The organism is Thiospirillum jenense, from assembly GCF_014145225.1.
In the GTDB taxonomy this organism is placed as follows: Bacteria; Pseudomonadota; Gammaproteobacteria; order Chromatiales; family Chromatiaceae; genus Thiospirillum; species Thiospirillum jenense.
On the sequence record NZ_JABVCQ010000001.1, the window covers coordinates 115,343 to 173,013 of the forward strand.

The window sequence follows — 57,671 nt, forward strand, 5'->3', positions numbered from 1 at the left end:
TTCATCATTCCATTCTAATGATTGTTCCGGCGGCGCAGTGAATAGGGTATACAAGCGCACCGTATCAGCACCATAGCGTTCAGTTAATCGCTGTGGATCCACGCCATTATTTTTTGATTTCGACATCTTTTCAATGCCGCCGAATTGCACCGGTTGATCATCAGCAGTCAAGACCGCTTGAATTAACCGCCCTTTATCATCACGGGTCACGGAGACATCAGCCGGATTAAACCATTGCTTTTGTCCATCGGGCAATTCACGATACCAGGTCTCGGCAACCACCATGCCTTGTGTTAATAAACGGGTGAAGGGTTCATTGCCCGGCACCAATCCCTCATCGCGTAATAACCGATGAAAAAAGCGGGCATATAATAAATGTAATACCGCGTGTTCAATCCCACCAATGTATTGATCCACGGGCAACCAATAATGTGCGCGTTCATCCAACATCGCGGTATCACAATCGGGACAACAATAGCGCGCATAATACCAACTGGATTCAAAAAAGGTATCAAACGTATCAGTTTCGCGGCGCTCGCCATTCGGTAATGACCAGAACTCGGGCATCTTTTTTAATGGTGAACCGCTGCCATCAACGGTCACGGCTTCGGGTAAAATAACGGGTAATTCAGCGGGCGTGGCGGCGCGCACTTCATTATTCGCTGTGTGAATGACGGGTAATGGACATCCCCAATAACGTTGGCGAGAGACGCCCCAATCACGCAAGCGGTAATTGACGCGCACTTCGCCTTTGCCATGTTGAATTAACCACTCGGCAATGGCAATAAAAGCGTGTTGTGAAGTTAATTCATCAAATTGCCCGGAATGGCGTAAAATACCCTTATCAACGTAGGCGGCGTGGTCAATGGCACAGGGGCTGCCGTCGGTGCTAAAAATCACTTGTTTTTTAGGCAAATCATAGCGTTGCGCGAATTCCCAATCGCGTTGATCGTGCGCAGGAACCGCCATGACGGCGCCGGTGCCGTAATTAATTAAAACGAAATTAGCGGCATAAATTGGTACCGGTTCATTGGTGATTGGGTGAATTGCATTTAAGCCGAGTGGATAGCCGCGTTTATCTAATGTTTCTAATTCAGCTTCGGAGACGCCGCCCTGTCGGCATTCGGCAATAAACGCGGCTAATTCAGTATCATTAACAGCTAATTCGCGTGCCAATGGATGTTCAGCGGCGACGGCAATATAAGTGACACCCATTAACGTATCTGGGCGGGTGGTGTAAATGCCGAGTGAATCGGGGCGGTTTTCAATACCGAATTCCATATAAACGCCCTCTGAGCGCCCAATCCAATTGCGCTGCATGGTGCGCACTTGTTCTGGCCAACCATCGAGTTGATCGAGGGCAGTTAATAATTCTTCGGCATAGGCGGTAATACGCACTGACCACTGTTCTATTTCGCGTTTTTCAATTGCAGCACCCGAACGCCAACCTTTGCCGTCAATCACTTGTTCATTGGCTAATACGGTTTGATCAACTGGATCCCAATTGACTAATGCGGTGGCGCGATAGGCTAAACCACGTTCCATTAAACGGGTAAATAACCATTGTTCCCAGCGATAATAATTTGGATCACAGGTGGCTAATTCGCGCTCCCAATCATAGCCAAAACCTAATTGCTGCAATTGCGCTTTCATATCGGCAATATTGGTGCGTGTCCATTGCGATGGCGGAATACCATGTTTAATTGCCGCATTCTCAGCTGGCAGCCCAAATGCGTCCCAACCCATTGGTTGTAAAACATTTTTTCCTAACATCCGTTGATAACGCGCAATCGCGTCGCCCAGCGTGTAATTGCGCACATGCCCCATGTGCAAGCGCCCGGAGGGGTAGGGGAACATGCACAAACAATAGAATTTTTCCCGCGTCGGGTCTTCGGCGGCTTTAAATGATTGATTTTCTTGCCAAAAATCTTGCACGCTGCGGGCGATGCGTTGTGGATCGTAATCGCTGTTCATCATGGTTTAATTAACTCTATAACGCTAAGGAAAGATGTCTAAAGTCCGTAAGAATACTCTAAACTGGCAGTCGGATAATGACAGGCGCAGTTCAGTTGTTTGATTGCAACCTATTATCATTGCGCGTATTTATCTAAATAATGCGGTATCTTTAACCGTACAAGACTATATTTTTACCCAATGCTGCCCCATCTATCGGTCGTTGGCGCAGTCTCATCATATCACCCGTTTTGATTTGACTTTTCATAATGATTAAACCCTAACTATGAGTGAAAAAGACGCAACATTTGGCGATGAACCCGGCGCAGATTTGCTCCTGCAAGAAGCGCGTCCACAATTAAAACAGCCACCCTTGTATAAAGTGTTATTGCTGAATGATGATTATACACCAATGGATTTTGTGGTACAGGTATTAGAACAATTTTTTGCTATGAATTATGAACAAGCCGTGCAAGTGATGCTGCATGTTCATACGCGAGGTGCGGGTGTGTGTGGGGTGTTTAGCCGTGATATTGCTGAAACAAAGGTCACGCAAGTGAATGACTATTCACGCGCCAATCATCACCCACTTTTGTGTACAATGGAAGCCATGCCATAATACCGCCAACCAATGATAATCTGGCATTTTTATTCGAGTAGTTGTTTCTCTATTCCAATAAAACACACTGCCAATGTCATTCAAATTGTTTAAACTGTATTAATCAACTTGCCCACACTCTAACCACCCGCAGCGAGAGTTTATTCCCATGTTGAGTAAAGAACTTGAACTAACATTAAATGCCGCATTTAAATCCGCCCGCGATCAACGCCATGAATACATGACGGTTGAGCATTTGTTATTAGGGTTAATGGATAATCCCACCGCAACCCGTATTCTCCGCGCTTGCGGGGCGGATATAGATCGCCTACAGCAGGAATTAAAAACTTTTATTAATAGCACGACACCGGTATTAGGGGAAAAAGAAAAACGTGATACGCAACCCACGCTTGGATTTCAACGAGTCTTGCAACGGGCGGTGTTTCATGTGCAATCAGCAGGTAAAAAAGAAGTCACCGGGGCGAATGTATTGGTGGCGATCTTTAGTGAACAAGACTCCCAAGCGGTTTATTTTTTGAATCAACAAGACATCTCACGGTTGGATGTCATCAATTATATTTCGCATGGGATTTCTAAATTGCCGGGTGAAGAACGAGATGATGAACATCACGAGCCAGATACCGCCCATCCGGACAATCAACCGCAATTAACGGCATTAGATGTTTTTGCGGCTAATTTGAATGAATTGGCGCGGCAGGGCAAAATTGATCCATTAGTGGGGCGGGTATTAGAAATTGAACGCACCACGCAAATTTTGTGTCGGCGGCGGAAAAATAATCCGTTATTAGTGGGTGAAGCGGGTGTTGGTAAAACCGCCATTGCGGAGGGATTAGCCAAAAAAATTGTGGACGGTGAAGTGCCAGAAATCCTCGCTCATGCAGTGGTTTACGCACTTGATCTTGGTTCACTCATTGCCGGCACGAAATATCGCGGTGATTTTGAAAAACGCCTAAAAGCGGTAATTAAGGAATTAAAAAACACGCCGGATGCCATCTTGTTTATTGATGAGATTCATACCATTATTGGCGCTGGTTCAGCGTCGGGCGGTGTCATGGATGCGTCTAATCTGATTAAACCGGTACTCGCTTCTGGTGATTTGCGCTGTATTGGTTCCACCACCTATCAAGAATATCGCGGTATTTTTGAAAAGGATCGTGCGCTTGCGCGGCGTTTCCAAAAAATTGATGTATTAGAACCGTCAGTTGAAGAGACGGTTGAGATTTTACGCGGATTAAAAGGGCATTTTGAATCGCATCATCAAGTGAATTATACGCAACCGGCATTGCGGGCGGCGGTTGAATTATCTGCGAAATATATTAATGATCGTCATTTACCCGATAAAGCGATTGATGTCATTGATGAAGCGGGGGCGCATGTGCAATTACGCCCAGCAACGAAGCGTAAAAAACGGATTGATGTCAGCGATATTGAAGCGATTGTTGCAAAAATTGCGCGTATTCCACCCAAGCAGGTGTCTTCATCCGACCGTGAATCATTACGGCATTTAGATCGTGATTTAAAATTGGTGGTGTATGGTCAAGATGAGGCAATTGATGCGCTCACATCTGCTATTCGGATGAATCGCTCGGGGTTGGGCAATGCGGAGCGTCCCATTGGTGCGTTTTTATTTGCTGGTCCAACTGGAGTTGGTAAAACCGAAGTGACTCGTCAATTGGCGCGTATTATGGGATTAAAGTTGATTCGCTTTGATATGTCAGAATATATGGAACGCCACACGGTGTCGCGTTTAATTGGTGCGCCACCTGGGTATGTTGGCTTCGATCAAGGCGGATTATTAACTGAAGAGATCACCAAACATCCGCACGCGGTCTTGTTATTAGATGAAATTGAAAAGGCGCATCCCGATGTATTTAATTTGTTATTACAGGTGATGGATCACGGCACGCTGACGGATAATAATGGTCGGAAAGCCGATTTCCGCCATGTTGTTTTAGTGATGACCACCAATGCGGGTGCGAGTGAAACCAGCCGCCGTTCAATTGGGTTTACTGAACAAGATCATTCCAGCGACGGGATGGAGATTATTAAACGTTTCTTTTCACCAGAATTCCGCAATCGGTTAGATGCGGTGGTGCAGTTTGCGCCACTGGGCGAGGAGACTATTGCCAGTGTGGTGGGTAAGTTCTTATTTGAATTAGAACAGCAATTGGCCGAAAAGCGCGTGGACTTGGTGATTGAACCGGCGGTGCAGGCATGGATTGCCGAGCATGGATATGACCAAAAGATGGGCGCTCGGCCGATGGCGCGGGTGATTCAAAACACTATTAAGAAACCACTGGCCAATGAATTGTTATTTGGCGATTTGGCGAATGGCGGACGAGTGACGGTGACGGTGGGCGATGATGGAGAATTGAAGTTTCAATTTGAAAGCGCATCAGTCACAGCATAATGCGCGGTTTAACATCACTCGGGGCGTTGAGTTAATTGTTGATTAAATCAAACGTTTAACGTACCCGATAAGTGATGCGCCCTTTGGTTAAATCATAAGGTGTCAGTTCAACTGTCACCTTATCACCCGTTAAGATGCGAATATAATGCTTGCGCATTTTACCGGAGATGTGTGCTGTGACCACATGTCCGTTTTCTAATTCCACGCGAAATACGGTGTTGGGTAAGGTTTCAACCACCGTGCCTTCCATTTGAATAACGTCTTCTTTTGCCATAGATAATTAGATAGTTGTATGTTAATTGTAAAAAAGCGCTGGGATGCGTGACTGCGTATGCCAGCGCCTGAATTTATCAAGTTTAGCATAGCTTGGCGCAGTTCGACACGGTTCACGCAAAAACAATGACATCCATGTCGTTTATGTCGGGTGCAACGGATGGTTTTAAGCTGTGTCTTGCATAATAACGCGGATTTTTTCTTGCAGGTGTTATGAATTAAACCGCAGCCATTGCAACATCTTCATACATTTCCGCTAATGTGATGCGCAATTGCACGGGCGGACAATTCAATTCCAATTCACCCGTTTCTGGATAAACCTGATAATACCAATCACCCGCATCATCGCGGCGGTATAATTCCACCAGCCGCTGGTTTTGTGCAATTAACAGATAATAACGCAATGATGGCAGGGTGCGATAGGCGAGTAATTTTTCGCGCCGGTCAATTAACTCGGTGCTGGGCGATAAGACTTCGGCAATGAAACAAGGGGCGGTTTTATAAAAGGGTTCAGAATCATCTGCCGCGCAAGTGAGCAATACGTCGGGATAATAAAAACTGTCGTGCGCGGCAATGCGGACTTTCATGTCATTAATGAAGACACCACAGGCGGTGCCGCGAGTAGCGGCGCGTAAATGAAAGAATACATTACCGGCAAGGCGATTGTGTTGTTCACTCGCGCCGGCCATGGCATAAACCTGCCCGGCGAGGTATTCGTGGCGAATGGCGCTGTATTGTTCACCGTCTAAATACTCGTCAATTGATAATAATGCGGTGGTGGCGGTGGCGGGCATGATGAGTATCCTGTTTAATTGTCTGATGTCTAATTGATTACGTCATTTACACCGAATCAAATCTAACATCTTCATAAACCTCCGCTAATGTCATACGCAATTGCACGGGCGGACAATTCAATTCCAATTCACCCGTTTCTTGATAAACCTGATAATGCCAATCGCCCTGATCGTCACGGCGGTATAATTCCACCAGCCGCTGGTTTTGTGCAATTAACACATAATAGCGCAATGATGGCAGGGTGCGATAGGCGAGTAATTTTTCACGCCGATCAATTAACTCGGTGCTGGGCGATAAGACTTCGGCAATGAAACAAGGGGCGGTTTTATAAAACGATTCAGAGTCATTTACCGCGCAGGTGAGTAATACGTCGGGATAATAAAAACTGTCATGCGCGGCAATGCGGACTTTCATGTCATTAATGAAAACACCACAGGCAGTACCGCGAGTGGCGGCGCGTAAATGAAAAAATACATTACCGGCAAGGCGATTGTGTTGTTCACTCGCGCCGGCCATTGAATAGACCTGCCCGGCGAGGTATTCATGGCGAATGGCGCTGTATTGTTCACCGTCTAAATACTCGTCAATTGACAATAGTGCGGTGGTGGCGGTAGCGGGCATGGCAATACTCCTCTGGTTTTTAATTGTTTAATCATTCCCGCGCTGGAGCAGCGCTGTTCAGTGCTAATCAATCATCAATTAAAACTCGCAAAATGTGCGTTCCCACGCTGGAGCATGGGAACGATCAACTTCTTGATTTACTAATTAAAACAACGCCCATCTAATCTAAATCACTGATCGGCAAAAAATCGTGATCTAGGATTTGCGCAAGCGTGTATGGACACACGCGGGGAATAGCAGCGGTTTCTCCATGTGCGATTAATGATTTTTCGACAGAACGGCGCGCTTGTATCCACGCCTTCTCTAATAACTCATTCGCATCATGCTGCAAACTAGGCGTCATTTCCATACGAGTTTGCACCTGATCGCGCCATTCTGTGATTTCTTCCAACCAATGCAATTGCGGCCAGGTCGCTGGAGAAAATTGGAGTTTTAATAAATGAATCAGGAGTTGGCGCAGTAACGATTGCAATGCAACTTTTTGTTCTCGCCCCATCTCTTCTAATTCCTCAATTAAATGCTGACAATCCAGTTGAATAAACTGGCGAGCGCGTAATAACGCCGCTTGTTGTTCTAGCCAACATAAAAAGTCAGTTTCATACATATCTGTTGAACGCATGGCAACCGCTTGATTGGTGCGTTGTTAATCGCAGTGCCAATTGCGTCATGCTTCCGGCACCTGTTGGTTTAATTCGGCTAACCAAAGATCGGCGGACGCATCACTCGGTGCGCGCCAATCACCACGCGGTGATAATGAACCGCCCGATCCGACCTTGGGTCCATTCGGCAAACAACTGCGTTTGAATTGACTTTGTCCAAAGAACCGCGTCACAAATACGATTAACCAATGGCGAATGGTGATTAAATCGTATTGATGCCGCCGCGCCATTGGCAAATTATCCGGCCACATCCCTTGAGTGCGATCATGCCAGGCGTGCCAGGCTAAAAAGGCGATTTTACTCGGGCGCAGTCCATAGCGCGTGGTGTAATACAAATTAAAATCTTGCAATTCATAAGGGCCAATGGTCGCCTCGGTACTTTGCAATTGCACCGCGCCGCTGGCATCGGCGGTGGCGGGAATTAACTCGGGTGAAATCTCGGTTGCTAAAATCGCCTGCAAAATGTGATTAGTCACGTCATCAAACTGATTACTGCTCATCACCCAGCGAATGAGATATTGAATTAACGTCTTAGACACCGACGCATTGACGTTGTAATGCGACATGTGATCGCCCACGCCATAGGTTGCCCAGCCGAGCGCCAATTCAGATAAATCACCCGTGCCTAATACCAGCGCGTGATGATAATTCGCTAACCGAAATAAATGCGAGGTGCGCTCGCCGGCTTGAACATTTTCAAACGTCACGTCATACACCGGCGCGCCAGCAGCAAATGGATGATTAAGATCGCGCAGCATTTGTTCACACGACGGGCGGATGTCAATTTCCTGCGCGGTGACGCCCAGCGCCGCCATCAATTGCCACGCATTGCGGCGCGTCGTGTCGCCAGTGGCAAAGCCCGGCAGACTGTAGGCGAGAATATTGGTGCGCGGCAGGTGCAACCAATCCATCGTCCGCGCCGCCACCAGCAACGCTTGCGTCGAATCCAACCCGCCCGACACGCCCAGCACCAGCCGCTCGATGCCGCTACTTTCCAGCCGCTGCGCCAGCGCCTGCACCTGAATGTGATACGCCTCATAGCACTGCGCATCCCGCGTGGTCGTGTCGGCGGGAACAAATGGAAAGCGGGCGACGGCGCGGCATAACCCCAGATCACCGCTGGGCGGCTGAACGCTGAAGGTCACGCGGCGCAGTTGGCGCAATTGGTCACGCGCAGCCGCGGCCGCGTCGCCGAAACTCGTGACGCGCAGCCGTTCCGCCCGCAACTGGTCCAGGTCAATATCGGCCACGATCAACTGCGATTCTCGCGCAAACCGCTGCGATTCGGCTAACAAATTGCCATTTTCAAAAATGGCGGCGTGACCATCCCACGCCAAGTCGGTGCTGGATTCCCCCGGCCCGGCGGCGGAGTACAGGTACGCGGCAATGCACTTGCCCGACTGCGCCGCGCACAGCGCGTTGCGATACGCCGCCTTGCCGATGGTGATGTTGCTGGCGGACAGGTTGAGCAGCAGCGTCGCGCCGCCGAGTGCCGCCAACGTGCTGGGTGGCGTGGGCGACCAGAGGTCTTCGCAAATTTCCAGATGACAGCACAATCCCGTCACATCGTCGGCTTCGAGCAGCAAATCGCTGCCGAACGGCGCAACTTGGCCGCACAGGGTGATTTGGCGCGAGTAGGCGGCGGTGGCGCTGGTGAACTGGCGTTTTTCGTAAAATTCACGGTAGTTGGGCAGGTAAGTTTTCGGCGTGACGGCGAGAATTCGCCCGCGTTGCACGGCGACGGCGCAGTTGAACAGGCGATCTTCGTGGCGCACTGGGACGCCGACCACGATCAGCGGTTGCAGATCACGGCTGGCGCGGATCACGTCCGCCAGCGCCGTCAAACTGGCCGTCAACAGCGCCTCTTGTTGAAACAAATCCTCGTTGCTATACGCCGATAACCCGAGTTCCGGGAACAGCGCGACGGCCGCGCCGTACTCGTGCGCTTGTCGTGCCAAATCAAGGGTTTGGCGGGCGTTGTGACCGGGGTCGGCGATGCGGACGCGGGGTACGCACACGGCAGCGCGTACCATGCCCTGGTGGTACAGATTAAAAAACGCGGTAGTCGCGGTGGGATTCACGATGCAGGCACTCTCAGACGGTTGTCATCAATTTACTACGGTAGCGCAGAATCACGCGCACGGCGGCACTTTGGCGGGGTTGTTAGCCGAGAGCCGACGGCAGGCGCAGTTATTACAACATATTCAAACGTTGCTGCCGGCGGTGCTGCGCCCGCAGTGCATTCATGCGCGGTTGGATCGTGACCAGTGTTTGGTGCTGACCGTGACTTCGCCGGTGTGGGCGGCGCGGTTGCGGATGCAGATGGCGACGGTGCATCGGCAATTATTGGTGGCGGGGTACGCGATTGTGGTGTACCGCATTCGGGTTTTGCCGACAAATGCGCTGGCGGTGACGGTCGCGCCTGCGCCGCCGGCCGCGCCACCTGCGCCGCGTTTATCAACCGCCACGCGGGAACATTTGGAACAGGCGGCGGCGGAATTGACGGCGAATAATCCTGAATTGGCGGCGGTGTTATTGCGGCTGGCGCGGCGGTAATAAAAAAAGCGCGAGGTTAATTAAAGCGTGTCTAATAACCCCGGAATCTGCGCAATTGCCGTCGTCACAGTCGCGGCATCAGCGGTGACATCCCGAATGATTTGCGCACCTAATGTCTGCAAATGCGTTTGGCGTTCGGGGGTTAATGCGTTATAAGCAATGCCGCGCTCGGCTTGCGCATTGGCGAATGCCAAACCGACCTGCACTTGATTATTAAACCGCGCCATGTCAATTGCCGCATCTGCATTCGCCCACCCGCCATCAATTAACGCAATAATCATCTGATCGCGGGTCACATGACTGGTGCTTAATTCGCCTAACCAATAATTTTTACCCGTTTCATCTGCTGCGCGATTAAAAATGTTGTGATACAGCGCGTCAATCAAGACATCATTACCAGTTTCCGCTGGATACAACGCTCGCACCGTGTCATTATCAAAAAACGCCTGCGCAACGGTCGTTGGTGTCCAACTGCCGCCGCGTAATTCATTAATCCAATACTGCAAACCATCATTGTCCGGCGCATAACCGAGAGTGGCAATATAAATCTCCGTAATCCGCTCGGCATTCGTGCGCGTTGACGGTTGATAATTAATGATGCGGAAGTTTTGATGCGGTTCTGACCATTGCAAAATCAATTGATCGCCAAAGTTGGGGAAATCAGTCACCGTGTGTTGATGTTGCACACCGGTAATAGACCCTAATCCGCCTGGCGTGGCAATGGTGAATTGACGAATTGCCACCACTGCGCCATCAATAGTTAATAGCATTTGATGCGCGCCATCGGCGTAATCATTCCAGTTAATTGCCAGCGCGTAGCCGTTATTAGTATCGCCGCAAATGGATTGCGTGTCACCGCGGCCGCTGCCATAAGGGGCAATTAACGTGGTGCCGTCTAATGTGAATGAAACACTGCTTGCATCGCACGCCCAACCACGAATTAACGCTCGGCCGCTTTCAATCCCGCCATCAGTCGGACTTTCCCAATTGCCATTGGCGGCGCGTTCAATTGAAAAAGCGCGGGCGGCGCTATTGGTGACAACGAAATTTTGATTGGGTTCTGACCAGGTTAATAGCGTGTTTTGACCCGCCGCGGGGAAGTCAACAACGGTGGTAGTTTTGATTACACCAGTTAAAAAATTCTCGTCACCCAAGCGCGTGACCATGACAGCAGCGCGAGTCAATTCCACGCCGTCCGCAATGAGTTTTAACGCATGTCCACCCGTGTTGTAATCACTCCAGTTAATTGCCGCAGCGAAGCCATTATTGGTGTCATTACACACGGTTTGACTGTCTAATCGTTCGGCACCATAAGCAATTTGAAAGGCTTCTTCATTGTCAACTTTCACCGTCACTTGATTGGCATTACACACCCACCCATGCACCACGCCAATGCCGCTTTCATAACTGCCGTTCACTGGGCTATCTAATTGGTATTGATTGGTTAATTGGCTGAAATTAGCCGTGACATCAGTGGCGGCATTGATTGTCAAAATACAGGGCGCGGTGCCAGTGCAAGCGCCGCCCCAGCCGAGAAATTGCCAGCCGTTATTCGGTTGTGCAGTTAAGCTAACAAGCGTGCCGGCCGAATAGGTGCCACTGCATACAACGCCAATGCATTCATTATTATCAGCGCTGGGGCTGCTATTCACGCTGCCGCCGCCATTTAGCGTTAAACTGAATGGAAAAGAGACGGTAGGTTCAAACGATTGGCTATTACGCACAAGACGAACATAATTAACGCTGTCACGAAAAAGACTGGTGGGATAACCAGTTTCAAATTGTACTAGCCAGGCGCGGTTAGAATAAAATGTGTAGGGTGAACTGGTCCAGAAAAAAGCTCCTGGTGTATTCGGAAAATACGCTGCATCTATTGCCGGTGCTGAATAATGCGTTGCAACTAACGATTGCAATTCTTTAATGCTCGGCACCCGCCAGTCGGTATGACCACCTAAAGTAGATCGTTGCGCGGCTGCTAATGCTGTATTCCAAGACATTGACGTGGCCGTGCCTAAACAGATGGCGCTAGTTTGACCTTCACTACATTTAGCCCACATCAGACCGCTATTCGTTTGAGTGACAGTCCCATCACCATGATCTATTAAATTATCATTAGAAGAATCACCACGCACGAGACGCACCGAAAGGCTATTCGCCGACAGATCAGTATTCCAATGGAGTGTATAGGCATTGCCTATATCAAAACCCACAACCCAGATGCTATCCGATTCATTCACACTGGGTGAGTGTGACCAGAATACGTTTGATGTATTCGGAAAATAATTATCATCAATTGCGAAGCCAGTGCGGTCATAATGCACAATGCCAATGAGTTCTTGTATATTTGGCATTCGCCAATCGTTAAATCCGCATAATCCACTGGCATTAACGTCCTGCACAAATTTTTCAGTATCACAGCGGCCGGGTATTAGACAAGTGTTAATGCCGCTGGCAATACCGCCTAAATTGGAATCAAACCATGTATAGGTCCAATTCGCATCATGCAAATCACCTGTGGTGGTTTTCATTTCCCAGATTAACCCGGTGACATTATCGCGGACGCAACTGTGATTGGTTGCCGTTGCGGGTAATTCATTGCCATTGGCATCTAATTTAGTGAAATCAAAACCCGCATCACCGCCACCAATTTTAATTAACGTTCCCGCGCTTGCTTCTGCATCGCGGCCGTAGTCGGCATCTTGACGTGGAAAACCATCCACAGGGCAAAGCAAGTCATTCTCAATTTCATTTGAACAGGTGGTAATGCCAGTATCGTTTAATGCTGCATACGCTGGTGTGGCAGCAATGGCAGCGAATAATGACAACGCCATTGTCGCGTGGCAGTACAGGTGTTTTATTTTCACAGGATTTGCTCCAGTTAAAGGAAAAGCGCAGTTGAATTATGGTTAAATTGAGACAGCCAACTTAACCCAACAGCAGTTAAAAATGCAATTTTAATCTAATCTGTTGTTTCCTAACATAATCAAATGTTAAGTTTTATTCAGCATCACCAGTCGAGTCAGCACGATTGACAGCAGCAGCGCCAATGCCAATGGCCATGCAAATAACTCTTTAAATGGCCGCCAGTGCGTTTGATCGGAAGCCACTGGTTCTATTTGATCGAGCAAGGCATAAATACGCTGTAATTCCTGCACATCCCGCGCTCGAAAATACCGTCCGCCGGTGAGATTGGCAATTGATGTTAAAGTTTCTTCATCTAATGGATTATTCCCCAATAATAATCCAAATCCGCGTGGCTCTGCGCCAATTCCAATGGTGTAAATGCGGATTTTAGCCGCCGCTGCTAATTCGGCCGCTTTTTGCGGGGCAATGACACCAGCGGTATTCGCGCCATCAGTTAAAAGAATTAACACCGGCGGCAGTTGATCGGGATTCATCGCAGCGCGAGTGCGCAAACGTTTCACCGCTAATCCAATTGAATCACCCACTGCCGTCTCACGTCCAGCCAATCCAATGGCCGCTTCAAATAATAAGGTACGCACGGTTTTACGATCAAAAGTTAAGGGCGCTTGCAAATACGCTTGTTGCCCAAATAGAATTAACCCGACGCGGTCGCCAATACGCCGTTCAATAAAATCTCCGGCAACCGCTTTGACGGCAGTTAACCGATCCACTACGCGGTTACTAATCACCATGTCTTCTTCACTCATTGAGCCAGAGATGTCCACTGCTAATAAGAGATCGCGGCCGCTGACGGGTAAAGCAATTGGTTCACCGAGCCATTGTGGACGGGCGGCGGTAATAATGAGTAAACACCAAATGATGATGGCAAGTGCGAATAACCAGCGCCGCTTAGGTAATGAACTTGAATCATAATCTGCTGATTCATTTTGATTTAATAAGGCTGCATAAGCAGGCAAATACAGCGCATCATTTTCATTAACAATCACGGTGGGCGGTGGTGGTGGTAATAACCAATAAACCAGCGCGGGTAATGGCAAAGCGATGAATACCCACGAATGGGCGAAAATAAAATTGGTCAGCGTCATAGGGTGCGTTCCAGCCAAGTGCGGGCGGCGGCAATTGCTGCTGCGGTGTCGTTATTTGGTAGCGCGGGCGCGTAGGGGCCGGCGGCCAACAGTTGCCCGACGCCGTGTTGAAATTGCCCATAACCCCCTGTTTGGTCAAGAAATTTTAGCCAGTCTGCACCGCTTAAACTGGCGATGCCCGGCTCGGTGGCGAAGCGGTGCAGGGCGACACGTTTGAGCAGGCTGGCGATGGCGGCGATTTGCGCGGGGCTTGGATTTAATGCGGCGATCTGCGCTAATTCAATTAAAACTTGGGTGCGCAATTGTCGCCGGCGCCACCAGCGATAAAGCATGATTCCGCTAATGATTAACAGGATCGTAGTCGCGCCAATCAATAGCCACCAACCGATTGCCGGTGGCCACCAGGCGGGTGATGAGAGGTAAAGATCGCGTAATGGGAGTGGGAATGAAACGGGGGCAGTTGGTGTCATGGTTAAGGGTGATTTTAATTGATTAAATGTAGGATGTGCTGAGTATATTTATCGTATTTATCACACTGAGTTGATGGTTGATGAATGATAACGGCGATATAATAGAGTTGTTCTGACGCAAATTTTTAATAACTGATCGTTCCCACGCTGGAGCGTGGGAACGATCAACCCGCTGATTTTGTTAGTCAAAACAACTTTAAATAGGTCGTCATGCGATTGCTAGGTCATTCTAAATGTACACGAGTACTGATCGCAAATTCGATTCCGCAAACAAAATCGTCATTCCCGCAACAGCGCAGGGCTGTTAAGTTCTAATTAACCACCAATTAAAACTGCGCCCCTCGTCATTCCCGTTTTCGCGGGAATCATGGCTGTTAAGTTCTTTGGATAAGGCAATTGTCATTCCCGCGAAAGCGGGAAACCAGAATGCGCCGTTGCTGGATTCCCGCATAAGCGGGAATGACGATGAGGGCATTAGAGTTGTTTTGACTAACAAAATCAGCGGGTTGATCGTTCCCACGCTCCAGCGTGGGAACGTGATATTTCAAGAATCAGTTGGTTAGAATTGAAAACTGAAGTCAGCTGTTCGTTATCATTCAATTATTATTCTATTGTTGTTCCAACGTTTGAATGATTGATTATTATCAAGTATGATGCTGCTCAAAATGTAACTACTTGATTTTCAAAGAAGAGTGCGTCCCCACGCTGGAGCGTGGGAACGATCAGTTATTAAAAATTTGCGTTAGAACAACTCTATTTTTGATTAGCGGTTAATTAGAACTTAACAGCCCTGCGCTTTCGCGGGAATGACGAAGACCAATTCAGCAATGGGTTTATATTGGCTTGACTATATCTAACTTTAGATGCCCCCCGTGCTTGGCTTCTAGTCATGCGCTTGTTTTTAATTAAAACAGGTCTAATAAAAAAACCGGCACGAGGCCGGTTGAATATACACTGAATACTAGCAGTGCGAATCGTCCGTGATGCGCAATGGCGTTGTTAATCAATCATGCAGCAGCGCTAATAAATTGGGGATATTCGCAATCGCCGCATCACGGGTGGCCGGATCGGCGGTGACGGTGGCCAATACCTCGGCGCCGGCGCGCTTGAGGATACCCTGGTTTTCTGGACTCAGGGCGTCAAATACCACGCCTTGCGCAGCCTGATAGGCGGCAAAGGCCTCGCCGACCTCGACTCGATGGCCAAAGCGGGCCATGTCGGTGGCGGCCTCGGGGTTAGTCCAGCCGGCTTCAATCAGGCTGATGATCACCTGATTGCGGCTGATGCGCCCAGCGGCGAGTTCCCCGAGCCAATATGCCCGTCCGGTGGCATCGGGTGCCCGCCCGAAGAGGTTCTGATAGAGCGCATCAACCAGCGCCTCGTTGCCGGATTCCGGTGGATAGAGCGCTTGCACCGTTTCGTTGTCAAAGAAACTCTGCGCGACTGAGGTGGGTGTCCAGCCGCCGGTCTGGAGGTTGCCGCTCCAGTATTGCAGCCCGTCGTTATCCGGGGCATAGCCCAGGGTGGCGATGTAAATCTCAATCACCCGCCAGAGGGTGTCGCGGTTGGTACTCATGGGCACATAGGCGCTTAGGCGGAAGTTCTGATGGGGTTCCGACCATTGCAGGGTCAGACGGTCGCCGGGGTAGGGAAAATCCTTGACCTCGTGGCGGCTTTGGACACCGGTGACTGTGCCTTGACCGGCCGGGGTGGCGATGGTGAAGGTGCGGGTTTCGACCTGCAGGGCGTCTATGACTAGCTCGATCTGATGGTCACCGTCGCTGTAGTCGTTCCAGTTGATGGCCAGTGCGTAGCCGTTGTTGGTATCACCACACAGGCTCTGGGTGTCTTCGCGTGCGCTGCCATAGGGCAGGGTGAGGACTGTGCCATCCAGACTGGCGGTGAGGGTGGTGGCTTCGCAGGCCCAGCCGCGAATCAGCGACCGACCGCTTTCGGTGCTACCGGTCTGGGGGCTTTCCCAGTTGCTTGAACCGCTGGCGGCGCGTTGGGATGATCTGGCTGCGGCGTTGGTGACGACGAAGTTCTGATGCGGCTCAGACCAGACCAGTGCGGTGCTGAGACCGCTGGCGGGGAAATCTACCACGCTGGTACTGGCGCTTCTGCCGGTCAGATATTCCTGACCCAGGGTGGTGACTGTGACTTGGGCCTGGGTGAGTTCATGGCCAGCGGCGAGCAGTTTGACGCTGTGGGTGCCGTTGCCGTACTCGTTCCAGTTGATGGCGGCGGCAAAGCCGTTGGCGGTGTCACCACAGACGGCCTGGCTGTCAGGGCGCTCGGCGCCGTAGGCGGCACGGATGCTGTCGCTGCCGATCACTAGGTCGATGTCGCCACCTTCGCACACCCAGCCCGAGGCGACGCCCATACCGCTCTCGAAGCTGCCGTTGACCGGGCTGTCAAGCTGATAGCGATTGCTCAGTGCGCTGAAGTTGGCGGTGACGGCGGTCGGCGCAGTGATCGTCAGGGCGCACTCGCCGGTGCCAGTGCAGGCGCCGCCCCAGCCGGTGAAGCTGAAGCCGGCATCGGGGATGGCGGTGAGGGTGACGGCGGTGCCGCTGTTATAGCTCTCGCTGCAATCGCCGGGGCAGGCGATCTGGCCGTCGGTGCTGGTCACCTGGCCGGAGCCGATCAGGGTCACGGAAAGGCTGGATGCGCTCGCCGTTGACCATTGCACCTGGACGGGGGTGAGTCGGTTGGTTGTCGTTCCATCGCCAAGCGTGCCGAGCAAATTGTATCCCCACGCCCACAGGGTGCCATCGCTCCTCAAGGCAAGGCTATGTGCCTCTCCGGCGGCAATGGCGATGACATCGCTGAACACCTGGATCGGCGTCAACCGATCTGTCGTGCTTCCATCGCCGAGTTCACCTTGGCTGTTGTCCCCCCACGCCCACAAGGTGCCGTCGCTCTTGGTGGCCAGGCTATGAAAAGTGCCTCCGGTCACGGCCATGACGTCGGTCATGATCCGAACCGGCGTCCATTGATCGGTTTGACTGCCATCGCCGAGCTGGTCGTTTTCGTTCGCGCCCCAGGCCCAAAGAGTGCCGTCGGTGGTGATCGCGAAACTAAAGTGATGGCCAGCCGCCACCGCTTTAACTCCACTCATTACCTGCGCTGGCGTGGAGCGATCTCTCCCAGTGCCATCGCCCAACTGACCGCGTTCATTTTGCCCCCAAGCCCACAGGGTGCCGTCACTTTTGAGGGCAAGACTGTGAAAATCGCCCGCCGCAACAGCCGTGACGCCGTTTAGCACCTGGACTGGCGTAAGACGACTGGTTGTGCTGCCATCGCCCAGTTGCCCGTAGTCGTTGTTTCCCCATGTCCATAGGGTGCCGTCGCCATTGAGAGCAAGGCCATGAACATAGCCGCCTGCCACGGCGGTGCATCCGCCCGATACCTGAACCGGACTGAATTGTTCAACCGTGGTGCCATTACCAAGTTGGCCCTCCTCGTTGTTTCCCCATGTCCAGAGCGTGCCATCGCTCTTGCAAGAGAGACTGAAATCGTTGCCGGCCGCTACTGATGCGACTCCACTGAAAACCTGAGCTGGCGTCAGTTGCTGGGACAGATTTGCATCGCCGAGGCCGAGTCGGCCATCACGGTTGTATCCCCAAGCCCACAGAGTGCCGTCGCTTTTCAGCGCGAGACTGTGATAACTGCCCGCCGCCAGCACTGGAGTCGTCGTGCTTCCAGCCCTCGCCTCCAGAATCAGAAGCTGCCCGATGACCAGGGAAAATCCCAGCATGAAAACCAAGGCGCGCCAGGAGACCGCACGACAACACGCGACGGCGGCGCAACGATTGAGCCAATTCATACAACACACCTCTGGTTGCAATTGAGCGTTTGGACTGGAGAGAACGGCCGGATGCATTCCCGCCGCGACTCAAGTTTAGCCCACGACCGTTGTGTGGGAACACTCCCTCAAACACCATGCGTTGCATCGCAGGTGGACGGATCGGCAATGACGGTGACGCGCACTTCCTCAACAAACACGTCTTGAATCGCAGCCGTCTCAATCAACCGTTCTGTCCACAAATTTAATTGCTCAGTCGTGGCAGTTTCAATACGCAACACGAGTGCATCCGGCACCGCATCAAAGCGCCGGTTTAATAGGCGTAACAATAATTCTGCCTTGTCTTTTGTTTCACCTTCCAATCGTCCTTTTATTTCACCTTCAATACGCCATTTTTCAATCCCGCGTTGCTCCGCTTCAATCCGCCGCAACTCAGCCCATTCTAGTTGCTCGTGTAAATACCGCTGATCGCCTAACCACATCTCACGTTTTTCGACATCATCCAATTCGTCTTCACTCCAGCTCTCTCGATTAGCTAATTCCAACGCTTGCAGAATAGCCGGCTCGGTGGTTAATGATGTTGGAATTGTGGTTAAATCACTAGCAGTTTTCAAGAAATATAACCAACGATCTAACGGCGTTTAAAAAACTGATTAAAATCGCTTGGCTGTTTTCAGAGCCGAAAATCTTTTTGAACGTGTAATCAATTTAGGATTGAGAAAACGCAAGTTTTACTGCTCCGTTGATTGATTAAACCACAATAAAAAACCGGCACGCGGCCGGTTGAATATACGCTGAATACCTATACTACACATCGTCCATGATGCGCAATGGTGTTTTAATTAATCATGCAGTGGTGCAAGCAACGTTGCAATACTAGCAATTGCTGCATCACGAGTCATTTCATCGGCAGTAATAATCAACAGAATGTCACTACCGACCTGACGTAAATAAAGTTGATCGTCAAAACTTAATGCAGTGTAAAGAATCCCATGTTGTGCTTGATATTCAACAAACGCCAATGAGACTTCAATGCGATGTTTAAAGCGCAACATATCTGACTGTGCGTCAGGGCTGGGATTAGCCCAACCACCATTAATAAACGCAATGATGATTTGATTGCGCAGAACATGCCCTTGATCCATTTCATTCAACCAATAGCTATAGCCTTGTTCATCGGCGCCGCGACCGAAAATATTGCGATAGACGGCATCAATAAACTCACCATTAGTCATGGCCGCAGGATATTCCAGTTGCACTAATGTTTGATCGAAGAAACTTTGCGCTACTGTCTCCGGTGTCCATTGCGGCAGCGTATCAATATTATTCACCCAATAAGATAAGCCTTCACTATCCGGTGAATAACCCATCGTGGCTAAATAAATTTCGGCAACTTGCCAGGCAGTTGATTCGCGTTGCACAGTAAAACCACCAAATGCCGCAACGGCCAAACGCGCTTCATTCATTGTAATGATGCAAGTTGGTTCAGTGCCATATTCCACACACGCGCCGCCCCAACCAATAAATTGCGTCTCATTATCTGCGGCAGTGGCAGTGAGAATCACATCACTATTGGTTGGTTGCAATGCTTCACAGGTATTGTGATTGATGCCGCAATCAATACCAACTGGGCTGCTATTCACGCTGCCATTACCAACCGTGATGACATTTAATAATTGACCATCTAATGGCGCTGGTTCAAATTTAACAGCAACTGTTAATGCTTGGTTGACTGTTACCAAGCAATTCGCGTCACTACCTGTGCAGGCGCCCGTCCATTCAACAAATTGCCAGCCATCTGCTGGTTGCGCAGTGAGAATCATTGCCTGACCAGTGGCAAAACGATTGACGCAAATGCCGGTGCAATTAACGCCGTCTGGGGTACTCACAATGCGACCTTTACCAATGACCGTAGTCGCAACCGGGAATGAACTAGCGGTATTAAAAGTGCCTGTGACTGTTTGCGCTTCATTCATATTCACGCGACAGGTTAATCCCGTTTCATTCACACACGCGCCGCCCCAACCAATGAAGGTGGTGCCAACATTTGGCACAGCAGTCAGCGTGACAGTGCTATTTGAATTAAATGGCGCACTGCATGTTTGACCGCATACAATCCCCGCTGGTTGACTGGTAATTGAACCAGGCCCCGTGACAGTTAATGATAATGTCTGTTGGTCAATTGGAATTAACGTGAAATTGGCGCCAACGGCGGCGTCCGTATTCAGCGTTAATGCGCATGATCCAGTGCCAGTGCAAGCACCCGCCCAGCCCGAAAATTGCCAGCCGACGTCAGCCGTGGCGCGCAAAATCACCGCCGTATCGCGGGCATATTGCTCATCGCAATCGCTGCCGCAATCAATGCCGGCGGGTGTCTCACTAATGATACGACCATTGCCTGTTTTCGTGACCGTGAGCGCAACTGGCACGGCAATTTCATTAAATGTCGCATTAATGTTGATGTCGTTATTCAGCGTCACTTGGCATGACTGACCGGTGCAGTTAATGCCAGTGCCGCTCCAACCCGCAAATTGCCAACCGGGTGTCGGTACGGTGATCAAGGTAACAATTGTGCCACTGTTGTAAATTTCGCTACAATCCTCGCCACAGTTGACACCAGTCGGGGATGACATCACAACACCGCTGCCAATTTTGTTGACAGTCAATGTCTTAGGTACTTGTCGCTCGGTAAAACTGGCGCTAACCGTTTTGCTATCAGACATGGTGATGGTGCAAATGAGCGACGTACCATACATGCTACAGGCACCGTTCCAACCGGCAAATTGCCAACCGCTGTCGGGCGCCGCGGTGAGCGTAACTACTTGATTCAGGTTGAATTCTTCACTGCAATCATTCCCGCACTGAATGCCACTGACGTTGCTGCTGCTGACAGTGCCGTTGCCCGCTTTGCTAACCAGTAACTGGGTGTTGGTTTGACCGACGATGAAACTGGCGGTGATGTTCTGTGCAGCCGTCATGGCGATGGTGCAACTGCTTGATTGGCCACAGTTTCCGCCCGTCCAGCCGCTGAAGGTTGAGCCAACGGCCGCGGCGGCAGTCAGCGTTACATTTGTACCACTCGTGTAATTTTCCGTACAATCTGTACCACAGTTGATGCCGGCAATATTGCTGGTCACGGTGCCTGTGCCAGCACCGGACTTGTTGATTGTTAGTGCATAACTGGGGGTGGTGTTGAAGATTGCCGTGATGGATTGCGCGGCATTCATGTTAACCACACATGTTGCTCCTGTGCCACAGCTCGTGGTATTCCAGCCACCAAAGACCGATCCAATGGCCGGTGCGGCGGTGAGTGTGACTTGCGTACCACTGAGGTATGACTCTGTGCAATCGTTACCACAGTTGATGCCATCAATCCAACATTTAATCGCAATGAATCGGGTGGTTATTGCGTTGCGCAATTGCCACCCAACTGACGCGGCTCAATCAATCACAAACGCTCTAATAATCCCGCAATCTGTTCAATTGCCGCAGTCACGGTGGCATTATCGGCCGTGACAGTGGTTAATACGTCTGCACCTATTTGACGCAAATGCGTTTGTTGCGCTGGTGATAAATCCGTATAAACAATACCGCGCTCGGCTTGTGCGGCGGCGAATGCTAAACCGACGCGCACTTGATTACCAAATCGCGCCATGTCAGTTGCTGCATTTGCATTCGCCCAGCCACCATCAATTAACGCAATGATCATTTGATCACGGGTGAAACGCCCGGCGTTTAATTCACCTAACCAATAGTTTTTGCCGGCGTTATCAGGAGCGCGATTAAAGATATTGTGATACAGCGCGTCAATTAAAGCGTCATGTCCTTGATCGGCGGGATAGAGTGCCTGCACACTCTCATTATCAAAAAACGCTTGCGCAACGGTGGTTGGTGTCCAAGTGCCACCGCTTAAATTATTCACCCAGTATTGCAATCCTTCATTGTCCGGCGCATAGCCGAGCGTGGCAATATAGATTTCAGTAATTCGCCATTCATTATTACGCACTGCAATGTTCATTGGTTGAACGTCGCGGACGAGGCGAACGTGGTAATTGCTGCTCCGACAGTAGTCGTTGGCGTTGCCATTGTAGAAAACCACGCACCACGCGAAGCCCGAGTAGTTGGCATCCGGAGACCCGGACCAAAACCACGAACTCGGTGTATTCGGAAAAGCACTACTATCAATTGCCGGCCAATCGGTGCTATAATCCACCAGTGCTTGCAATTCTTTTACGCTGGGCAGACGCCAATCATCATAACCACCCAGCCGTGAATTATTAGCGGCAGTCAACGCTTCACTCCATGTCATTTCGTCCGCATCACCGCTGCAATTCGTACCCGTTTGCCCTTCACTGCATTTAGCCCACATTAACTCCGTATTCACTTGCGTGACTGTGCCATCGTGATTGTCATTAAAAGTATCAAAGGTATCAAAGAACTGTCCGGCGCGGACGAGGCGAACGTGGTAACCGACGTCCCGATCGTTGTAGTTGGCGCCGCCATCGCTGAAATGCACGTACCACGCGTAGTACGAGCTGCCGGCATACGGAGACCCGGACCAAAACCACGAACTCGAATCAGGGAAATAGTTGGCATCAATTGCCGGATCATAGCTGTTATAATTAACAATACTGACCAGTTCTTTAACCGACGGCATCCGCCAATCATTAAAACCGCATAAACCCGTGTTATTAACCGTACTGACATAATTAGCGGTTTGATCAAATGTGTAAGTCCAATCACTTTGTCCCGCTTGCCACATTAAACCGGTGACATTATCGCGGACGCAGGTGTGATCGGTGGCGCTGGCCGGTAATTCATTACCATTCGCGTCTAATTTGGTGAAATCAAATCCCGCGTCACCACCACCGATTTTGACCAATGTACCGGCCGCGGCCGCGGCATCACGGCCGTATTCAGCATCTTGACCGGGGAAACCATCCACCGGACACGGCAGTCCATTCGAGTCTTCATCTGAGCAAGTGGTGATGCCCGTATCATTCAAGCCAAACGCCACGGCTGACGTCGGCAACGTGATGACGCTGATGAGCAGGGCGACGATGAACAGGACGGCGTGGGAATTGGTGCGCATCGGTGGACTCCGCGTGGTGATGGTCGGGGACGTTGGGGTGATTATAGCAAATGCAGACCTCACCCCACTAGGCATGACACCTCAATCCAACGTCGTGCCGAATAACGCCGCCACGCTCTCCGCATCAAAAATCTGCTCGGCCCACACCTCCAATTGCTCCGTATTCGCCTGTTCTAATCGCGTCATTGCCCAATTGGGCAAGTCACCAAAGCGGCGGCGGAGTTGCTTTGTGAGAATAGTGCGACTTTTTTCTATTCCTTCTTCCATTCCCTCTTTAAACACCTCTTGATAAAACCGCGTTTGTTTTAAATCAACATCCACTAACTCTAACATGATGCGAATCTCCTCTCTAGATAAATGCTTTAATTTATACACCAAGACAGTTTCAATCCAACTGGCTAAAACCTGTTTATTCGGCATTCCAGTCACCGGTGCCGTCGGTTCGGTTAATAACCGTTTGGCAAAATCCACCGCTTGATTCGGTGGCGTGAGCAATAAATTTAATAGCCGTAATCCCGGTGTTAAATCGGATTTAGCAACTTCTTCATCCAAATAAACCCGCTTCACCCACGGATGCGTTAATAACCACTGATACGCCGGTTTAGGGTCGCATTGCTGTGATCCATGCTCCGTTTTTCGGCTTAAAAACAACGTCACGGCGCGCCATTCGCGCAGGGTTGGATGACGATACAAATACAATAATAATTGCGCAAGCCACCGCGCATGAAAATCTGGATCGTATTGAAATTGCGTTTCAATAAAAACAATTGGTAAATCAGGCTGTTCTTCTGGTGGAATTAACACGCCATCAAGACGAAAGCTGGTTTGTTTAATTTCCGTCGCTTGCAATTGATAGCCAGGTAAGGTTGGATCAAGCCCGGCTAATTCCAATACCAAGCCTGGCCAATCTTGAAATAAGCGATAAAACAGGGTGTCAGTACGCAAAAAATTGTCACTCATATTGAAAGTGCGTTTAGTATTAACTATAGCACAACTGCTATTAAATAGGGTGCGATTAAATAGAAATGGTTAACGCAATAGACCGGCATGGCGCCGGTCTGTCGTGAAGTGTCATGAAACTGAATGAATAGTTAATCATGCAAAAAATAGGGAGCTGCTTTTTAATTAAAAACAACTCCCTAACATGATTATCAACCAACTAGACTGTTGCTAATCAATCATGCAGCGGCGCTAATAAATTAGGGATATTCGCAATCGCGGCATCGCGGGTCGTTTCATCCTGCGTGACATTCGCTAAAACATTACTGCCGGCGGCAATGAGATATTGCTGATTCATGGCATCTAATGCGCCATACACAATGCCGTGTTCATTCTGATAATCGGCAAATGCTAATGCGACTTCGGTGCGATATTTGAAGCGCAACATGTCCGATTGTGCATCGGCTGACGTATTGCCCCAACCGCCGTTAATGACGGTAATAATCATCGCATTGCGTGGCGTACCGCGTTCGCTTAATTCGGTTAACCAATAATTGCGGCCGTCCACATCAGCACCGCGGCCAAAGATGTTGCGGTAAATCTCATCAATGAACTCGCTATTGCTGAGGGTGGTGGGATATTTGGCTTGCACCAAGTCCACATTAAAGAACGCTTGGGCAACGGTATCAATTGTCCAGGGTTGACCATTGCTATCAAGTTGACCGGATTCGATGTTATTCACCCAATAATTCAAACCCTCCGCGTCCATTGCATAACCCATTGTCGCCATATACAATTCAGCCACTTTCCAGCGCGTGGTATTACTGCGATCAATTGCGCCAAATGACGCGATGATTGATGAACTATTTTCACCACTGGCAATTAACTCAGCAATGATGACAGTGCAAATCGGCGTGTCGCCCTGATCGGCGCAGACGCCGCCCCAGCCAGTGAATTGCGCATTCTCTTCTGCGGTGGCGGTGAAAATAACAACTTGATCGGCAGTGTAATTCGTCACGCAGGTGCCGGTTAATTCGGCATCATTATCAGCGCGATCGCAATCAATTCCACTTCCGCTCGGTTGACTGGTGATATTTCCAGCACCAACAATAATGGCTTGCAATTCATGTTGATTAACTGATGCCGCCTCTTCAAATACCGCAATGGCGGTTTGCGTTTGATTCAACGTGAATTGACATTCCGCCGTTGTTTGACCACCGCACGCGCCGCCGCGTTGCCATTCTTTGAATTGCCAACCCGTTTCAGGTTGCGCGGTTAATTTCATTTCAGTGCCGGCCGTAAAACCACCAAAACAGAGTGCCGTATCGCAATTAACGCCGCTCGGGTTGCTAATGACTTGCCCTTCGCCTAATACCGACACAATCAATTGTGTTAAGCTGGTTGGATAGCGGAAAGTGGCAGTGACGTTTTGCGCTTCATTCATCGTGACGGTGCAAGTTAATCCGTTTTCATTCGCGCATCCATCCCACCGACTGAATACAGCGCCGCCAGTTAATGGCATTGCTGTTAATACCACTTGTTCGCCGGCGTCGAATAGTTTTTCACATACGCTGCCGCAGGCGATGCCACTTGGATTGCTATTAACCGCACCGGGTCCATAGGCGTTGACAGTTAATGTTTGCTGCGTGTTGGTAGAAGAATTGAAATTAACCGAAACGTTGTGTGATTGATCCATGATTAAGCGGCAGTCGCCACCGGTACCGTTGCAATCTCCTTCCCAAATCCAGAATGCCATATCCGATTGGGCGGTTAGGGTGACTTCAGTTCCGGCATCGAAGGTTGCGTTACAGACTGTCACGGCGGCGCAGTAATGGCACATTAATGCAGGGCGGCACTCAATGCCCGCTGGATTACTCTCCAGTGTCCCAGTAGTACCACTAAAGACAACCGACACACTGTAGCGCTCATCGTCGCCAAAGCCCGCTGTGACGGACGCCAAAAGCGCAGGAATGCTGGCAATGGCGGCATCGCGGGTTGCTGTGTTATCGGTGACATTTGACAAGATCGTCTCGCCAGCATCAATTAAAAGCTGTTGATTTTGAGAATTCAATTGGCTATAGACGATGCCGTGATCGGCTTGATATTGCGCAAAAGCCGCGGCGACTGCAATACGATTGAGAAAACGTAGCATATCAGCAGCTACTTCAGGGGAGGAATTATAAAAACCGCCTGCAATCACGGTCACGACCAATTGTCCGCGTGTTATCTGATTGCCTTCAAGTGAGGTAAGCCAGTAATTCAAAGCATCTTGATCGGCATCCTGATCAAAGAGATTGCGATAGACAGTATTAATAAATTCTCCATTGGTTAGCGCATCGAGTGCAGTAGCAAACTCATCGGCAATTTCTGCTAGGGCTGTTTCTTCTGGCGTCCCCCAGGAGGGGTCATTCTCAAGATTCTCCGCCCAATGCTGCAAACTTTCATTATCTATTGCGGCATTTTTAATCGCTATGAACAATCCAGCGACTTGCCAAGTCGAGAGCTGATAATAATTCTGTACTGGATCATCATTCTGCAATGGATACAACAGCGCGGGAATGCTGGCAATAGCGGTATCGCGGGTTGCGGTGTTATTGGTGACATTTGACAAGATCATTTCCCCAGCATCAATTAAAAGCTGTTGATTTTGAGGATCCAGTTGGCTATAGACGATGTGGTGGTCGGCTTGATATTGCGCAAAAGCTAGGGCGACTGCAGTACGATTTTTAAAGCGTTCCATATCAGCAATTGCTTCAGGGGAAGTGTTAGCAAAACCGCCTGCAATGAGGGCCACGACCATTTGTCCGCGTGTTATCTGATTGCCTTCAAGTGAGGTAAGCCAGTAAGTCAAAGCGTCTTGATTGGCATCCTGATCGAAGAGATTGCGATAGACAGTATTAATAAATTCTCTATTGGTCAGCGCATCTTGCAGCACGAGTGCAGTAGCAAACTCATCGGCAATTTCTCCTAGGGCAGTACTTTCTTCTGGCGTCCCCCAGTAGGGGTTATTTTCAAGATTCCCCGTCCACTGCTGCAAACTTTCATTATCTATTGCGGCATTTTGAATAGCTACGGACAATTCAGCAACTCGCCAAATAGACGAGCCGAATTCAAATGTGGGGGTATTGGCAACTGTAGTCGCCGCCCCCGCGCCACTGGCAAATAAACCGAGCGTCACAATCAACAAAAGCGAAAAGAGCGGCTGCCGCGCCATTTGGCGAATGACGGGCAGTTGCAACCAAGCTGTCAGTTTCATTGGTAATTCCCCTGATAAAATTAAACAACACCCGTGTCGTTTATCTGAAACACCCACGCACAGCGGGATAAACAGTATAAAAAACACTGGGTAGAGTTTAGCTGGGAATTTGGAAAACTGCCAAATTTTTTATTGCCAAAAACGATTGACAAAATGCAATTGTTGAGTGATTTACAATGGAATTAAGCGGCGGGCGAACACTGTTAAAGTGATGACTGAAGTGCGGCGCGGGCGGGATTGGAAATATGCGCAAATGCTAATGCAGATGCGGTGCGAAGCAGGTCACAGTTCCGCCCGCCGCAGTAGCGGGTTGATGAATGGAGCCGAGCGGCGTTTTATTAACTCAATTCTCCACCGGAATTTGTTCAATACATAAGACAGTGACCGCGGCGCCTATTAACGCCACAGCATCGGGTTCAGTTCGCGCTGCTAATTGCTGCCACGCTGACTGCGCCCGTTTTTCCAATTCCTGTTCATTCGCCACTAATGGTAAAAACGTTGCTAATAACGGATGATCTGGTTGTTCCAATTGCGCCCGTTCTAACAACTCATCTAAATACACCGGCTATTAATAATAGCGGCCCCATTCCCAAATAATGCTGCCACGGTGACTACGGCTCATCACCGCTGCGTTCAATAAATAACACCAGACCGTGCACAGTGCAATTCGGGTGCAATTTGCGATACAACACCAATTCCAATACTAGGCGATCATACACATCGCCGGAATGTTGGGTTTGTATCTCTAAAATATACACCGGCCCGACGCCATTTTCTGGTTCAAACACACAATCGGCACGGCGTTCTAATTCTTTGAACGTAATTGAACGCCCGTGATAATTTCCGACCAGTTCTAATCGGCCGGTGAGAAATTGAAATGCGGCCGGACCAGAAGTCAATAACGTGTGTAAATGTTTATCGGTTTTCATTATTCCTCTATTCAGCATTGTCGCGTCAACATGCGTTACAGCGATCATTGTGATTGCAATTCACGTCTTTCTTGGTTTATTATTGAATTCGCTGGAGTGATCCAGCGTTGGGATTGGTCTCCCTGTACTGGCGGACATCGCCTTCATGTAGTTTTTTGATGTCCGCGATTGCTTCATTTATGGGTAATCCGTGCGCGGGCGCTTTCGAGCGCGCCTGCTCCAGTACCAGGTAGACCAACCCGCACGGTGCGCCCGCCTTCGATTGGTCTCGAAGGTTAGCGATTTTTTCCACTGTACTGGAGCATCTCATGTCCGATCTCCCTACCCAAGTTGCGCCCAGCAACCTCCCCCGCGTTACACATTACGGTACGATTCGCATCGGCGAACTCGCAATTGACTGCGTTGTTTTGGCAGACGAGACACGCGGTTATGTACAACGCCAACTGATGCAAGCCATTGGTTTTCGTAAGAAAAATCCGGGTACGCAGTTTGAGCGTTTTTTGGCTGAAAATGCGCCTAACGCTTTGAACTTGATAAAAAATTCTGGGTACGAGGTTGTCGTTATGCCGAGCGGTGGAAACGCTAAGTTTTTGCCCGCTGGAATCCTGACCGAAATCGTCACCGGCGTGATTGACGCGGCGCTCGATGGCACTTTGCACACGCAGCGCAAACACCTGATCGCGCCTTGCCGAATCATCAATCGTGCCCTCGCCAAAACTGGCGAAGTCGCGTTAATTGACGAAGCCACCGGCTATCAATACCAGCGTTCACCGACCGCATTGCAAGATCGGCTCAATAAAAAACAGACTGCCGAACGGCGCACACCGGAATGGAAACGCCTGCGTCATTTATCCGCCGCCAGCTATAAAGTCATGTCGGAAATGCTGAATGAAGTGCGTGCTGAAAGTGGCAAAAAAACTGGCGTTTATCATTATGCCAACGAGGCGCTGCTGGTGAATTGGGCATTGACTGGCTCGTATGAACCAATTGATCGTGAATTGTTACCGCTGCCCGAACTTGATTTATTGGCTAAAATTGAAATTCGCAATACAATTTTATTGGGCAAGGGTATTGAACGCGAATTTCGTAAAGAGATTTTAACGGCGTTGGTGGTGATGAATCGCGCCAAATTGCTCGTCCAGCAGGCATAAAAATTGGGCAGAACGTCCGCATTATTCAGCATCAAACACATCTGTGAATGCCGCTGCATCAATCGCACGTTCTGTCCAATGATCTAATTGTTCCGTTGTGGTAGTTTCAATTCGCAACACGAGTGTATCAGGCAGCGTACCAAAGCGCCGTTGTAATAGGCATAATCAGTTTTAGGATTGAGAAAATGCATCATTTGCTCTTTTTTTTATTGCATGATCAAGACAAAAAAACCGGCACAGGTGCCGGTCAATTATAATTTCATACCGTGATTGCGCATCGTCCATGATGCGCAATGGCGTTGTTAATTAATCAATCATGCAGCGGCGCTAATAAATTAGGGATATTCGCAATCGCCGCATCGCGGGTCGTTTCATCCTGCGTGACATTCGCTAAAACATTACTGCCGGCGGCAATGAGGTATTGCTGATTCATGGCATCTAATGCGCCATATACAATGCCGTGTTCACTTTGATAATCCGCAAAGGCTAATGCGACTTCGGTGCGATATTTGAAGCGCAACATATCCGATTGTGCATCGGCTGACGTATTGCCCCAACCGCCGTTAATGACGGTAATAATCATCGCATTGCGTGGCGTACCACGTTCGCTTAATTCGGTTAACCAATAATTGCGGCCGTCCACATCCGCCCCGCGGCCAAAGATGTTGCGGTAAATCTCATCAATGAACTCGCCATTGCTGAGGGTGGTGGGATATTTGGCTTGCACTAAATCCACATTAAAGAACGCTTGGGCAACGGTATCAATTGTCCAGGGTTGACCTTCACTATCCAATTGCCGCGATTCGATATTATTCACCCAATAATTCAAACCTTCCGCGTCCATTGCATAGCCCATTGTCGCCATATACAATTCAGCCACTTTCCAGCGCGTGGTATTACTGCGATCAATTGCGCCAAATGACGCGATGATTGATGAACTATTTTCACCACTGGCAATTAACTCAGCAATGATGACAGTGCAAATCGGCGTGTCGCCCTGATCGGCACAAACGCCGCCCCAACTGGTGAATTGCGCATTCTCTTCTGCGGTGGCAGTGAAAATAACAACTTGATCGGCGGTGTAGTTCGTCACGCAGGTGCCAGTTAATTCGGCATCGGCCGTTGCCCGTCCGCAATCAATTCCACTGCCACTCGGTTGACTGGTGATATTTCCAGCACCGACAATAATGGCTTGCAATTCATGTTGATTAACAGATGCCGCCTCTTCAAATACGGCAATCGCCGTTTGCGTTTGATTCAACGTGAATTGACATTCCGTCGTTGTTTGACCGCCGCACACGCCGCCGCGTTGCCATTCTTTGAATTGCCAACCCGTTTCAGGTTGCGCAGTTAATGTCATTTCAGTGCCGGCCGTAAAACCACCAAAACAGAGCGGCGTATCGCAATTAACGCCGCTCGGGTTGCTAATGACTTGCCCTTCGCCTAATACCGACACAATCAATTGTGTCATTGAGGTTGGATAGCGGAACGTGGCGGTGACATTTTGCGCTTCATTCATCGTGACGGTGCAAGTTAATCCGTTTTCATTCGGGCATCCATCCCACCGACTGAATACGGCGCCGCCAGTTAATGGCATCGCTGTTAATACCACTTGCGCACCACTATTAAATGTTTTGCTGCACACGCTGCCGCAGGCGATGCCACTTGGATTGCTATTAACTGCGCCGGGTCCATAAGCATTGACAGTTAAAGTTTGCTGTGAGCTATTGGATTGTAATTCAAAATTGGCGGTGACGGTTTTGGCCGCATTCATTGTGACCGTGCAGGTTGTTAATATGCCAGAGCAGGCGCCTGTCCAATTAACAAACCGCGAGTCGCTATTCGCAACGGCGGTGAGTGTGACTTGCGTACCACTGGTGTAATTCTCTGTGCAATCCGTACCACAGTTGATGCCGACGCTACTGCTAATGACGCTGCCATTGCCGTCTTTATTCACCGTTAATGTGTAGGTTTGCGCGGCAATTGGTTCAAAGGTCGCGGTGACGTTTTTAATTGCGTCCATTGGCACGACGCACATTGAGTTATTACCCGAGCAGTCGCCGCCCCAGCTCACAAACCGTGAATCGCTGCCAGCAACGGCGGTGAGTGTGACTTGCGTACCACTGGTGTAATTCTCTGTGCAATCCGTACCACAGTTGATGCCGACGCTACTGCTAATCACACTGCCATTGCCGGCTTTATTCACTGTCAATGTATAAGTTTGCGCGGCAATTGGTTCAAAGGTCGCGGTGACGTTTTTAATTGCGTCCATTGGCACGACGCACATTGAGTTATTACCCGAGCAGTCGCCGCCCCAGCTAATGAATTGATTAGCGCCAGTTGCTGCGGCAGTTAATATAACTTGCGTACCGCTATTATAAGTTTCATTACAATCGCCCGGGCAGTTAATTCCCGTGCCGCTCACGTTGCCCGTGCCAGCGACGGTGACGGAGAGGGCGTAGGTGGACGGGGCGGCGCTGAACTCGGCTGTCACGGCGCGTGCTTGATCCATGCTGACGGCGCAGGTGGGTTCGTTGCCAGTGCAAGCGCCCGTCCAGCCAATGAAGGTGGCGGTGCCGGTGGGCGTGGCGATTAAAATAACTTGTTGATTACTCAAGTAATCTTCGGCACAGTCGCCGCCGCAGGCGATGCCCGCTGGGTTGCTGGCGACGCTGCCGGCGCCGGTGACGGTGACGTTGAGTGACGAGGTGGTGGGCGCGGGGCTGCCGCCGCCTGTGCCTTCAACCGCGCCTATGTCCACCGCCGCGCCGACGATGCGTGGGAAGCCTTCGCCGCGTTGGTCGGTGAGTAAATCGGCTGGCACGAGCGTATTGCTGCCCGCATCTAATACGATGCTCCCGGCGATGGGTGCCATGGTGAGCGTGGGGCCGCCATTATCGGCTAATTCACCCAACACGCTGTCTATTTCACCTTCTAATAAAAGATCGCGGCTGCGCAAGGTGGCATTTTCTAATCCCGCTTCGCCATTGTGACCAATTAAATTGTAGCCACTTGATGCGAAAACTCCGCTGTTTGTTTGTATGGAAATCTCCGCACCAGTTGGCGCTTCATTTCCGCTAATAATCGAATTTCCAATTCGTAGCTCTCCTGAATAAACATAAACACCGCCACCTTTAGTCCCTGCTGTATTATTAACAATGGTGACGTTGTTTAAGGTGATCGTTTTTTGTGTAAATAAACCACCACCACGACAATTGTAATTGTCACCAGTAGCAACATTTCCAGAAATGGTGCTATTACTGATGGTGACATTTCCTGCTTGGCTGGTAATGTAAATTCCGCCGCCGTCACCGCCGTTGCCGCTGGTGTCAGCTAATGCTTCGTTATCAGCAACGGTGCTGTTGAGCAAAGTGAAGTTGCCAGCGCGGACGCAAATCCCGCCGCCGCCATAACAATGAATCGGGTGCCCCGTAATAACATTATTTTTAATCACGGTATTTTCAATATGCAGAGATGGCAGCGAGCTATTGTATGAAGATGAAATCACACCATGTGAATGATTTCCTTCAATCGTGCTGTCAAAAATTTTAGCAATTCCTGTGTTAAAAAAACCCGCAGCATCATCCCCGTTATCCGCTATACGACTACGATAAACAGTGAACTTCCCCGCATTGCTAATTCCCGTACCGCTATTTTCGATCACTTGACTGTCGTTCAGTGTCAATTCACCGGTAGACAGATTATAAATGGCGCTATAATTATCATTATTAGTACCGGTATTAGACGAAATGACGCAGTTATTCACCGTCAACTTGCCTTCATTTTTAATCGCGTTAGTTCCCAACGTGATTGTCAACCCAGACAGCGTCACGGTTTTACTGGCCGCAATGCTAAAAATGACGTTATTGTTGCCCTCGACAGAAAGCACCTCCGCACCCGGCCCGACGATATTCACATCACCGCTGATCGTCAGCGTACTGTTGTTATAAATCGAACCCGTGACACTAGCGGCGAATTCAATCGTATCTGCGCCGGTATTCGCGTTGGCGCTCTCAATCGCCTTGCGCAGCGAACCATCGCCCGTGTCGAGTAGATTAGTGACGGTGTAGGTCGCCGCCCCCGCGCCACTGGCAAAAAAACCGAGCGTCACAATCAACAAAAGCGAAAAGAGCGGCTGCCGCGCCATTTGGCGAATGACGGGCAGTTGCAACCAAGATGTCAGTTTCATTGGTAATTACCTTAATAAAATTAAACAACACCCGTGTCGTTTATCTGAAACACCCGCGCACGGCGGGATAAACAGTATAAAAAACACTGGATAGAGTTTAGCTGGGAATTTGGAAAACTGCCAAATTTTTTATTGCCAAAAACGATTGACAAAACGCAATTGTTGAGTGATTTACAATGGAATTAAGCGGCGGGCGAACACTGTTAAAGTGACGACTGAAGTGCGGCGCGGGCGGGATTGGAAATATGCGCAAATGCTAATGCAGATGCGGTGCGAAGCGGGTCACAGTTCCGCCCGCCGCAGTGGCGCGTTGATGACTGGAGTCGAGCGGCGTTTTATTAACTCAATTCCCCCGACCGAGCAGGGCTGTTAAGTTCTAATTAACCGCTAATCAAAAACGCCCTCATCGTCATTCCCGCGTCTGCGGAAATGACAATTGCTTTAACCAAAGAACTTAACAGCCCCAACCCGACCGAGTATTTGAATTGGTGCGGTAAGTACAGTTTATTCGCTGATTTGATAGCGCTGGGCGGCAGTTTCTGACAAGCCAACGCGGGATAATAAACGCGGTAACTCGTTTTTTTTATCACCGCTGCACAACAAACCAGCAATGCGCATAATCACCTGTTCGCGTCGCACTGTGCCGCTGGGTAATAGATACGCGGCACCAATACGATTGCGAATCGTGCCATGTAAATTCCATTGGGTTTTAATTTGATTGCCCAGGTGTGCCGCATTGCGTTGCAATAATTGATCACAGGCCACTTCATCCAACAAATGACCATGATCTAACCACGCTTGCATCAATTGCAATAGCGTCAATTCACCAACGCGATATAATTGACAGGTCGAGCGGGCCGCTTTGAGATCGAATTCCACATCTTGATTCATTTTAGTGACGATGTCGGTGAGACGCAGATGATCCTGTTCAAAATATGCTTGTTTTTGTTGTAACAGGTGATGTTTTAATACACTACCGGGAATTAATGATAATTCCAGTGCAATGTTAATAAAATCGTCCACGCCGACGTGTTGAAAAGCTTCAATGAAATCTTCAATCGGTTGCGTGTCCAGATGATAGGGCGGGCGATTGGCAAAACTTAATAGGCGCAGCATGAGCGCCGGACTATGCTGACTGCGGCGTAATAACTGTGTTTTGCTGTCGGTATCTAAGGTGCGGATTTGCTCAATTGCTTTAATTAAGTCCGATGCAATGGGTAAACCGAGCGTTGCCTGGGCAATGCTGTAAGCAATGAAGCTGTTAAATGTGTGACAATTGGAAACGGGCGATAATTCGGCATGCGTCGTCGGCAGCAATGCAGACAGGCGCGCTATTGTTTCTTGTAATAGAAAAGGTTTGGCAATGAAGGCGTCAACATGATGGGCGGCGGCAATCATCACCGAGTCGCGGTCAAGGTGTTTGGAAAGCATGACGCATGGCACATCGCCGCCGGTGCGTTTAATGATTTTTAAGACTTCTAATCCAGATAAACGCGGCAGTTCCCAATCCAAAATAACCAGATGCGCCCCGGCGTTGTGCCATTGATCTAATCCCGAGCGCCCATCGGTGGTGGTTATCACCAGTGCATTGGGCCATAAATAACTGACCAGGCGCGTGAGTAATGCACTCATTGTCAGGTTGTCGTGAATAATTAAAATACGCATAATAAGTGTGTTACCTAAAAACAGTCGGTTTTAATTTTACCTTACCATGCCAGTGTTCGCATTCAGATAACACGCGCTTTATGTGGTGATAACGTCGCCATCGGGTGCCGCGCCAGCGAGTTGGTGTGTTGAACAGGCGCCAGATGGCGGCGCGTTGGTGTAACCTAGCCGCTCATTTACCCCCGCGCTGGCGGGCGGTGTCATTAAACCGTATTCAATCGCACCGATGATGACTATTCCCGATTTCACCACCACTGAATTGTGGTTGGTGCGCACCACCCTCAAAGAGCGCTACGGCTACCCGCTGGAAATTGAACCCGCCGACGCGGATATCCGCATCAATCCCGCTGATCGTGAATTGACCGCCTGCCCGGTGTTATTCTGGCAGAGCGATGACGACTGTCATTTTGTGATCTTTAAAATTGGTGACGGGCGCTACCGTTGCCAGTTTTATTATCAACCGTACAAACAATTCGGCACCGGTCGTGAGGACTACGATGATCTGGCCGAGTGCGTGGTCGCGTTGTTACAAGCGCAAGCCGATTACGCTGCCGAATTACGCGGTGATTTGCCCACGCCGCGCCGGCGCTGATCTGATCCCTGATTCCCTTTTCCTATCAACTCCAACCTAACGAGGACTTGCATGACTGCAAATAATGCGTTTTATGCCCAATCCGGTGGCGTCACCGCCGTCATTAACGCTTCTGCCTGCGGCGTGATCGAAACGGCGCGCCAGCACCGCGATCAAATTGCCAACGTGTATGCCGGCCGCAACGGCATCATCGGCGCGCTGACCGAAGATTTGATTGACACCAGCCAAGAATCCGCCGCCGACATCGCCGCGCTGCGTTACACCCCGTCCGGCGGCTTCGGCTCGTGCCGTTACAAACTCAAGAGTTTGGAAGCCAATAAACGCGAGTACGAGCGCCTGATCGAAGTGTTCAAAGCGCACGACATCCGCTACTTTTTTTACAACGGCGGCGGTGATTCGGCCGATACCTGCTACAAAGTCTCGCAGTTATCCGAAACGCTCGGCTATCCCGTGCAAGCAATTCACGTTCCCAAAACGGTGGACAACGACCTGCCGATCACCGACAACTGCCCCGGCTTCGGTTCCGTTGCCAAGTACATCGCCACCTCCGCGCTGGAAGCGTCGTTCGACGTGCGCTCGATGTCGAAAACTTCGACCAAAATTTTCGTGTTGGAAGTGATGGGACGCCACGCCGGCTGGATTGCGGCGGCGGGCGGGTTGATTGAAGACCACAACATCCCAGTGCTGGTGCTGTTCCCCGAGATCGAGTTCAATCCCGAGCAATTCATCGCCGCCGTCAAGGCGAAGGTCGCGCAACACGATTTTTGCACCATCATCGTTTCGGAAGGGGCGCACTATCCCGACGGGCGGTTTTTAGCCGAGCAAGGCACGCGGGATGCCTTTGGTCATGCGCAACTGGGCGGCGCGGCGCCGGTGGTGGCCAACATGATTAAAGAGGCGCTGGGGTACAAATTCCACTGGGCGGTGGCGGATTATTTGCAACGCGCAGCGCGGCATTTGGCGTCAAAAACTGATGTGGATCAGGCGTATGCGATGGGGCAGGCGGCGGTGAACTTGGCACTGGCCGGTCACAACGCGGTGATGCCGACCGTCAAGCGCCTGAGTGATTCACCGTACCAGTGGGAAGTCGGCGAAGCGCCGTTGTCAGCGGTGGCGAATGTGGAAAAATTCATGCCGCGTGAGTTCATCACACCCGACGGCTTTGGCATCACGCCAATCTGCAAAACGTATCTGCTGCCGCTGATTCAGGGCGAAGATTACCCGCCGTTCGCCAATGGCTTGCCGCGTTACGTCACGCTGAAAAATGCGCCGGTGGCAAAGAAATTAGGCGAATTTGCGCTGTAAGCGGCGTAAAGTACGCAACCGTTGCGCAGCACCATCCAATCGGGTGGTGACACAACGGACACGTCAGCGCGGGCGACTGCGCTGGCGGATATTTTCAACTTAACCATTAAATTAACTCACTTGAAGGAGTGATTCTGTATGACTTTGGGAACGATATTTGCCATCGTGTGCGCTCTGGCCGCACTCGGTTACGGCATCTGGTCAGTGCAGTGGATTCTCAAATTATCCGCCGGCACCGAACGGATGCAGGAAATCGCCGCCGCCGTGCAAGAAGGCGCGCAGGCGTATTTGAACCGCCAATACATGACCATTGGTTTAGTCGGCGCCGTCCTCGCCGTCGTGCTGTGGCTGGCGCTGGGCTGGCACACGTCCGTTGGCTTCATCATCGGTGCTATTCTTTCAGGTGCGACCGGTTATATCGGCATGAACATCTCCGTCCGTGCCAATGTCCGCACCGCTGAAGCCGCCAAATCGGGTTTGGACGCGGCGTTGCAAGTCGCATTTCGCGGCGGTGCCATCACCGGTTTATTAGTCGTCGGTTTGGGTTTATTAGGTGTCGCGGGTTATTACGGCTTTTTAACCGCCAGTGGCGTTGAACAAAGCGACGCATTACACGCATTAGTCGGCTTGGGCTTTGGTGGTTCATTGATTTCTATTTTCGCCCGGTTAGGCGGCGGCATTTTCACCAAAGGCGCGGACGTCGGTGCGGATTTGGTCGGCAAAGTTGAAGCCGGTATTCCCGAAGATGATCCACGCAATCCAGCGGTCATTGCCGATAACGTTGGCGATAACGTCGGCGATTGCGCGGGCATGGCGGCGGATTTATTTGAAACCTACGCCGTGACCGTCGTCGCCACCATGTTATTAGGCTGGTTATTATTAGAAACCACCAATGCCGTCGTCTTCCCATTAGTCTTGGGCGGCGTGTCAATTATTGGTTCAGTGGTCGGCACCTTCTTTGTTAAAGCTGAAGAAGGCGATAAAAAGATTATGACCGCCTTGTATAAAGGTTTAATCGTCGCTGGTGGTATTGCCGCCGTGGCCTTTTTACCGCTGACCTTTATGATGGATCCCGCCGGCAGCGTGGGCGCTAATTTCAATTTGTATTTAGCGGCATTAGTGGGTTTAGGCTTGACCGCGTTAATGGTCATCATTACCGAGTATTACACCGCCACTGAATACGCGCCGGTGCGGCATATTGCGCAAGCCTCCACCACCGGTCATGCCACCAACATCATTGCTGGCTTGGGCATTTCAATGAAATCCACCGCCGCGCCGGTATTAGCCGTTTGTGCTGCAATTCTGATTTCTTATTGGTTAGGCGGGTTATACGGCATTGCCATTGCCGCCACGTCCATGTTATCCATGACGGGTATTATTGTCGCATTAGACGCTTATGGCCCAATTACCGACAATGCCGGCGGTATTGCCGAAATGGCCAATATGGATGAAAAAGTGCGCGCTATTACCGATCCATTAGACGCAGTTGGTAATACCACTAAAGCCGTGACCAAAGGTTACGCTATTGGTTCAGCGGGATTAGCGGCATTGGTGTTATTTGCCGATTACACCCACGCGCTGGGCGATCAAGCGGTCAACTTTAGCCTTGATAATCACATGGTCATCATTGGGTTATTCATTGGTGGCATGGTGCCGTATCTATTCGGTGCAATGGCGATGGAAGCAGTCGGCCGTGCGGCAGCGGGCATTGTGAATGAAGTGCGGCGGCAATTCCGCGAAATGCCGGGCATTATGAAAGGTGAACAAAAGCCCGATTATTCCAGAGCGGTGGACATGCTGACTAAAGATGCCATTAAAGAGATGATTATCCCGTCATTATTGCCGGTATTGGTGCCGGTGGTGGTCGGTTTAGTGCTGGGTAAAGAGGCACTCGGCGGGTTGTTAATTGGCACGATTGTGACGGGTTTATTTGTCGCTATTTCCATGACCACCGGCGGCGGTGCATGGGATAATGCCAAGAAGTATATTGAAGATGGTAATTACGGCGGCAAGGGTTCGGATGCCCATAAAGCTGCGGTGACGGGTGATACCGTTGGCGATCCGTATAAAGACACGGCAGGCCCAGCAGTGAATCCGTTAATTAAGATCATCAACATTGTCGCGTTGTTGATTGTGCCAATTCTGTAGGCTTTATTGTTGGGAGAAAATCCCCCTGCCCCCCTTTTATAAAGTTTTTTGCTCCTTTTATAAAGGGGGGTTCAAATAAAATCTCTTATTAAAGAGGGGTTTTTTACCCCCTTTGCAAAAGGGGGTCGCTCGCGCCAGCGAGCGGGGGGATTTAATCAACTTAAACCGCTTTCGGGAAACTAGAAGCGGTTTTTTGTTGTATGATTGATTATGAGACAAAAGCACCAACGCGCATTAGAATTGATCTTTGCTCGACCCATATCGGCAAATATCCGTTGGAGTAACACCATGAATACTTTAATAATTAACGGTTATCGTGCCGTCATCACGTTTGATCCTGAACTTAACATGTTTCGCGGTGAGTTTATTGGTCTCAATGGCGGCGCTGATTTTTATGCCACCGATGTTACCGGCTTAAAACGAGAAGGCGAAATCTCTTTACGAGTATTCCAAGAAGCCTGTGAACACTATCATCTTGAACCCAATAAAACAGCCGCGTAGATCAGGGTGTGCCGCTTGTGCTTAATCCGAAAATGCCGCCTGTGACAACGGCTAAGTGTATACAATGCTAATTTGTCGGTTAATTAGCATTTAACAGCCCTGTAGCCACCGAGCGGGCGAGTTTAATCCCAGTTTTCATTCGTGAGCAAACCACTATGCAAATCATCTTAAATGGTCAAATTATCGAAGTGCCGCAACCCTGCAACTTGGCCGACTTATTAGCGCAGCAGCAATTGACTGGACGGCGGTTGGCGATTGAAGTTAACCAAGAATTAGTGCCGCGCAGTCAATTCGCTGATTATCAACTCGCCGCCAATGATCGCGTTGAGATCATTCAGGCCGTCGGCGGTGGTTAATTGCCAGTCATTAAACGCACAATCAATTAACTCGCCCCGCCGGGGCCGCGTTGTTTTTCCAGCCGCGTTAATAACTCGCCAATGATATTGCGATACAACGCCTCGCCTAACACCAAATCTTCAATTCCGGCATCAATGTTGGGATTATCATTCACTTCAATCACCACCGCGCCCTGCGTCGTCATTTTCACATCCACGCCATACAGCCCGTCACCAATTAAATTTGCCGCCTTTAATGCCACGCGCACCACCTCCGGTGGCGCCGCTTCAATTGGCACCGTTTCAAAACTGCCCTCTTCTCTTTTACCATCTTCACGATGCCGCACCACCTGCCAATGCGCTTTACTCATAAAGTATTTACTGGCAAATAATGGCCGCCGCCCTAAAATTCCAATGCGCCAATCGAATTCAGTGTATAGATATTCCTGCGCGAGAATTAAATCTGATTCGCGCAATAACCGCCGCGCAATGCGAGTTAATGCCGGGCGATTTTCGGCTTTGAAAACGCCGCGTGAGAATGAACCTTCGGGGATTTTTAAGACCACCGGGTAGCCAATTTCACTCTCAGCATCAAACAGCGTTTCTTTGCGCAGAATTAACGTACGCGGGCGCGGGACGCGATTGGCTTCTAATAATTCCGCTAAAAAGACTTTATTGGTGCAGCGCAAAATTGAATCGGGATCATCAATAACCACCATGCCTTCACTATCGGCTTTTTTCGCAAACCGAAACGTATGATGACCCAAGCGCGTGGTTTCCCGAATTAACAACGCATCATATTCAGCTAAACGCCCGTAATCTTTGCGTTGAATTAACTCGACATTCACATCTAAATCTTTACCAGCGCGAATGAATTGCCGCAAAGCGCGTGGATTAGACGGCGGCAAATCTTCCACCGGATCATGCAATACAGCTAAATCATAACGATAACGCAAGCGGGCGCGGGGTTGCCGCCAGCGTTGTGATAAATACCATTCTAATGCAGTGAAAAAATCGGCTTCTTGTTCCGAAGATAATGCACTTAATGGCAGCGCTTTAATATCAGCAATCCGCCAACTGCCCTGCAACCGTAATTCAACGCGCAGAATAGGACAGCGAAAGGTTTCAAATATCTGCCGCGCTAATGGTTGCAATTCCCGACTGGCACAATGACCAAACATGAGGGTTAATTCATAAGCCGTCGGCGTGGGGCCACCTTTACGCGCCCCTAATAATCGCTGGACGCGCTGATTTAATTCATCCGTCACTAAGCCATAAATCTCACGACTGGATAATTCTTGAATGGTGCGCACGCTCGGCACAACCTTATGATCTCGCGCTTCGGCTAATAATGAACAATAATAACCAATGCTTAAATAACGATAGCTGCGGCAGAGGTTAATCACGCGCAAATCCCGCCGTGACGAGCAATCAATGCGTTTATTACCATCCAATTTGGCATCATCGGTGCGACCTAAATAATCACGCGCTGTCACCACCGGCAAGCGTGGAAAGCCTGATTTCCAATCGCTTTCTTGTTCAACTAATAATAAATGTTCAGCCATCGTAATGATGATCCATAGGAGGTAATGAAATTAACACGACGGCTTGTAATCCAGCGCGTCCATAGCGTGCCATGCGTCGAAATTCCGCTTGTTGAATAGGCATATTAATAGAATCGAGCGTGGTTTCGCCACTTTTATAATCCACATACGGATCATGCACATACACAAAACGCTCATCCCAACCCGTCACCACCACCCAATGCGGAAACTTTTCCGCATAAATCCGATATGAACTAATTAACACGAGCGGAATAGCACCGCGTGTAAAGCGTTCTTCTAATTCTTCTAATCCCAGCGGGCGATAAGTAATAGGAATACCCACGCGACTACTTTCTGCTAACATATCTTCATGCACTAAACGCATCACTTCTTTCTTTTCAGGACTGCGCACTGAATCAATTAACGGGACACCGCGATCATTAACAAAAATCTCCGCATGAAACCCGCGATGATGCGCAGCTAATGCTAATCCAAAAGGGCCGCACCCGCCATGTCCAGATGTCATAAATACCGTTGTCGCTTCACGCCAAATGCGCAATTCTAAAGTACGATCTAATACTAATTGCGGCATTAACGCTTGCATTGCCATCATTAACGCTGATGCACCGCAAGTGAAATCGAGCGTTTGTTCATAAAAGGGCACGCGCCCAAGATTGGGTTCTAATTCAGGTACTAATGTCTTTTCATAACGCAGCGCTTCCATCTGATCTTCATAATAGCCCGGCACACTCCCAAACCGACGATAACCCAAGCCTTCAAATAAACGTTGTGACGCTAAATTGTCGCGGCGAATTTCTAAACGCAAATAAGCCCGCTCGCGTTCCCAGGTGGCATGTTCCGCCATTAAAACTAATGCGCGGGCAATACCTTGATGGCGCGCTTCTGGTACAACAGCAATGGAATATAAGCGCGCCACTGAGGTGGCTTGATTAAATAGCACCAAGACATACCCTAATAATTGCTGATTGTGATTAGCAACTGCGACTTGAATGACTGCCTGCGCCCGAACGAGCATATAGCGCAATTGACGGCGCGTGAGACGGTCTGTATTAAAGCAGTGGATTTCAAGTTTGACTAACGCATCAAGATCACTTAACGCTGCGATGCGAATATGATAAGACGCCATTATGATCTGCCCTTTACAATCGGTTGGCATTTCGTGAGAGTGCAAGATATTAGCAAAACGATCAAGCTGTTGTGTAGTATTTTAACGAATTGACTCCAACTGAATATGCTAATTTTTTGTTGCATGATTGTATGAATACACCTTTATTTTGCTCAGTTTTAAGTCATTATTTGCACACCCATTTGACGCGCTGGTTATTAGTTATATTAACTGGCACGACTGTTTTTTTATTCGGTTGTCAGGGTGAATCAGTGAATCCAATGCCGGCTAATTCACCACGACAGGCAATGACGCATCCGGTGCTGATTCAAGTGGCAGAAATAACGCCCGCGACGGTGCAATATCAACGCCCTGGTTATTTGCAATTCAAACGACAGGCGCGGTTGTTTAGTCAAGAAGAAGGGATTATTGAAAATATCGCTGGATTTGCGGGTGATGCAGTAGCAAGCGGTCAATTATTGGTGCAATTAAATGATGCGCAATTGCGGGCAGAATACGACCGCGCCGGTGCGATTCATCAACAAAAAATACAGGATCGTGATCGTTTAATACGATTAGCACACCGTGGCGCCACGACTGATGACAGTTTAGCGCAAGCAGAAACGGCGGTGGCAATTGCATTGGCAGAAAAAAATTTATTAAATCTTCGATTAAATACCATGCAAATTATGGCGCCCTTTGCTGGCATGATAACCGAACGCTTAATTGAACCGCATGATTTTGTGGATAAAAATACCCATTTAATTACCATTGTAGAGACAACGTCTTTAATTGCTGAAGTCTATGTGTCAGAATTGATGTTACCACAATTGCGCACTGGTGATCGTGTGCAAATGTGTATTGATGCACTGAATGATCGTGTTGTTAACGGACGTATTCAACGCATTCATCCAACCCTAATCATGCCGCACCATCATGCACTGGTGGAGATTGCATTTGATGAATTACCGCCGGCGGCGCGGGCGGGACAATTAGCGCGAGTGACTTTCACATCGCCATCACAGCCGCGTTTATTAATCGCCTTAAGTGCGTTGCATTATCAACAAATGGGGGCATTTGTGTGGGTAATGACGAATGAAAAAACAGCGGCGCGGCGCCCGGTAACGCTTGGGTTACGCATTGATGAGAGAATTGAAATCACGACGGGGTTGGCAGTCGGTGAACAGGTAATTACTCGCGGGAGTGTTGGATTAAATGAGGGAGCAAAAGTTGAATTATCACCGTTGTCATTTTCGGAATAAAAAAGCTATTATTTAGTGTGAGACTAGACATGGTATAAACGGTTTTTTGGTTTCTGTAAAACGACTATGTTAATTACAAATTTACAGGAGTTACGCAATTGTATTCCTGAGTGTTCCCTCCCCCAGCGGAGAGGACTAGGGAGGGGGAGAAATGTCAAATGTTACGCACAACTACAGCCCAACTGTGTAATTCCTAATTCAGTGCTGGCAGCCGTTGTTCATACCAGCCACGAGTGCGATTCACAATACGCACCACTAATAACATCATCGGCACTTCAATTAACACTCCCACGACTGTCGCTAATGCTGCGCCAGACGCAAAACCGAATAAAGAAATAGCCGCTGCAACTGCTAATTCAAAAAAATTAGAAGCGCCAATTAGTGCTGATGGCGCGGCAATAGCGTGTTGTTCGCCAACTACACGATTGAGCCAATATGCAAGGCTGGCGTTTAGCAATACCTGAATAAAAATTGGCACTGCTAATAAAAAGATCACGCGGGGTTGTTCTAAAATTGCCTGCCCTTGAAAGGCAAATAACAATACCAGCGTTGCTAATAATGCCAACATTGATGCACGGACTAATTTATTCAATGTGGTATTAAACTGTGCCTCGCCCTTTGCCAATAACCAATGGCGCCACCATTGTGCTAATAGCACTGGAATCACAATATACAACACAACTGATAGAATGAGCGTTGCCCAGGGAACAATAATGGATGACAACCCCAATAATAAACCAACAATGGGGGCGAACGCGAAAATCATAATGATGTCATTTAATGCCACCTGTGATAGCGTAAAATACGGATCACCGTTAGTTAAACGACTCCAAACAAACACCATTGCCGTACAGGGTGCCGCTGCTAATAAAATTAAACCAGCGACATAACTATCTAATTGCGCGGCAGGCAACCACTCTGCAAACAGTACACGAATAAATAACCAAGCCAACAACGCCATAGAAAATGGTTTAACAGCCCAATTGATAAAGACTGTGACACCAATCCCTTTCCAATGGGATTTAACCTGATGTAATGCGCCAAAGTCTATTTTAATGAGCATAGGGATAATCATTACCCAAATTAAAACGCCAACCGGTAAATTGACGTGGGCAATCTCTAATTGACCTAACCACTGGAATGGCGCGGGTAGCCATTGCCCTAATCCAATACCAATTAGAATACACAGCAGCACCCAGACGCTTAACCAACGTTCAAATACATTCATCGCTTCACCCGCTTCATGTTTAGCGCTAACTTCACAGTGCACTGACATGCCAATTGCTCCATTTAATTAACCAATTCAATACCCAATGCTTGACAAATCGCCGGAATCAACTGCGCCTGAATGTCATTACGCACCTGAATAAAAGAGGCAGTTGGTTCACCGTGTGGATCGTGAAATGGTAAATGGATTTTCGGCACCGGACGTGGAAAAATCGGGCAAATTTCTTTGGCGTTATTACACACTGTCACCACTAAATCAAAGGGTAACTCTAATACATCATTGACATCTTTGGGATATAATTCATCGGTTGGCAAGTTGGCATCTTTTAATGCGGCAATTGCCCCAGCGGCCACCTGCGCTTGCGGGCGAGTGCCAGCCGACCAAGCGCGGACTTGACCTGCCAACGTATAATTCACAATGGCTTCTGCCATTTGCGAACGGCACGAATTGCCGGTGCAAAGAATTAACACCCATTTCAGTTCTGTGTTCGGTTCTATTGATGTTTGCATCATATTACTCACTCAAATTAATAGGATAGTTATTTATTGAAACGATTTATTTAATCGCTTGACATCAAACAGTGTCGCTCGAAGTAATCGCAGTGCGGCGCTATTCAACTACCTAAGCACATCATAAAATATTTCGTTTCCTCGGCACAGATGAAGACGCAAGGTCTCTGCAAAAGATGCAAGTATTCGCACAAATTTTTTTGATGACTACCAAAAAATCCTATCTTATGTATCAAACTAATATGAGAATATTCATTGCCATATCTTGATAATTGTATTAAGAATATGTACATTTTTAATTGGTAATTGCAACAGATATAATGCCCGATTTCATTTTTGGCAATGACAAACTTGGAAGATTAAATGACCACTATTTTATTAGTTGATAATGGCTCACGGCGACCAGAGTCGGTATTAGCATTGCGCGATCTGGCGGCACGTTTAACCGCTTACACTGGTCAAATCATTACACCGGTATCATTACAGCATTCAGATCATATTGATACGGCATTACTCGATCAGCGTCCGGCAATCGTATTGACTTCATGCCTGCGCCAGCAACTGTTATTAGGACGACGTGACTTCATTATATTACCGCTATTTTTTGGGCCAAGCCGTGCGCTGACTGAGTTTATTCCAACACAGGTAGCGATATTACAGAATGAACTGGGATGGTTTGATGTGCGAATGGCCGAGGTTTTATGTCCATTACCCGCCGGCGAGCCATTATTAGTTGAAATACTCAGCGATCAATTACAGCACTGTATTAGCCAGCAATCTGCATTGCCCGATCAAATTATTCTGGTGGATCATGGTTCACCCGTCTCACAGGTAACTGCGGTGCGGACATGGTTAGCGCAACAATTAACAGTGCGCTTGCAACACATCGCACCAGTGAGTGAAGCGGTGATGGAACGGCGCTCGGAGCGGGAATATGATTTTAATGGTCAGTTGTTGACCGAAGTATTAAAAAATCACGCCATGCGCGACCCGCGATGTCGCATTACTTTATCAATGCTGTTCTTTTTCGCGGGTCGCCATGCCGGTCAAGAGGGCGATATTGCGACCATCTGCCGTACTGCGATGACGCATCATAGCGAATTATCAATTGCTGTGACGCCGCTGGTAGGACAACACCGGCGCCTGATTGAATTACTCGCCCACAGACTTCAAGCCGTCAATTGTGCGTGACGGAAATGAAACGCAATTAACCTTGCGCGGCGGGGGTTGCCGGACGCAAATAAGATGTTTTGAATTTTTCACGATCTTCTTTACGCGATGAATCATAACCCAATTCGGCCATTTTTTGTTTCATCCAGCCGGGTAATACGCCCCGCACATACACATTGCTTTCATTCTGCGGATCAACGTAGGTCACATAATTGCGATTGCCTTTACCACGCCCATCGCCAGGTTTTTTCGTGGATTCACCCGGCACTGGTCCGCGCCGCCGTTTAGTAGTCAACACTTCTAAAATCTCTTCAACCGCATATCCATTGCGGCTAATTAAGTCACGAATCTGCTGCACCAAATCACCGCGGGCGGCTTGTTTGCGCCGCAGCAATGCTTTTTCTAATCCCACTTTCTTTTGGTCAACTTCTTGTAACCGCGCACGGATTTCTTCAACACTTAATTCTTGATATTCCACTTGTTTTATCTCCACAAAAGTAACGTTGTTAATCAAAAAGACTGGCACATAAGGTGACACTCTATTCGATCCTTCACCATAGCTGGCGATCTGAAACGCCAGTCATCACTCAACTCAGGTTATCGCACCACACTGGTGTTATCGTATCCTTAAACTGTCAATAATGACCCGTTGTCTAAGGAATGCGCAATTATTAAATCGCATTGTCTGCATTGTCAAGAAATGAATGAAAATAAACAGGCACCGTCCAGCATGTTGTTTAGCCAGCAATACCGCAGTGGCGTAAAAGTGCATCATTGCATGGCGGACGTCCACGAAAGGCGATGAATAATTCCATTGCATCAACCGCCCCACCCTGTTCCAAAATCGTTTGACGGAATCGCTGTCCCGTATCAGTATCAAAAATACCGCGCTCTTCAAAGAGTGAAAACGCATCCGCCGCCAATCGTTCTGCCCATTTATAACTGTAATAACCCGCTGCATAACCGCCCGCAAAAATATGTGAAAAACTATGCGCAAAACGGTTAAACGCTGGGGGATCATACACCGCCACCTGAGCGCGTATTTTGGCTAATAACGCGGCAATTTGCGCTCCCTGTATAGAATCATAATCACGATGGAGTTGGAAATCAAACAACGCAAATTCCAATTGCCGCACCATTTGCATTGCCGATTGAAAATGCCGCGCTGCCTGTAAACGTTGATACAAATTATCTGGAATCAGTGCACCAGTGATAATATGCGCAGCGAATAAATCGAGCGATTCGCGCTGCCAACACCAATTCTCTAAAAACTGACTGGGTAATTCCACCGCATCCCAAGCAACGCCATTAATGCCAGCCACCGGCGGGTAATTAACTCGCGTGAGCATGTGATGTAAACCATGACCAAACTCGTGAAAAAGCGTCTCCACTTCTTGATGCGTTAATTGTGACGGTTGCCCATCAACTGGCGGCGTAAAATTGCACACTAAATACGCAACGGGCAATTGAGACTGTCCGGCGCTATTAAACCGATTTACACAAACATCCATCCAAGCGCCGCCCCGTTTCTTTTGCCGAGCGTATAAATCTAAATAAAACGCCGCTCGCGGGGTGCCGTCAAGATCATTGATTTGATAAAACTGAACCTCAGGATGCCATAATGCTACGCTATTTGCCGGCGTAATACAAACATCAAATAACCGTTCGGCAACGGCAAATAAACCGGGAATCACATTGGTGACAGGAAAATACGGCCGCAATGCTTCTTGACTAATGGCGTACTGCTGCAAACGCAATTTTTCTGAATAATACGCCACATCCCACGCGCAGACTTCTGGCTGTCCTAATTCGGCTGCAAAAGTACAAATATCTGCAAATTCACGGCGCGCTTGTGGCAATGAACGGGCTGCCAAATCCGTTAAAAACTCGATGACCGAGGCAGTATCTGGCGCCATTTTCGTTGCTAATGATAATTCAGCATAGTTGGCAAAACCGACTAATTGTGCAGATTCGTGGCGTAATGCAACGATCTGCTCCATGAGCGCGCTATTATCCCATTGCCCTGCGTGTGGCCCTTGATCGGATGCCCGCGTACTATAGGCGGTGTATAATTCACAGCGTAATGCGCGGTCATCGGCATATTGCATGACTGGCAAATAAGATGGGATGTCAAGTGTTATTATCCAACCTTCTAAACCGCGTTGTTGTGCTTGCTGCTGGGCTAATGCAATCGCCGTTATCGGCAATCCAGTTAATTGTTGTTCATCGGTAATGTGTTTGAACCAGGCATTGGTGGCGTCGAGTAAATTTTCTTCAAACCGGTTGGTCAGGGTACTTAATTCTTGAATAATAGTTTTATAACGCGCCTGTTGCACAGGTGGCAATGTAACGCCGGCGAGGCGAAAATCACGCAGCGCATGATTTAATACTTGCCGCGCTGCATGATCTAAATCAGTGTATTCGGCAACCTGTTGATATTTCTTGTAAAGTTCAGGATTTTGCGTGACTTCAGTTTGATAATCCGTCAATTTTGGCAAACAAATATTATATACCACACGCAATACGTCGCTATTACAAACGGCATTTAGATGTGTCACCGGTGACCAGACCTGTTGAATGCGTTCATTTGCAATCATTAACGGCGCAATGAAATTATCCCAAGTGGCGGGCGCCGGATCAGCGGTTAATTGCGCAATGAGCGCCCGCCCTTCAGCTAATACTTGATCGAGTGCCGGTTCAATGTGTGCCAGTTGAATGGCATCAAACGCGGGTAATGCTTGTTTAGTTAATAACGGATTTAAGTCTGTCATGCGCAATTCTCAGCGGCCGCGGCGGCGTAAATAACAATTATGCGGCGTGGTTAATTGAGTAACGGTGATTGATTGAATAAAAACAGGCATTATTCTGTTAAAAACCCGTGATCGTCCATGCTCGGGGCGGAGCGACCGTTACGCAAAAGACGGAGTTGTTCAGTGCGGGTGCGGGGAATAAATTGCTTATTATCACAGAAATACCATTGCCACAAGATGCGCCGATAGGAGTCGGAATCATCATCTAATGATTGCCAAGTATCCGCTGAAGTCGTCGGATTGATTAGATTGGCTGGATCAATGGGTTCAAAGTGTTGCTGAGTGCCATAAGCGTATAATTTATATTGCCCTCGCGGTGTGCAGCGTAAGCCTTCGTAACTGATATTACGCGCTCCATCCCTGGCGGTGGCAATGACGGTATAGCGCACCACGTTATCGGCGCTGGTGTGCAGACTATGACTATCAATGAAATAGTCAAAACGCGCATTAGCGGCGCGATCAGGAATGGCGATTAAATCGTTATCACGCGGCCATGAAGGCAGTTGTAACGGTGCTTCACGCCATGCAGTTGGGGCGGTGACACTGGCGGGCGTTGGTGCTTCCGCATCATTGATAAACAGATTATCCGCGCTGGCAGGGCGAGTAAAGACGACGCTAATGAGGAGGAGTAAAGACAGTCGTGTTGTCAAGTCAAGCATAGCCAGTGAAGCGGTGAGTTGGGGGTGTCTGGGTTAAATAGGGAACGCGATTATAACGCGCCGTTGCAGAATTAAACACCTAAAATCACCGCCGTGCAAGTGCAAAAAAACAATCGGGTCAACAACGCGGCGCTTGTTGGATTGTTAACAATGATGGGTTGCGGAGTAAGCCTGATTGATTGGGGGTGTGGTATTCAAGCATCAAGGGCGGCGGTAAATAAACTCGCATCGCCCTTGCCAATGCGCAATACTTGTGGCATGTCGCCGGTCATGTCAATCACGGTTGTCGGTAAATTGCCACAATGCCCGCCGTCAATGATCAAATCAACACAGTGTGCTAACTGCTCGCGCATTTCATAGGTGTCGTTTAATGGTTGCGTGTCACCGGGTAGAATGAGCGTGGTCGTTAGCAGCGGTTGACCTAATTCACCCAGCAATGCGCGAGCAATGGGCGTGTCGGGTACTCGAATACCAATGGCGCGGCGCTTAGGATGTAATAACCGCCGTGGCACCTGTTTAGTGGCTTCATAAACAAAGGTATAGGCGCCGGGCGTGAGTGATTTAAGTAGCCGATAATCTTGATTATCAATGCGTGCATAAGTGGAAATATCGGATAAATCACGACAAATCAAGGTGAATGGGTGTTTATCATCCAAACGGCGGATTTGGCGAATGCGTTCCATCGCAGATTTTTCGCCAATTTGACAGCCTAACGCATAGCAGGTGTCGGTGGGATAAATAATGACGCCGCCATTGCGCACAATGTCAGCAGCGCGGTTAATTAAACGGGGTTGCGGGTTGTCGGGGTGGATTTCAAAATACTGCGCCATAAATAAAAACCGCCAAAGTGGGTGGGTGGTGGTGAATCGCGTGATAATAGGTTATTGCCAATCGTGCCAAATGGGGGTGCAGCACGCTGGTAATGCGGGTAATTGCCCTAGTTCAATCCAGGGTTGTTCGGGGCCGTGATAATCAGAACCAGCAGAGGCGAGGAATTGATGTTCAGCCGCATAATTGGCATAATTGAATACGTCATCGCGGCTATGGCTGCCGGAGATCACTTCAATTGCGCGCCCGCCGGCACGACTAAATTCATTAAATAATTGCCGCCGTTTACTGGCAGTTAATTGATAACGCGCCGGATGCGCAATCACGGCTTGACCACCGGCGGTTTTAATCCAATTCACCGCGGTCATTAAATCAGTCCATTCACTTGGAACATAGCCCGGTTTGCCAGCAACGAGAAAACGCTTGAAAATACTGCGCACATCAGGTGCCGCGCCACGGGCGACTAAAAAGCGCGCAAAATGGGTGCGCCCAATGACCACGCCATTGGCGTAGGCTTGCGCACCCGCCAGCGCGTCTGGGTAGCCGACTTTAGCCAACCGCTGCGCCATTTCCTCCGCTCGCCAAGTGCGAAATTGACGCTGAGTTATTAATCCGTGTTCGAGCGTTGAATTATTTGAATCAATTCCCAACCCAACAATGTGAATAGTGCGGCCTAACCAGGTGACGGAAATCTCAACGCCGGCAATGAGTTTCACCCCGACTGTCGTGGCGGTTAATTGCGCTTCATCAATACCAGCAACGGTATCGTGATCGGTGAGCGCTAATACGCGCACCCCCGCTACCGCCGCACGGGTGACTAATTGCGTCGGTGTGAGAGTGCCATCCGAAGCGGTTGAATGAGTGTGCAAATCAGGCGATGGAATCATGGCAATTTTCTAAATGAGAACAATTAAATACACCGTCACCCGCGATCATGTTTCAGTAATGACATTGGAACGGCAGTCAATCAAGTTATTTTAACACGCGGTGAGTGTGCGTAATATAGTGAACCCGCCGCTTCAATTGCGCAATATTAGCCAACCGCCCTTATTGAAGGATATTTTCTTATGCAATTTTTAATTGATTTTTTCCCGGTGATTTTATTTTTCATTGCATATAAACTGGCGGGGATTTACGTCGCCACTGGCATTGCTATTGCGGCCGCGGCAATACAAGTTGGTTGGTCATGGTGGCGGCATCATCACGTCCAAACGATGCAATGGGTCACATTGGCGTTATTAGTCATTTTCGGCGGGTTGACCATCGCATTACACGACCCCATTTTTATTATGTGGAAACCGACACTGATTAACTGGTTATTTGCCCTCGCATTTTTAATTACCCAGTTCATAGGTGAGCGCCCCTTGACACAACGGTTAATGGGGCAGGCAATCATTCTACCAATACACATTTGGCGCAGGTTAAATCTTGCGTGGGTAGGTTTTTTTATAGTTTCAGGTCTGGTTAATCTATACGTTGTTTATTACGGCAGTGGCTTTTTTACCGCCCGCCAAGCATTAGTCAACGCGACGGGGCAAACCACATTTGATTTGGCTAACTGTAGCACAGCCTTTACTGGTGCGCTGTTGGAATTATGCCAAACTGCCCAACACAGCGAAGCCATTTGGGTTAATTTCAAGCTATTCGGTTTATTAGGCATGACCATTGCGTTTGTAGTAGCACAATCGTTGTATCTAGCGCGGTATGTGCAAGATGATAATAATGAACCGGCGGCGCCATCATCGCGTTAACTAGCCACGTTTTATTCACCAGTGACACAATTCAATGCTACGCGATCATCAGGGGCGCTGATGATTGCATCAACAATCCCGCACGAATGACACTGTTATTTGACTGATATTTTGATTGACATTGCCCAATGCTTAAATCATATTAGCAACGACGCACTTCAAACGGCAATGCAATGGGTTGATTGGCCAATTCTATCAGGGAACTGACCAGCGAACTTGCAAATAAATCACTGTTTGCGATGCACCGCGTTCTATCAAAAACACACCGAGGTATTTTTGTGTGGATAATTCACTCACCCCGCCCCTCCAATTAAGTGGCGCCGACATTGTCATTCAGACGTTAATTGATGCCGGCGTTGATTACGTCTTTGGCTATCCTGGCGGCGCCGTATTGCACATTTACGATGCGCTATTCAAAAAAGCCGACCAAATTAAACACATTTTAGTGCGCCACGAGCAGGGCGCAGTTCATGCCGCCGACGGCTATGCGCGTGCCACCGGGCGTTGCGGCGTGTGTTTAGTGACCTCCGGCCCCGGCGCTACCAATGCCGTCACCGGTATTGCCACCGCGTATATGGATTCAATTCCGCTCGTGGTATTAACTGGTCAAGTGCCATTACCGGTCATTGGCAGTGACGCATTTCAAGAAGTGGATACGGTTGGCATTACCCGCCCGTGCGTTAAACACAACTTTTTGGTGCGAAAACGCGAGGATTTAGCGCCGATCATCGCCAAAGCGTTTCATATCGCGCAAACGGGACGCCCCGGGCCGGTGGTCGTGGATATTCCTAAAGACATGACCGATCCGACGCAATTGATTCCCTATTATTATCCGCGTGAAGTGCAATTGCGGGCGTATCAACCGCCGCAGCATGGTGATTTAGAACAGATTCGTAAGGCGGTCAGTTTATTATTAACGGCGCAGCGCCCGGTGATTTATACCGGCGGCGGAGTTATTGCCGATAATGCCGCGGCCGAATTAACTGAATTGACGCGGCTGCTGGGCTATCCATTAACCAGCACGTTAATGGGATTGGGCGGCTATCCAATGACCGATAAACAGTTTGTCGGCATGTTGGGAATGCACGGCACCTATGAAGCTAATATGGCAATGCACGAAACCGATTGTTTAATTGCCATTGGGGCGCGCTTTGATGATCGCGTCACGGGTAAAATTGAACATTTTTGCCCGCAGGCCAAAATTATTCACATTGATATTGATCCGGCCTCAATTTCTAAAACCGTGCGCGTGGATATTCCAATTGTCGGGCCGGTGGGGAGCGTGTTGCGTGAATTATTACGGCTATTGCGCACCAGCCCGCAACGCCCGAATGCTGAGGCATTAACGACGTGGTGGCAGCGGATTGAAGAATGGCGGCAAGTCAATTGTATGCGGTATGATCGCAATAGCGATAAAATTAAACCGCAATTCGCCATCGAAACGCTTTATCAATTGACTAAAGGTGATTTGTATTTAACGTCGGATGTTGGTCAACACCAAATGTTTGCCGCGCAGTTTTATCCATTCGATCAGCCGCGCCGCTGGATTAACTCGGGTGGATTAGGCACAATGGGATTTGGTTTACCAGCAGCCGTTGGGGTGCAATTAGCGCATCCCGACTCGCGAGTAGTGTGCGTGTCCGGTGAAGCCAGTATTTTAATGTGTATTCAAGAATTGGCCACCTGCAAACAATACAAGTTGCCAATTAAAATCCTTCTGCTGAATAATGGCTATATGGGCATGGTACGGCAATGGCAGGAGTTCTTTTATGAAAGCCGCTATGCTCACACCTATGTTGAAGCCTTGCCGGATTTCGTGGCATTAGCGAATAGTTTTGGTCATGTCGGAATGCGCGTAGATCAACCCGATCAATTAGCCAAAACATTGCAAGACGCCTTTGCTTTAACAGATCGTTTAGTGTTGATTGATGTGGTGGTTGATCCCACTGAAAATGTTTATCCAATGGTCGCGGCGGGTAAAGGGCAACATGAAATGCACTTGCCACCGACACTATCTGAACGGGAGCTGGCTTGAGCCAGAAAATTCATTATGAGACATATTCTTTCCATGTTGGTTGAGAATGAAGCCGGTGCCTTATCGCGTATTGCGGGATTATTTTCTGCACGCGGCTATAATATTGAATCGTTGACGGTTGCGCCGACCAATGATCCGTCATTATCGCGTATGACATTAGTCACCTCTGGCAATGATGATGTCGTTGAACAAATTAAAAAACAGTTGGATAAACTGATTGATGTCGTTAAATTGCTCGATTTATCCACTGGTCAACATATTGAACGCGAGATGATGTTGATTAAACTCAAGGCGCCCAGCCCCATGCGCGAGGAATTAAAACGCCTCGTGGACATCTTTCGTGCTAAAATTATTGATGTGACCGAAGTCAGCTACGTTGTTGAATTAACCGGGTCGTCGAAAAAACTCGATGCCTTTATTCAAGCTGTCCCGAATGGGTTAATTACCGAGGTCGTGCGTTCCGGCCCAACTGGCATTGCACGCGGCGCGGCGGGATTAACGCCAGACGCTTAATTTACTCCTGCAATATACCGCAGGATTTACCCAATCATTTGTTATTCACGCAGGATTAAATTCACCCATGTCTATTAATGTCTATTACGATAAAGATGCCGATCTGGCGCTTATTCAAAGCAAACAAGTTGCCATTATTGGCTATGGTTCTCAGGGTCACGCTCATGCGAATAACTTAAAAGACTCTGGCGTTAAAGTGGTGGTTGGATTGCGCCCCGGCTCTTCTTCGGCGGCTAAAGCCACGAATGCGGGATTGCAGGTGCAGGATATTCCCGCCGCCGTTGCTGGGGCTGATTTAATTATGATTTTAGCGCCTGATGAACATCAAGCGCGGTTATATCGAGAGCAAATTGCACCCAATATTCGGCAGGGCGCAGCATTAGCTTTTGCGCATGGCTTTAATATTCATTTCGGGCAAATAGAACCGCGTGCTGATCTTGATGTCATTATGATTGCACCGAAAGGGCCGGGGCATTTGGTGCGGTCAACTTATACACAGGGCGGCGGGGTGCCGAGTTTAATTGCGGTGCATCAAGACGCCACTGGTCAAGCGCGTGATCTTGCAATGGCCTATGCGTCAGCGAATGGTGGTGGGCGCGCCGGTATTATTGAAACGAGCTTCCGTGAAGAATGCGAAACCGATTTATTTGGTGAGCAAGTTGTATTGTGCGGTGGCTTAACTTCATTAATTACCGCCGGCTTTGAAACATTGGTTGAGGCCGGCTATTCACCTGAAATGGCCTATTTTGAATGTCTGCATGAAGTCAAGTTAATTGTGGATTTGATTTATGAAGGCGGCATTGCCAACATGCGCTATTCCATTTCCAATACCGCCGAATACGGCGATTTAACTCGCGGCCCGCGCATTATTAACGACAATACGCGAGTGGAAATGCGGCGTATTTTGAGCGAGATTCAAACGGGTGAATTTGCTCGTGAGTTTATTGCTGAAAATCAAGCTGGGGCGCCGCGTTTGAAAGCGATGCGGCGCATTGGTGAGGCGCATCCGATTGAATATGTTGGCGAACGGCTGCGCGAAATGATGCCCTGGATTCGGGAAAAGAAATTGGTAGATAAAGCTAAAAACTAATTGCACAACGCTATCAATTCACGAATGATCGTTCCCAGGCGCTCGCGTGGGGACGATTATTTTTTATGAGAGAGTGATTTCATGTACGACGATCACGCTGGTCGTTCTGCTGCTTTAGATACCGCCTTTTCATCGGCAATTAAACTACCGACAACGCATTCCGCCACGTCCGCGCCGCATCATTCAATTTCCAATACGGCGGGAATTGCACCGCGCCCCATGTTTAATCAACCTGTCATTAACGATGGCTATTTATGGTGGTACACCGATGCGTTGAGTGATGATGGGCGCTATGGTTTAACTTTAATTGCGCTGGTTGGCAATGTTTTTTCGCCGTATTATGCCAAAGCACGGCAGCGCGGTGAAATGAATCCCAATGATTATTGCGCAATTAACGTCGCTATCTATGATCGCCATACCAATAAAGGGTTGTGGGCAATGACCGAGCGCGGGCAGCGGCAGCTCTTTCGCAATCAACATGAATTGGCGATTGGACCAAGTCAATTGCGCTGGGAACATGACACGGTGATTATTCAATTAGATGAAATTGCCACGCCATTACCGCGCCGGGTGCGCGGTGAAATTCGTATTCACCCTCGCGCATTGACCACGCATCACCAACAACTCGATTATCATGGGCGTCATTATTGGTGGCCAATTGCCCCGGATGCACAGGTTGAAGTGCGTTTGCAGTACCCGTCAATTCACTGGTCGGGCGCCGGTTATTTGGATAGTAATTGGGGTGATGAGCCAATTGCGGCGGGGTTTATTGATTGGGATTGGTCACGGGCGAAATTGCGTCATCATACGGCGGTATTATACGACGTGCGGCGGCGGCAGGGCGATCCATTGGCATTGGCATTGCGGTTT

At 49.1% G+C, this 57,671-nt stretch carries 46 protein-coding genes and 2 pseudogenes (2 of these 48 running past the window's edge); 17 read left to right on the plus strand and 31 right to left on the minus strand.

Features of this window, described 5'->3' with window-relative positions; all coding sequences use genetic code 11:
• Window positions 1-1,974, minus strand: partial view of a leucine--tRNA ligase gene (gene leuS, locus HUK38_RS00500; RefSeq protein ID WP_182581866.1) — the 5' portion only. Its footprint begins 594 nt before the window's first position; the window shows 1,974 of its 2,568 coding nt (coding positions 1-1,974); it begins with the start codon at window positions 1,972-1,974; its stop codon lies beyond the left edge, outside the window.
• Between the two features lie 265 nt (window positions 1,975-2,239).
• Here leuS and clpS point away from each other — a divergent pair, with 265 nt between their 5' ends.
• Window positions 2,240-2,572: an ATP-dependent Clp protease adapter ClpS gene (clpS, locus tag HUK38_RS00505; protein ID WP_182581811.1), complete on the plus strand. Its 333-nt coding sequence runs from the start codon at window positions 2,240-2,242 to the stop codon at window positions 2,570-2,572.
• A gap of 148 nt (window positions 2,573-2,720) precedes the next feature.
• On the plus strand, window positions 2,721-4,982 hold the full coding sequence (gene clpA / locus HUK38_RS00510; protein WP_182581812.1) for an ATP-dependent Clp protease ATP-binding subunit ClpA: 2,262 nt from the start codon (window positions 2,721-2,723) through the stop codon (window positions 4,980-4,982).
• Between the two features lie 55 nt (window positions 4,983-5,037).
• Here clpA and infA read toward each other — a convergent pair whose 3' ends face one another.
• The 5 genes from infA to HUK38_RS00535 all read right to left on the minus strand — a co-directional run bounded on the left by infA (window position 5,038) and on the right by HUK38_RS00535 (window position 9,411).
• Window positions 5,038-5,256: a translation initiation factor IF-1 gene (infA, locus tag HUK38_RS00515; RefSeq protein WP_009148344.1), complete on the minus strand. Its 219-nt coding sequence runs from the start codon at window positions 5,254-5,256 to the stop codon at window positions 5,038-5,040.
• Between the two features lie 217 nt (window positions 5,257-5,473).
• Window positions 5,474-6,049, minus strand: a complete 576-nt coding sequence (locus tag HUK38_RS00520) for a Uma2 family endonuclease (RefSeq protein ID WP_182581813.1) — start codon at window positions 6,047-6,049, stop codon at window positions 5,474-5,476.
• A 46-nt stretch (window positions 6,050-6,095) separates the two neighbouring features.
• Complete coding sequence (locus tag HUK38_RS00525; RefSeq protein WP_182581814.1) at window positions 6,096-6,671, minus strand: Uma2 family endonuclease; 576 nt, start codon at window positions 6,669-6,671, stop codon at window positions 6,096-6,098.
• Window positions 6,672-6,831: 160 nt separating this feature from the next.
• The gene (locus HUK38_RS00530; RefSeq protein WP_182581815.1) at window positions 6,832-7,290 is read right to left on the minus strand and encodes a DUF29 domain-containing protein; all 459 of its coding nucleotides are present in this window, start codon (window positions 7,288-7,290) and stop codon (window positions 6,832-6,834) included.
• 45 nt (window positions 7,291-7,335) lie between these two features.
• Window positions 7,336-9,411 carry an NAD(+) synthase gene (locus HUK38_RS00535; RefSeq protein WP_338065336.1) on the minus strand — a complete coding sequence of 692 codons (2,076 nt, stop codon included), beginning with the start codon at window positions 9,409-9,411 and terminating at the stop codon, window positions 7,336-7,338.
• A gap of 1 nt (window position 9,412) precedes the next feature.
• On the opposite strand from HUK38_RS00535, the gene HUK38_RS00540 reads away from it, so the two are divergent.
• A complete protein-coding gene (locus HUK38_RS00540) occupies window positions 9,413-9,886 on the plus strand; it encodes a DciA family protein (RefSeq protein WP_182581816.1) in 474 nt (157 codons plus the stop codon).
• A gap of 20 nt (window positions 9,887-9,906) precedes the next feature.
• Here the strand turns inward: HUK38_RS00540 and HUK38_RS00545 are convergent, their stop codons facing one another.
• From HUK38_RS00545 to HUK38_RS00600, 13 genes and pseudogenes are all read right to left on the minus strand, one after another.
• A complete protein-coding gene (locus tag HUK38_RS00545; RefSeq protein WP_182581817.1) occupies window positions 9,907-12,750 on the minus strand; it encodes an Lcl domain-containing protein in 2,844 nt (947 codons plus the stop codon).
• A 126-nt stretch (window positions 12,751-12,876) separates the two neighbouring features.
• Complete coding sequence (locus HUK38_RS00550; protein WP_182581818.1) at window positions 12,877-13,896, minus strand: VWA domain-containing protein; 1,020 nt, start codon at window positions 13,894-13,896, stop codon at window positions 12,877-12,879.
• Window positions 13,893-14,366 carry a DUF4381 domain-containing protein gene (locus tag HUK38_RS00555; protein WP_182581819.1) on the minus strand — a complete coding sequence of 158 codons (474 nt, stop codon included), beginning with the start codon at window positions 14,364-14,366 and terminating at the stop codon, window positions 13,893-13,895. Before HUK38_RS00555 ends, HUK38_RS00550 begins: the two co-directional genes overlap by 4 nt.
• Before the next feature lie 1,003 nt (window positions 14,367-15,369).
• Complete coding sequence (locus HUK38_RS00560) at window positions 15,370-18,195, minus strand: RCC1 domain-containing protein (protein WP_182581820.1); 2,826 nt, start codon at window positions 18,193-18,195, stop codon at window positions 15,370-15,372.
• A 107-nt stretch (window positions 18,196-18,302) separates the two neighbouring features.
• Window positions 18,303-18,788, minus strand: a complete 486-nt coding sequence (locus HUK38_RS00565) for a DUF4351 domain-containing protein (RefSeq protein WP_182581821.1) — start codon at window positions 18,786-18,788, stop codon at window positions 18,303-18,305.
• On the minus strand, window positions 18,775-18,882 hold the full coding sequence (locus HUK38_RS15560) for a PD-(D/E)XK nuclease family transposase (protein WP_182581868.1): 108 nt from the start codon (window positions 18,880-18,882) through the stop codon (window positions 18,775-18,777). Before HUK38_RS15560 ends, HUK38_RS00565 begins: the two co-directional genes overlap by 14 nt.
• Before the next feature lie 134 nt (window positions 18,883-19,016).
• The gene (locus HUK38_RS00575) at window positions 19,017-21,311 is read right to left on the minus strand and encodes an InlB B-repeat-containing protein (protein ID WP_182581822.1); all 2,295 of its coding nucleotides are present in this window, start codon (window positions 21,309-21,311) and stop codon (window positions 19,017-19,019) included.
• 63 nt (window positions 21,312-21,374) lie between these two features.
• A pseudogene (locus tag HUK38_RS15565) lies at window positions 21,375-21,593 on the minus strand (InlB B-repeat-containing protein); the annotation flags it as partial.
• A 29-nt stretch (window positions 21,594-21,622) separates the two neighbouring features.
• Window positions 21,623-23,266 (minus strand): Lcl domain-containing protein, encoded by a 1,644-nt coding sequence (locus HUK38_RS00580; protein WP_182581823.1) that lies wholly within the window; start codon window positions 23,264-23,266, stop codon window positions 21,623-21,625.
• Between the two features lie 81 nt (window positions 23,267-23,347).
• Window positions 23,348-24,226: a DUF2887 domain-containing protein gene (locus HUK38_RS00585; protein ID WP_182581824.1), complete on the minus strand. Its 879-nt coding sequence runs from the start codon at window positions 24,224-24,226 to the stop codon at window positions 23,348-23,350.
• Window positions 24,227-24,440: 214 nt separating this feature from the next.
• Window positions 24,441-27,461: a DUF4214 domain-containing protein gene (locus tag HUK38_RS00590; RefSeq protein ID WP_182581825.1), complete on the minus strand. Its 3,021-nt coding sequence runs from the start codon at window positions 27,459-27,461 to the stop codon at window positions 24,441-24,443.
• Between the two features lie 343 nt (window positions 27,462-27,804).
• Entirely contained in the window at window positions 27,805-28,023 is a 219-nt protein-coding gene (locus HUK38_RS00595; RefSeq protein ID WP_182581826.1) for a hypothetical protein, read from the minus strand.
• Between the two features lie 49 nt (window positions 28,024-28,072).
• Complete coding sequence (locus tag HUK38_RS00600) at window positions 28,073-28,390, minus strand: DUF2887 domain-containing protein (RefSeq protein ID WP_182581827.1); 318 nt, start codon at window positions 28,388-28,390, stop codon at window positions 28,073-28,075.
• A 308-nt stretch (window positions 28,391-28,698) separates the two neighbouring features.
• On the opposite strand from HUK38_RS00600, the gene HUK38_RS00605 reads away from it, so the two are divergent.
• Complete coding sequence (locus HUK38_RS00605) at window positions 28,699-29,541, plus strand: hypothetical protein (protein WP_182581828.1); 843 nt, start codon at window positions 28,699-28,701, stop codon at window positions 29,539-29,541.
• A 21-nt stretch (window positions 29,542-29,562) separates the two neighbouring features.
• Here HUK38_RS00605 and HUK38_RS00610 read toward each other — a convergent pair.
• Window positions 29,563-29,694 (minus strand): annotated as a pseudogene (locus HUK38_RS00610) (DUF4351 domain-containing protein); the annotation flags it as partial.
• A 157-nt stretch (window positions 29,695-29,851) separates the two neighbouring features.
• Entirely contained in the window at window positions 29,852-33,730 is a 3,879-nt protein-coding gene (locus tag HUK38_RS00615) for an InlB B-repeat-containing protein (protein WP_182581830.1), read from the minus strand.
• A gap of 166 nt (window positions 33,731-33,896) precedes the next feature.
• On the opposite strand from HUK38_RS00615, the gene HUK38_RS00620 reads away from it, so the two are divergent.
• Window positions 33,897-34,103: a hypothetical protein gene (locus HUK38_RS00620; protein ID WP_182581831.1), complete on the plus strand. Its 207-nt coding sequence runs from the start codon at window positions 33,897-33,899 to the stop codon at window positions 34,101-34,103.
• 131 nt (window positions 34,104-34,234) lie between these two features.
• On the opposite strand, the gene HUK38_RS00625 is transcribed toward HUK38_RS00620, so the two are convergent.
• Complete coding sequence (locus tag HUK38_RS00625; protein WP_182581832.1) at window positions 34,235-35,395, minus strand: response regulator; 1,161 nt, start codon at window positions 35,393-35,395, stop codon at window positions 34,235-34,237.
• 226 nt (window positions 35,396-35,621) lie between these two features.
• Here HUK38_RS00625 and HUK38_RS00630 point away from each other — a divergent pair, with 226 nt between their 5' ends.
• From HUK38_RS00630 to thiS, 5 genes are all read left to right on the plus strand, one after another.
• Window positions 35,622-35,987 (plus strand): hypothetical protein, encoded by a 366-nt coding sequence (locus tag HUK38_RS00630; protein ID WP_182581833.1) that lies wholly within the window; start codon window positions 35,622-35,624, stop codon window positions 35,985-35,987.
• A gap of 51 nt (window positions 35,988-36,038) precedes the next feature.
• Window positions 36,039-37,292 carry a 6-phosphofructokinase gene (locus HUK38_RS00635; protein WP_182581834.1) on the plus strand — a complete coding sequence of 418 codons (1,254 nt, stop codon included), beginning with the start codon at window positions 36,039-36,041 and terminating at the stop codon, window positions 37,290-37,292.
• A 138-nt stretch (window positions 37,293-37,430) separates the two neighbouring features.
• Window positions 37,431-39,440, plus strand: coding sequence for a sodium-translocating pyrophosphatase (locus HUK38_RS00640; RefSeq protein WP_182581835.1), 2,010 nt, complete (start codon window positions 37,431-37,433; stop codon window positions 39,438-39,440).
• A gap of 288 nt (window positions 39,441-39,728) precedes the next feature.
• Window positions 39,729-39,941, plus strand: coding sequence for a type II toxin-antitoxin system HicB family antitoxin (locus tag HUK38_RS14995; RefSeq protein WP_238787333.1), 213 nt, complete (start codon window positions 39,729-39,731; stop codon window positions 39,939-39,941).
• A 155-nt stretch (window positions 39,942-40,096) separates the two neighbouring features.
• Window positions 40,097-40,297, plus strand: a complete 201-nt coding sequence (gene thiS, locus HUK38_RS00650) for a sulfur carrier protein ThiS (protein WP_182581836.1) — start codon at window positions 40,097-40,099, stop codon at window positions 40,295-40,297.
• Between the two features lie 26 nt (window positions 40,298-40,323).
• On the opposite strand, the gene HUK38_RS00655 is transcribed toward thiS, so the two are convergent.
• Together HUK38_RS00655 and HUK38_RS00660 are read right to left on the minus strand one after the other, a co-directional pair.
• Window positions 40,324-41,841 carry a RimK family protein gene (locus HUK38_RS00655; RefSeq protein ID WP_182581837.1) on the minus strand — a complete coding sequence of 506 codons (1,518 nt, stop codon included), beginning with the start codon at window positions 41,839-41,841 and terminating at the stop codon, window positions 40,324-40,326.
• On the minus strand, window positions 41,834-42,997 hold the full coding sequence (locus HUK38_RS00660) for a GNAT family N-acetyltransferase/peptidase C39 family protein (RefSeq protein ID WP_238787334.1): 1,164 nt from the start codon (window positions 42,995-42,997) through the stop codon (window positions 41,834-41,836). The genes HUK38_RS00655 and HUK38_RS00660 overlap by 8 nt, the downstream gene beginning before the upstream one ends.
• 101 nt (window positions 42,998-43,098) lie before the next feature.
• Here HUK38_RS00660 and HUK38_RS00665 point away from each other — a divergent pair, with 101 nt between their 5' ends.
• Window positions 43,099-44,208: an efflux RND transporter periplasmic adaptor subunit gene (locus HUK38_RS00665; RefSeq protein ID WP_182581838.1), complete on the plus strand. Its 1,110-nt coding sequence runs from the start codon at window positions 43,099-43,101 to the stop codon at window positions 44,206-44,208.
• 193 nt (window positions 44,209-44,401) lie between these two features.
• Here HUK38_RS00665 and arsB read toward each other — a convergent pair whose 3' ends face one another.
• Together arsB and HUK38_RS00675 are read right to left on the minus strand one after the other, a co-directional pair.
• The gene (gene arsB / locus HUK38_RS00670) at window positions 44,402-45,484 is read right to left on the minus strand and encodes an ACR3 family arsenite efflux transporter (RefSeq protein WP_182581839.1); all 1,083 of its coding nucleotides are present in this window, start codon (window positions 45,482-45,484) and stop codon (window positions 44,402-44,404) included.
• 14 nt (window positions 45,485-45,498) lie between these two features.
• Window positions 45,499-45,948: an arsenate reductase ArsC gene (locus tag HUK38_RS00675; RefSeq protein WP_238787335.1), complete on the minus strand. Its 450-nt coding sequence runs from the start codon at window positions 45,946-45,948 to the stop codon at window positions 45,499-45,501.
• Window positions 45,949-46,308: 360 nt separating this feature from the next.
• Here HUK38_RS00675 and HUK38_RS00680 point away from each other — a divergent pair, with 360 nt between their 5' ends.
• Window positions 46,309-47,136: a sirohydrochlorin chelatase gene (locus HUK38_RS00680; protein ID WP_182581841.1), complete on the plus strand. Its 828-nt coding sequence runs from the start codon at window positions 46,309-46,311 to the stop codon at window positions 47,134-47,136.
• A 16-nt stretch (window positions 47,137-47,152) separates the two neighbouring features.
• On the opposite strand, the gene HUK38_RS00685 is transcribed toward HUK38_RS00680, so the two are convergent.
• The 5 genes from HUK38_RS00685 to HUK38_RS00705 all read right to left on the minus strand — a co-directional run bounded on the left by HUK38_RS00685 (window position 47,153) and on the right by HUK38_RS00705 (window position 52,299).
• Window positions 47,153-47,593 carry an H-NS family nucleoid-associated regulatory protein gene (locus HUK38_RS00685; protein ID WP_182581842.1) on the minus strand — a complete coding sequence of 147 codons (441 nt, stop codon included), beginning with the start codon at window positions 47,591-47,593 and terminating at the stop codon, window positions 47,153-47,155.
• 259 nt (window positions 47,594-47,852) lie between these two features.
• On the minus strand, window positions 47,853-49,886 hold the full coding sequence (locus HUK38_RS00690) for a M3 family metallopeptidase (RefSeq protein ID WP_182581843.1): 2,034 nt from the start codon (window positions 49,884-49,886) through the stop codon (window positions 47,853-47,855).
• Between the two features lie 89 nt (window positions 49,887-49,975).
• Window positions 49,976-50,575 (minus strand): CNP1-like family protein, encoded by a 600-nt coding sequence (locus HUK38_RS00695; RefSeq protein ID WP_238787336.1) that lies wholly within the window; start codon window positions 50,573-50,575, stop codon window positions 49,976-49,978.
• 203 nt (window positions 50,576-50,778) lie between these two features.
• Window positions 50,779-51,414, minus strand: a complete 636-nt coding sequence (locus HUK38_RS00700) for an L-threonylcarbamoyladenylate synthase (RefSeq protein WP_182581845.1) — start codon at window positions 51,412-51,414, stop codon at window positions 50,779-50,781.
• A 51-nt stretch (window positions 51,415-51,465) separates the two neighbouring features.
• Window positions 51,466-52,299 (minus strand): PHP domain-containing protein, encoded by an 834-nt coding sequence (locus tag HUK38_RS00705; protein WP_182581846.1) that lies wholly within the window; start codon window positions 52,297-52,299, stop codon window positions 51,466-51,468.
• Window positions 52,300-52,479: 180 nt separating this feature from the next.
• Between HUK38_RS00705 and HUK38_RS00710 the strand changes: the two genes are divergently transcribed.
• From HUK38_RS00710 to HUK38_RS00730, 5 genes are all read left to right on the plus strand, one after another.
• On the plus strand, window positions 52,480-53,163 hold the full coding sequence (locus tag HUK38_RS00710) for a septation protein A (RefSeq protein WP_182581847.1): 684 nt from the start codon (window positions 52,480-52,482) through the stop codon (window positions 53,161-53,163).
• A gap of 280 nt (window positions 53,164-53,443) precedes the next feature.
• Window positions 53,444-55,198 (plus strand): biosynthetic-type acetolactate synthase large subunit, encoded by a 1,755-nt coding sequence (gene ilvB / locus HUK38_RS00715; protein WP_182581848.1) that lies wholly within the window; start codon window positions 53,444-53,446, stop codon window positions 55,196-55,198.
• Window positions 55,199-55,213: 15 nt separating this feature from the next.
• Entirely contained in the window at window positions 55,214-55,711 is a 498-nt protein-coding gene (ilvN, locus tag HUK38_RS00720) for an acetolactate synthase small subunit (RefSeq protein ID WP_182581849.1), read from the plus strand.
• Window positions 55,712-55,784: 73 nt separating this feature from the next.
• Entirely contained in the window at window positions 55,785-56,801 is a 1,017-nt protein-coding gene (gene ilvC, locus HUK38_RS00725) for a ketol-acid reductoisomerase (protein ID WP_182581870.1), read from the plus strand.
• Window positions 56,802-56,882: 81 nt separating this feature from the next.
• Window positions 56,883-57,671, plus strand: partial view of a carotenoid 1,2-hydratase gene (locus HUK38_RS00730; protein WP_238787337.1) — the 5' portion only. The gene runs 273 nt beyond the window's last position; 789 of the gene's 1,062 nt are visible here — the first part of the coding sequence; its start codon is at window positions 56,883-56,885; its stop codon lies off the right edge, out of view.

Coding starts and splice junctions, on each gene's coding strand:
- clpS (WP_182581811.1), top strand. CDS start 2,240: ATGAGTGAAAAAGACGCAACATTTGGCGATGAACCCGGCGCAGATTTG.
- clpA (WP_182581812.1), top strand. CDS start 2,721: ATGTTGAGTAAAGAACTTGAACTAACATTAAATGCCGCATTTAAATCC.
- infA (WP_009148344.1), bottom strand. CDS start 5,256: ATGGCAAAAGAAGACGTTATTCAAATGGAAGGCACGGTGGTTGAAACC.
- HUK38_RS00520 (WP_182581813.1), bottom strand. CDS start 6,049: ATGCCCGCCACCGCCACCACCGCATTATTATCAATTGACGAGTATTTA.
- HUK38_RS00525 (WP_182581814.1), bottom strand. CDS start 6,671: ATGCCCGCTACCGCCACCACCGCACTATTGTCAATTGACGAGTATTTA.
- HUK38_RS00530 (WP_182581815.1), bottom strand. CDS start 7,290: ATGCGTTCAACAGATATGTATGAAACTGACTTTTTATGTTGGCTAGAA.
- HUK38_RS00540 (WP_182581816.1), top strand. CDS start 9,413: ATGCAGGCACTCTCAGACGGTTGTCATCAATTTACTACGGTAGCGCAG.
- HUK38_RS00550 (WP_182581818.1), bottom strand. CDS start 13,896: ATGACGCTGACCAATTTTATTTTCGCCCATTCGTGGGTATTCATCGCT.
- HUK38_RS00555 (WP_182581819.1), bottom strand. CDS start 14,366: ATGACACCAACTGCCCCCGTTTCATTCCCACTCCCATTACGCGATCTT.
- HUK38_RS00560 (WP_182581820.1), bottom strand. CDS start 18,195: ATGAATTGGCTCAATCGTTGCGCCGCCGTCGCGTGTTGTCGTGCGGTC.
- HUK38_RS00580 (WP_182581823.1), bottom strand. CDS start 23,266: ATGCGCACCAATTCCCACGCCGTCCTGTTCATCGTCGCCCTGCTCATC.
- HUK38_RS00585 (WP_182581824.1), bottom strand. CDS start 24,226: ATGAGTGACAATTTTTTGCGTACTGACACCCTGTTTTATCGCTTATTT.
- HUK38_RS00590 (WP_182581825.1), bottom strand. CDS start 27,461: ATGAAACTGACAGCTTGGTTGCAACTGCCCGTCATTCGCCAAATGGCG.
- HUK38_RS00600 (WP_182581827.1), bottom strand. CDS start 28,390: ATGAAAACCGATAAACATTTACACACGTTATTGACTTCTGGTCCGGCC.
- HUK38_RS00605 (WP_182581828.1), top strand. CDS start 28,699: ATGTCCGATCTCCCTACCCAAGTTGCGCCCAGCAACCTCCCCCGCGTT.
- HUK38_RS00615 (WP_182581830.1), bottom strand. CDS start 33,730: ATGAAACTGACATCTTGGTTGCAACTGCCCGTCATTCGCCAAATGGCG.
- HUK38_RS00625 (WP_182581832.1), bottom strand. CDS start 35,395: ATGCGTATTTTAATTATTCACGACAACCTGACAATGAGTGCATTACTC.
- HUK38_RS00630 (WP_182581833.1), top strand. CDS start 35,622: ATGATGACTATTCCCGATTTCACCACCACTGAATTGTGGTTGGTGCGC.
- HUK38_RS00635 (WP_182581834.1), top strand. CDS start 36,039: ATGACTGCAAATAATGCGTTTTATGCCCAATCCGGTGGCGTCACCGCC.
- HUK38_RS00640 (WP_182581835.1), top strand. CDS start 37,431: ATGACTTTGGGAACGATATTTGCCATCGTGTGCGCTCTGGCCGCACTC.
- HUK38_RS14995 (WP_238787333.1), top strand. CDS start 39,729: ATGAATACTTTAATAATTAACGGTTATCGTGCCGTCATCACGTTTGAT.
- thiS (WP_182581836.1), top strand. CDS start 40,097: ATGCAAATCATCTTAAATGGTCAAATTATCGAAGTGCCGCAACCCTGC.
- HUK38_RS00655 (WP_182581837.1), bottom strand. CDS start 41,841: ATGGCTGAACATTTATTATTAGTTGAACAAGAAAGCGATTGGAAATCA.
- HUK38_RS00660 (WP_238787334.1), bottom strand. CDS start 42,997: ATGCCAACCGATTGTAAAGGGCAGATCATAATGGCGTCTTATCATATT.
- HUK38_RS00665 (WP_182581838.1), top strand. CDS start 43,099: ATGAATACACCTTTATTTTGCTCAGTTTTAAGTCATTATTTGCACACC.
- arsB (WP_182581839.1), bottom strand. CDS start 45,484: ATGTCAGTGCACTGTGAAGTTAGCGCTAAACATGAAGCGGGTGAAGCG.
- HUK38_RS00675 (WP_238787335.1), bottom strand. CDS start 45,948: ATGATGCAAACATCAATAGAACCGAACACAGAACTGAAATGGGTGTTA.
- HUK38_RS00680 (WP_182581841.1), top strand. CDS start 46,309: ATGACCACTATTTTATTAGTTGATAATGGCTCACGGCGACCAGAGTCG.
- HUK38_RS00690 (WP_182581843.1), bottom strand. CDS start 49,886: ATGACAGACTTAAATCCGTTATTAACTAAACAAGCATTACCCGCGTTT.
- HUK38_RS00700 (WP_182581845.1), bottom strand. CDS start 51,414: ATGGCGCAGTATTTTGAAATCCACCCCGACAACCCGCAACCCCGTTTA.
- HUK38_RS00705 (WP_182581846.1), bottom strand. CDS start 52,299: ATGATTCCATCGCCTGATTTGCACACTCATTCAACCGCTTCGGATGGC.
- HUK38_RS00710 (WP_182581847.1), top strand. CDS start 52,480: ATGCAATTTTTAATTGATTTTTTCCCGGTGATTTTATTTTTCATTGCA.
- ilvN (WP_182581849.1), top strand. CDS start 55,214: ATGAGACATATTCTTTCCATGTTGGTTGAGAATGAAGCCGGTGCCTTA.